This window comes from Candidatus Falkowbacteria bacterium (assembly GCA_018674305.1).
Taxonomy (GTDB): domain Bacteria; phylum Patescibacteriota; class Patescibacteriia; order UBA11705; family JABHMO01; genus JABMRF01.
Genome location: JABHAL010000001.1, coordinates 57,672 through 115,342 on the forward strand (window position 1 = coordinate 57,672; position 57,671 = coordinate 115,342).

Here is a 57,671-nt window from a genome sequence, read left to right on the forward strand (position 1 = left end):
GGCTTAACACATCTAGAGACTCTAAACCCATTCATGCAGTTAACATCTACGAAGGACCAGTGATTCAATATCACTGGCCTTTTCTTTTGTCTCGACGAGACTACTTTATTGTAATTTTAGTACATATCAACTAACATAGCTTGACTAATCTAAAAAAGTATGCTATAATGCAATTGAACGTGATGAATAGCGTGTGTCTCCCCACTCTTCAAAAGCCTTAGGGCGAAGTTGTGGGTAAATAAAATTTTGTTATTATTAGTTAGAAAAAGAAAAGAAAAGAAAAAATCATTCATCACTTAGTTCACTTGTTCGTTCTTTTGCAGTCTTTTTTCATGGTTCTTGGTAGTTTTCTTTTTTGTCTCGTGGTAGTTCTCAGCTGGTAGACATAGTCTACCGAAAGAAAGCTACTAACAGATTAATTCTGTTAGTAGCAACATTTTCACTGCATATGCAGTGAAAAAACTCGCCAACATGAGCCTTAGGGACTTGTTGGTTTAACCCCTTAATAAAATTAAGGGGTTTTTTCTTTATTAGAATAAACTAAAACTTGACATACTTAAGTATCTGTGATATACTGTTAAATCAATAAACAATGATAACTTATCTTTTTAACTACAACATTTGAAGGAGATCAGAAAGATGTCTAGCAGAAAGGAAACTCGGGTAGAAAAAGAGGCTCGGCTCGAAGCAACGGCTATTGCCAATGCGGCAGCTGGAAAGGTTGCCAACGCAGCCTCCACGGCCATCCTGGCCCAGGAACTGTTCGACGATGAGTTTGAGCGGGTTTACGAGGAAGCTTACCGCGACATTCTGCAAGATAAGCAGAATAAGGAGTTCTTCAGCGCTTGCGATGAGGATCCGCTTTTCAATGATGATCTTCAGAAAGAGCACGAGGAACTGTACTTCGCGAACCTCGCAGCTGAACAGGGTATTGCAAGGCCTCCGATCAATAAGGCCATCGAAGCATAAAAAAACCTACAACCCGGTAATATAGTTACCGGCGACCGTATACTACATTGTGTGCGGTCTTTCTTTTAAAATAAAAAACAAAGAACTTGTCAAGCTCTTTGTTGTGATTTATGTAATTTTGCTACTCAATAACACCGCCACCTAAGCACTCCTCGCCTTTATAAAAAACACAATACTGTCCGGAAGTGATGGCGCGCTGAGGTTTTGTGAATTCAACCCGATATTTGCCTTGCGACAATTCATGAATTGTCGCTACGACAAAATCGCTTCGATAACGAATTTTACATTTACATTTTAATGGTAATTTTGGTTGCTCACCAGAAATCCAATTAACCGACCTCACAATCAATTCTTTTGAATCCAAGTCCTTTTCATCTTTACTTACCCAAAGGATGTTTTTCTTTTTATCTAATTGAACAACATACCAAGGACCGCCGGCAAGACCAATCCCCTTCCGTTGGCCAATTGTATACAAAGGCAGTCCTTCGTGTTGGCCAAGAACATCTTCAGAACCAACGTCAACAATATTTCCCTTTTCAAATTTTATATACCTTTTTAAAAATTCGCCAACCTTGCCGTCTGCAACAAAACAAATCTCTTGTGATTCTTTTTTACTAGCCGTTGATAAACCATATTTTTTTGCCAACTTGCGAACATTTGGTTTAGTGTAATCTCCCAATGGGAACAAAGTATGTTTTAAATGTTTTTGCTGGATTTGATGAAGGAAATATGACTGGTCTTTGTTTTTGTCGCGACCCGCGCGTAACAATGCGCGCGGTGGTAGAGACAATTCATGAATTGTCTCTACCCGGGCATAATGCCCGGTCGCGACAAAATCAACTCCCATTGGTTTCAATTTCTTCCACAATTCCTCAAATTTAATATATTGGTTGCAACGCACACATGGATTTGGAGTATGACCACATTCATATTCATTAACAAAGTCATCTACAATCTTTTTCTTAAACGGAACTTTCATATCAATTACATAAAACGGAACTCCAAGTTTATTACAAACTTGTCTCGCATCCTCTGATGACTCCAACGAACAACAAATATTTTCTCTAATTTTACCTTTAATATTCTCGCTCCAAAATTTCATAAAAACACCAATGACCTCATGGCCCTGTTCTTTTAATAATGCTGCAGCAACTGATGAATCAACACCGCCGGACATGCCTACTGCTACTCGTTGTTTAATTTCATTCTTCATAACCATATTATAACAAAAAAGACGCTAATTGCGTCTTTCTTTATATCACACTATCCTGCTTTTTTCAAGGTCACCATCACATCTGGTAAATACTTATTATCTTTTTCATCAACAATCTCAATTTTATTATTTTTCATAAGCTCGTTCCACATAAGATCTGACATCACTTGCTTAGTATCTTTTATATCCGTTTTTAGATCTTCTACATCATTATACTCACTAGCACACTCATGGCGAACAGCAGTTTCAATTTCTTTTTTCTTGGTTTTCAGTTCTGCAATTTCTTCCATTAACTCCTGATATTGCTTACGGTTTTCAAAGGCGTCCTTGATAACCATGGTTAATTCTCTCTTTTTTCCTTTAGCTTCTTGGATTTCATTGTATAAATCCTGAATACGCTGTTGACCATCTTCCATACATTAGGTAAATGTTAAAAATTAAAGTAAATACAAATTCAAGTATAACAAAAATTCCCCTACTTAACAATTGTGTATAAAAAAATAGCTACTACAGCTATTTTTTAATTTTAATCTATCTATAAATATTTTTTTAGCAAGTTATACACTTCCTCATAATTCATCCGAATCTTGGCGCCCATCACCAAGGCAATTAATTCCGTGGTAGATCCTTTCGCCTGCATGACAAGATTATAACCAGCCTCATCAGTCCAGCCAGTCTTAGAACCCGTAATATATAAATCTCGATCTAAAATCTTTATGCAAGTATTTTTCACCCAGTAAACTACATCTTTGTTTATCGGTTCAACTTTGTACCACTTTGTGGTTGTAGACTTGAGAATATCAATATTCTTGAATGCTCTTTTCGAAATTGCGGCCATCTCAAAAGCGGTAGAAATATTATTTTCATTTAATCCAGTGGGTTCAACAAAGTTAGTTTTCGTTAATCCAAATCCTCTTACTTTTTCATTCATCTTCTGAACAAACTCATCCAGTGTCAATCCAGTGGCTCGAACGAGAACGTGAGTAGTATTGTTTTTTGAACCGACCAAGGTCGCGTAAAATATATCTTTTACTGTAATCTGATCCCCTTCTTTTGCCCAGAGAGTAGCTCCGCCTACATAGTCTGACTTCTGCATAGTCATAACCTTGTCCCAACCAGGATTGTGGTCAAGAAAAACTAAAGCGGAAACTAATTTTGTCATGCTAGCAATCGGTCGCACATCATTCATGTTCTTTTGAAAAATGATACTACCGGAATCTTTATCAACCACGATTGCGGACTGCGCAGTTAAAGCGCTCGAATCATTTTCCAAAACAGCCACTTTCGCATATGGGAAAATTGTTTTGGCTCGAATTAATTTATTTTCATAATCAATCTTTGAAGGAAGCTCTCGCCACTTTTGTTGATGATTATCATAAAAATAAATCGCCTTATCTAGGTCATTATCACTTTCATAAGTCATCGCAATCAGCTGGGCACGTTCCATAAACCCCGGTTTATCTTTTCGAATATCAAAAGTATAAAACCCAGAAACTGCTTTCTTCTTTTCAGGTAAATCATTAAAATTATCATTCTTGGAAATTTTAACTAATAGTTTACCCTGATGAAAATTTGGGAAAATTGGAACCCAAAGCTGTTTATCAACACTTTGAACTGTATACCCTCTTTCCAGTGTCGACTGATCAAAATCAACAATAACAGTGTCTAATGTTTTAGCATCAGCTGCCTGGTAAATTGCAAAGCAAAACACAATAATTGAGAGTAAAACTACCCAACGCTTAATATCCATACTTTATTTAATCGTGAATTCTAAACTTTAATGTCTCCTCTACTTTTTACTAATGCCGTCTGGTGTCACCTTGTAACAACCACCTTCATTATACTGACCTGAACCCTTTTCTAAATTAAACAAAATTTCATAATCATTTTCTTCCAGTTTCACAAGAGTATAATTACAGCCCTTACTCAAACAAGCATCTGGTGTAGCACAACTAACATTTTTTACTTTTGGATCGTTAATTGATTTTAATTCTGGCAAAACTTTGATTAATTCAGAATTCTCAACATTTGCGCACATACTAACAAATGACAAAGGACAGTATGATCTTTGAAAACTTCCAGTCTCATTTTTCACTACTGCCAATGCGCTATGCACAGCCTGCATATCACTAACTCGCTTAGAATCTCTTAATTCTTTTTCTTTTGCACTTAAAACCAAAACTAATCCAGATAAGAGTATCCCTACAATAACTAATACTATCAAAATTTCAACCAAAGTAAAGCCTTTGCTTTTTGTAAACATAGTTATTCTGTTATGTTATTTCTTTATAATCCCTTTGTCTGTCAAAAAGTAACAACCAGGTTCTTTGAATTGGCCAGCCCCAGTTTCCAGATAAAAGTAAACTGCAAATTCATCATCATTAATTCCTCTAATAGTATAATCACAAGGCTTAGTACAATCACTTTGACAACTTGCCACACCTAGCGGGTCTTTCATGTTTGCCACGGTTGTTAAATACTCTCCTAAATTTCCACCTACACACTGATGAACAAAAGCTCCACCATAATCCTGGGCCTCATTTGGACAACCCAAATCTGCTCCAAATCCGCCATATTCATTATTAACAAGTTGCAAGGAAGTCTGAAGAGCATCCATATCACTAAGACGTTTGGTATCACGAGCTTTTTCTCTAATATCACCAAGAGAAACAACTGCCAAAGATGAGAGTAACCCAATAATAGCAATAACGACTAATAGTTCAATCAAAGTAAACCCTTTAATTCTTTTCATAAATTTATTTATTAGTTTTTAAATACACCTTTTTCTGTTTGAATATAACATCCTGGTTCATCATACTGTCCAGCTCCATTTTCTAAATAGAATAGCACTGCCCAATCATAATCATCGACTTCAATAGGTGTGTAATCACACGCTTTATTACAAGTCGCAACAGTACAAACAGTATCACCCAAAGGATCTTTTAAAGTTGCAACTCCTGGTAAAAATTCCTCTAAAGTTCCGCCCGTACAAGTATGCATAGCATCCCCTGGATCACAATCAGCAACACCTTCAAACCCATATTCTTCTTGAACTAAGGCCATGGCTGTTTGTACAGCAGATAAATCACTAAGACGTTTAGTATCACGAGCTTTTTCTCTAATGTTACCAAGAGAAACAACTGCTAGCGATGATAATAACCCAATAATGGCTATTACCACCAAAAGTTCAATTAAAGTAAAACCTTTGACTCTTTTCATACTTTTTTTAAAGTTATTTATAATTTAGGTACTTTTGTTTAACTACTTATATATATTATCACATATTTGTTGAAATTTCATACATTGGGAGTACTATCGCTGTAATCATTAAACCAACTGCGACGCCCAAGACTACCATTATAAATGGCTCCATCAGAGACATCATATTTGAAATGAGATTATTAACTTCACGAGTATAAAAATCGCTGACTTTTTCTAGGACATCTTCAATCTTTCCGGTAGCCTCTCCTGTATCCAACATTTGAGGTAACATTTTAGGGACTAATTTATTGTTTTCAAAAATTTCGCCAAAACCTCCGCCACTCTCTATATTTTCTCGTGTCTTATCAATCAAATCAGAATAAACAACATTACCAACCATAGCAGAACTAATTTCCAGACCACTGACAACATCAACCCCACCAAGCATTAAAGTTCGCAGTCCAAGAGAAAATCGAATAACAGAAATATAATTAAACAACTTACCAAAGATTGGCAATCGCAACTTTATATTGTCAATATGTTTTCGACCAACAACACTTTTAGAATAAAAATATACAAGTATTATAATAACAATAATTATCAAAAACACCAACCACCAAAAATTAACCATAAAATCACTTGTCCCTTTCAAAATTCTTGTCGCCAAAGGAAGTTGGGCGCCAGTTTGGGACAACATATCCGTCAATTTAGGAATAACAAAGACCATCATTAAAACGCCAATGGCAAACAAACTACCAACCACAAAGGCTGGATAAATTAATGCGCCCTTGATTTTACTACGTAAATCATAATCCTTTTCTAATTGATCGGCTAAATATAAAAGCACTTCTTGTAAACGACCTGACACTTCTCCAGACTTGATAATATTAACAAAAAAATTATCAAAAACTTTTGGATGATTAGCCAATGCTTCAGAAAACTTTACTCCGCCTTCCACCTCAGTTGCCACTTCAACAATTGATTTTTTTAGTTTTTTATTCTTGGTTTGATTAACAACATCTTTCAGCGATTCAACCACAGGCACGCCAGCAGAAATTAAAATTGACAATTGTCGTGAGAAAATTACTAAATCTTTTGCCTTAACACCACCCAACATTAATTCCAAATTTGCTAAACCAGTTTTTTTTTCTTCAACAAATAAAACCATGAAGCCTCTTTCTTCCAAAATGTCCACAGCCAAACTTTCAGACTCAGCTTCAACTAATCCTTCAAATATATCTTCTTCTTGTTTTTTTCGTGCTCGATAACTGAATATTGGCATAAACTATCACATATCATAGATCACATACCACGTATCAATCACCAAGTCATGTGCTACGTGTTATGTGCTACATATTATGTGTTACGTGTTATGTGCTACGTGTTATGTGCTACGTGTTTACTCTTGCTCTTCAACTTCTTTGCTAACCCTAAAGACCTCCTCCAAAGCTGTACTGCCTTGTAGCGCTTTTATAATTCCGTCTTGTAATAAACTGACTACCCCAATCTCAGCCAACTCCTTCAGGACTTCGGCTTTTGGAAAATTATTAGCAATTAGAGAGCGCATTTTTTCATTAATAGGTAAAACCTCTGAAAAAACAACTCTTCCACTGTAACCAGAATTCTTACACGCTGGACAACCCTTACCCTTATATCCAGACAATTCTCCTTCTAAATTAATATCTTTTGGCAATAGACGACGAGGTAATTTAGCCAACTCTTTGCGTATTTTATTTGCCGTTTCTTCAGGTAAAGGTGTTTTTTCCTTGCATTTAGAACAGATTCGCCGACCCAGTCTCTGAGCAATTACTAAATTTAAAGTTGAGGCTAATAAAAATGGTTCTACTTTCATATCAACCAAACGAGGAACTGAACCAATAGAATCATTAGTATGTAAAGTCGAAAACAATAAATGACCTGTCAGAGCAGCGTGTACTGACATTTCCGCAGTTTCACTATCTCTAATTTCACCAACCATGATAATATCGGGGTCTTGCCTCATCAAAGAACGTAAACCAGACGCAAAAGTAAATTTCACTTCAGGACGAACTTGCGCTTGATTAATTCCTGGAACATTATACTCAATAGGATCTTCTAACGTTGTAATATTCACTCCTTCTTTGTTCAAAATACTTAAAAGTGAAAACAAAGTAGTTGATTTACCAGATCCAGTCGGCCCAGTAACTAAAACCATGCCAAAAGTTTGCTTTAGTGCTTTGTGAATTATTTCAATTATATTATCACTAAAGCCAAGCTGTTCTAGCGACAGGGCCTTGCTAGAAACATCCAATAACCTCATTGTCACTTTTTCTTTGCCTGACAAAGGCATAACTGAAACACGTAAATCAAATTCATGTTTACCAGATTTATACTTAAATCGCCCATCTTGAGGAACACGAGTTTCGTCAATTTTCAAATTAGACAACACTTTGATACGAGAAATAATTGAATCATGAACATGTGCAGGAACAGTTAAAACTGTAGTTAATATTCCATCAATGCGATAGCGAACACGGGAAGATTTTTCAAACGGCTCAATATGTATATCTGAAGCCCTACTTTCTACAGCATGCTTAACAATCATTGATACAATCTGAGCAACTGGGGCTCTTTTAATGACTTCCTCAATATTATCAGTTGACAGATCATCTTCGTCTTTTTTTTCTTCGCGCTCTTTTTCAACCTGATCAACTGCGCTGGCCACATCTTCTCCAAACACATTATAATTTTGAAACTTCTCCTGCCAGGCATGAAGAGAGCAAACATAGTATTCCACAGTATAACCTTTACTGGAGGCCCAAAAATCCAAGGCTTCTCGAGCATCATAATCTTCTGGTTTAGCTAAAGCTAATTTTAATTTTGTTCCATGTTTAGAAAAACATAAGACGAAATGTTGCTCTGCTAAATTACGAGGTAAAACATCATTCACTTCCGCTGTAAGTTTTTCAAGTATTAAATTAACATATGGGTGGTTATAAAACTCTGCCTCTGCCTGAGCTAAAACTTCTGCATCCACAAACCCACCCTTAACTAAAATTTCGCGCAAATCTTTGTCATTTGCGCTTTTTAGAACATTCTCAACTTCCTGTTCCTGAATTTCCCTAATTGCCTTTTTCCCAACCAGGAAGTGTAATAAATTTTTTTGGTTTTCCCTTAACATTAGAAAATTAAATTGTATTCAAAACTATTCTTATGATTATTCAACAACAGGTACTTCAGGCATTAAATCTTCTGTCTCTACTAACTCTGTTATAGTCCCTTCTTCCAATATCTCGATCACTATCTCAGAAGTTGGATCAAAAGGATTACTGATTTCTTTTTCAATTGAATCAATTTGCAATGGCCAATCACCATTTTTTTGTAAATTGATAAACTCCTCGTTGGTCAATAATTCTTCCTTGATTGCAGTAAACTCCTTTTCAATCTTACTGCTATTGCTACCAATACTAATCCCATCATTTGATATATCAATTTGCTGTTCTGCTGGTTGAAAATACAAAAATTCAGCCAACCCTAAAAATATTATAAGTAATAATATTATTATAGTTAAAATAATAACTGAAGGAATCTTACTCTTCTTCTTGTGTAATTGCATAACCTTCGCCAAAATAATATGTATTCATGGAAATATTGTAGGTATTGCCTTCTGGTGAATAAACAATTGACCTAATATCCAGCAATCTCAAATTATTTTCTACATCATTTAAAAAGTTTTTTAGGGTAAAATAATCACCTCCAGACAAGCTAAGGTTAATAACCAATTTATGCAACTCAACTTTGTCCTTCTTCCTTTTTTCTTCGCCAGTTGATTGTTCAGCCGCAATATCAACCGTCGACAAAAACAAATTATGTTTATAAGCTAAAGCTTCTAATTGCACAAAAACACTAGGCAAATCTCTTTCGTCCGGCAAAACCTGCAAGATCTTTTTTGATGAATCTTCTAAATCCTCATAACTAACCTTGATAGATTTTAATTGGTTTAATTCCTGTTCCTTGATATCCAAGGTTTGCTGTTTTTTTTCAATTAGACCTTGCCACTCTACGATATTAACTTTATATAACCAATACCCACCATAAGACACCGCCAATAATACAATAATCACAACCAATAAAAAAATTAGACGATATAACCGAATAAAACTTTCTGCAAAATTAATAAATCCATTTTTCTTTTTTACACCATCAGAAATTAAAGTTGGCCCTGCCTTGCGCTTGACCATGGAGCCCGGAACTTGTCTCTTCAGTTTAATATTATCCGGTTGATTGGACTTAACCTTGCCGGATTTATTAGGATTGTTCTGCTTTTTTTGTTCAAACATAAATTATTTCAATAATGCATCTTGTTTTAGCTTGAGTGTAATACTAAAGTCAATTGGGGAAACCGGCGCTACTTCCACTGCTTCCACCGCCTCAATTTCATCACTTAATTCCAGGTCTAAAAAAGTTAAATCTTCCACGACTTCTTCAGGTGCTTGACTAGCAGAATTAATTTCTACAGAATCGACAAAATCTGATTCCTTGAACGTCAAAAGCTGTTCTGCCACATTGTTATAAGTTTTGGCTTTAGCACTTAGCACTATATTACCATTACTTTGAGCAACAAAATTTGTATAATATACATCTTTAACAGTATGGTGTTCCAATTTATCCAAAAACTGCGTCCAATAAATATGATTATTCAGGAGAATCTGCAAAACCTGGGCTCTATCCTTTAGCGAAATTGCTTGTATTTTTTCTAGACTATGAGAATTAATTTCTGCTTCAGTTTGATTTATAGTCTGACCTAATTCAGCGTACTGTTTTAATAAATTTGTTTTCTGAATTTTAATAAAAATATAACCACCAACAAAAATCATTGAGAATATAAAAACGACAACCAATAAATTTCGTACTCTTAACCAAAACTGTCTACGTACCAACAATACATAATCCTCTTCCATTAAATTCACTTCAGGTTGTGGTCCTTGCTCTTGCCAATTTTTTTTGCCAAACTGATCTGCTAGCGGAGGAGGACTTACAACTTCTTCAAGCTGATCAGCAGTTTCCCGAATAATCTTTTTTCCTTTTCCATTCAACCGATTAAGTATCTTTGGAATATGCATTAAAAAAGTTGATTCGTCTCGTTTTACTGGCGCAGGTGGTGGAGCAAGAGGTGCAACTGGCTTCTCAATCTTTGGTGGGGCGGGTGGTTTTAAGGGCTGCGGAGATTTTTTTTTAACCATTCGAAAAATTCCTTTTTTTTGTTCGGGCTTAGCGTTTTCTAGACCAATCTCAATACCAACCTCCTGTTTTTTAACAGGTTGTTTATCACCCAAGGCATTTGTCTTTTCTTCTGGCAAATGCATCTTGAACTTAGGATCACCCATGGCTTGTTTAACTTTTTCCTTTTCCTGATCTTCTTTGTCCCGCAGGTCTTCTGGAAGTAAACTGATAGACATAAATTATACTGTTAAATTGCTATATTGTTATATTGCTAATTTTTCGTTTGTATACTTAATTAAATGATTTATTTCTCGAGGCATTTTTTCTAATGCACTTTTAATATACTTATATTGCTCTTCTAAAATTAATTTCCTATAATACGCTTTTTCCAGCCAATCCTGTGACTCCTTTAACGAACCGAAACTATATCGGTAATATTTTATTTTATCTTTCTTCGTATATCTACCAAACCCTTCTGCAATATTTGCTGACATTGAATCAATTGCTCTTGCCCACTGAAGGCCAACCGTGTTTTTAGCAAAGTATTCCCATTCAAATATAATTTTCCAAACATAGTTTGATATTTCAAGCGCACTACCATAGGCACTGATATCATTCAAGTCTAAATATTTTTTCTCCATGTTTTCTAAACAATTTAACAGTTTGACAATTTATCAATTTAGTTATTCAATATCGCGCATAGCTAATCCAAGCGCAGTTGCTAAACGTGGACCAACCTCTTCTAAAACTGGTTTCAATTCCTCAGGATAAATTACTCTGGCCCAAGGATTACCAATAAAAGTCCTTACACCAACCTTGTCAGTGAAATACTGTGGTAAATTAAATAAATTTGCTGTACCACCTGACAATACGATTCTTTCTATTTTTTTATCCTTATTATCTGGCTGTTCTAAATAAAAATTTATTGTATACTCAATTTCATCTACAATTGCCTGGACCGGTCGCTGAATTAGTTCTGGTAAAGTTTCACCTTCACCCAAAACTTCAGTATTACCTGCTAAATCCCTTTTGAACTGTTCGCCTTGTTCAATACTAACGTTTAAGGTTTCTGTTATTCTTTTTGTAATTCCTAAACCACCAACACTCACACTCCGATTGAGCAATGGGATCGAATTTTCAATAACTGAAATATCAGTATTAACAGCTCCAATATCAACTAAAATCACAGTTGATTTGTCCTTGCCGACCAAAGAACGGGCCAAAGCAAAAGCTTCAGTCTCCAAACTGATTAGGTCCAATCCAGCTTTTTTAAAAATTTCAATATACTTTTGTACCACTTCTTTCGCTGCTCCAGTTAACAAAACTTGTAGATTTTTTATAGTTTCTCCTTTATTTTCTTTTAGAGCCTTGTCGTCACCAATCACCTTCCAATCCAAAATCATTTCTTCCAATGGTAAAGGTAAAACTTTTTTTGCCTCCCACTCCACAGCAGCCGTAACTTTCTTAGGTGAACTTAAATCCTTTTTGCTAATCTCACTAAGAGAAATAATTGAACTAAAAACTGCTGGAGCAGGCAAAGCCGTAACTGCCCGTTTTGTCAAAACTTTACTTTTCTTCAAAACCTGTTTAATTAACTCAGCTGTTTTGTCTGTGTCATCAATCAACTTAGCACTGCCTCCCTTGAGTGAGCGCTCCAAAAAGCCATAAGTCACTAACTGTGCTCGTCCATTGTTATTGGTTAATTCAACCATCTTTATGCTACTGCCTCCAATGTCTACGCCTAAATAATTAGTGTCCATTGGTGACTCTTTGGAAAATAAGCCCATATAATTCTAAATTCGAATCTCCGAATTCGAAACCAGCAACTTCAAAATGGTTTCGAATTGTGACATTCGGTATTCATATTTATTTTTCTTGTACTAATTATAACATTTTTTAACATTTTAATAAAATCTTTATCCACTTTTCAATCGGCTATTTTACCCAAAACGGTAAAGCCTTAGCAATCTGTGTGAATCCCGGTGGCGGATTACTAATGACCCTGCCCTGATAAATAACTTTTTCAGCTGGAGCTTGCGACTGCAAATTGCTGTGTCGCCGTTCAAAATTAAATTTTTTAGCCACCATCAAGCCCTGAACTTTAAGAGGCCAATCCTGCGCGGACTCCCCTTTGCTCCCAGTATAAATTTCACCTTCAGTAAAATAATTACCAACCATCTTTTTCACATTAGAGTCAATGTAAATATTTCCGCCAGTCCCATCCGCTTTTTTCAGTACAATATAACCCACTGAAGCTAAATTTTTTAGTTCAGCCATGGCTGACGATTGATAATACTGATTGCTCTTAATATGTAAATCCCCACGCACAACAATAGTTCCCGCTCCGCTCTTATCTCCTATTCCATTTTTATAATATTTATAATACAAAACTAAATCGTCTTTTGCATAATAGACTTTACCTCCCAACAAATAAGGCACCTGTGAACTATTACTAATATTCATTACCTCTCCATATTGTCCAGCCAACAAACCTTTGATATCCAATGGTCCCAATTCGCTTTGATAATTACTTTCCTGATCTGGCAAATTCAAAGCTCCAATCCGATCACTAACCCACCCTGAATCACTACAAACATCTGAATCTTCACATAAAGAAGAAAAATGCACGATACTACCATCACTTTGCAACATATAAGTTGCATTAAATTTGTCCTCTGGTGTAATGCCTTGTTGCAAACTACCCAAGCCTTCCTGCGCATAAATATCACCACCAACAGTTTCCACATACGGTGGGTGAACACTTACGGCTGCTTGATGAGGTTGAAAACTAAGCCACCCAAAGCCAGTATTATTACCATTTTCACCCCAAGCCCAGCCAACTAAAGAATTATCAGAATAATCAATCCCCGTTCCATAGTCGTAACAACTTTCGCAATTCTCACATTTTTGACTACTACAATTTTGACAATTTTGACAAATAGCGCCCAGTCCCTGCCCCTCATCATCTTTATCAGCAAAACAAATTTCACAAGTTTCGCGACTTTCGTCTTTAAATACAGCGCAATTTTGGCAAGCGTGTTTTTGGCCTGGCAAATCATCAATTTGCTCACCTTGTAAGTTAAACCAACCCTGATCCTGCAAATTAATCCAATTCCCCCAGCCAGATATCAATCCATGCTCTGATATTCGAGCAAATGGCTCTCCCCCTACTGGAGTTTCATTTAAACTTGAATCTAAGCAACTCTTGCCAAAACAAACCCAACCATCATTTTCTGACCAGGCCCAGCCGAACAGTTCACCAGTTTGTTTATCAAAATCTAAACCATAATCTGATTGCAAGCATTTATTATTGATCCCCTCGTTAAAACAATTCAAAGACAACCAGCCAATATTCTCTGACCAGGCATAACCACTAATTTTGTGATTTCTATTTGCAACTACATCCGAATTATTCACAGCCAAAAAAGCAAGAAAACAACAAAACAATAAAACAAAACTAATTGTTATTTTTTTTCTCATAACTAAATTAATTATACCACAAAAATTGTATTTCTAATAAAAAATCAGACTAATAGTAGCCTGATATGTTTTAATCAAAGATTTCTTTTTCTTCATGACAATGTAGAGCAACAATTCCACAGGTCATTAACAACAGCCCTCCAACAATCATTGGAAAAACTTCTGACACTCCAGCCAAAAATGGTAAAACACTGACAACCTCCTTCCAAAACACTGAACTGATCAGCAAAGATAGCCCCAATATTGTAAACAAAATTACAAAAATCTTTTCTTTGCGTTTCATTGATAATCTTTTGGAACTTCTGGCCAATCCCACACCCCAAGCATTGCGCCAAGGACAATAGAACTACAAAGGATCAAAGCCCCACTAAAAAAAACCTCCTGCTCTCCTAAATGACCGAATAAGGGGAGTACTACCATAATAGCTCCAGTAAGAGCTCCTATAATAGCCAATGCCTGAAAAACGACCAAGGCTGCCATTTTTAACTTTTCCATCTCCCACCTCTAAGTATAATCACGCGGATCAAAATGTGACTCATCCTCACCTTTCTTAAGTTCAGGAAAAACATTAATAATCACCAAAGTTCCCGCAGAAGCAACAAAGAAAGAGAGAATTAACGTTCCACCATAAGCAAACTCAGACAAACCAAGAACCGTACTAAAAGGCTTTTCCCAAAGCCCCCAACTTCCCAAGATCATGAATATAGCGATTGCCATCCAAAACCAAGCCGCGACCCAGACAATTCCCAAGCCAACGAACAATAGCTTTTTCATTTTTCCCTCCTGTTATTCAAAGAACGAATTATATAATATTAACTTAAAATTTATTATTAATCAAGGTTTGTTTAATAATAAAAACCTTTTAGCTTTCGGATCAAGCCCGGAAAGACAAAATGTTTTTTTATTTTTTATCAAGAGCTTGATTTACTAAAGCATCAGCTTCCTTATTTTGTTCACGATAAACATGTCTATATGTAACTTTTTGAAAGTGACCTTGCATGTTATAAATTTTCAAAAACTGCTGTGCAAGTTCTTGGTTTTTTACCTTATATTCACCTTTCAATTGTTTAACAACTAATTCGCTATCCAAATTAAATTCTAACTCCGTACCACCAAGCTCTTTAGCTTTCTCCATGGCAAAAACCACAGCCTTGTATTCAGCTTGATTATTAGTGGCCTCACCAATACACTTTCCCTCACTAAACACAATCTCACCTTTTTCATTTTTGATAACATAACCAGTCGCTGAAGGCCCAGGATTACCACGAGCGCCACCGTCACAGTTAATTTTTAAAAACATATGAGAGTTAATTGATTAATTAGTTAATTATAAAACTAAATCAGATTTACTATTTATCACTTATTTTTAAATCTTGAACTTTGAATTCAAATTCGCGACGACCATTCCACTCATTAATTCCCAATTCGCAAACCACATCTATTGTAGCACCTACCTTCAACTTCTCAAACCATTCTTTAGCCTTGCCAAACCAGAGCATTTTGTAAATTATTGGGGTGTGTTGCTTTACTGACATACGTAAATGAGTCTTTAGTTTTCCGATTCGATCTGCGCTGACAATTTGCAAATTATTAATTTTAAATAATGGGCGATCATTCCCTTCCCCAAATGGAGACAGTTCCACGATCTGTTTTAATAACTCAAAGCTAATTTCTGATATTTCAATTTCTCTATCAATCCACAAGCTCGGGCTCAGATCAATTTCTGAAAGTTTCTTTTCCACTATGCTATAGTACGTCTTTTGAAATTTCTCACGGATCGGGATTTCAGCAAGCGTAAACCCACAAGCCCCGGCATGACCTCCATAGCGAGCAAAAAAAGATTCCACACTCCTCAAACTCTGAATCATATCAAAGCCGTCTATACTTCGTCCTGAGCCGATTATTTTGTTACCAGAAACCGTCATTGCCAAAACTGGGCGGTAAAATTCATCACTCAGACGACCGGCAATTAAACCGATAATACCAGGCAACCAATCTTCACTAAAAGCAAATATAACTTTTTGGTCCTCAATAGCCGTGACTTGCCCTTTAGCTTCGGCTAAAGATTTTTCTATTATACGTTGACGGTTTACATTATTTTCCTGAAGTTCACTGGCAATTTTATCAGCGTCTGCCTGATCTTCAGTCACTAGTAACTCATAAGCCAATTTAGCATGGTTCAATCTTCCCGCGGCATTGAGTCTTGGTGCAATTTGAAATCCAATAGTAAATGAATCTATGTTTTTGGGTTTAATTAAATCTAACAGACTTTTCAATCCTGGCCATTTAGTTTGAGCTAATACAATCAATCCCCACTTCACTAAGATACGATTTTCATTAACCAGAGGAGCCACATCTGCTACTGTCCCAATTGCCACAATATCTAATATCCACTTTTGGTATCCCTCAACACCGCCATATTTTTGAAACTCTGAAGCCGGTATTTTTGATTCATCGCTCAAAATTGCTTGAACTACTTTATACGCCACTCCAGCTCCAGCCAACTCCCTAAACGGATAACCACTATCTGCAACTTTAGGATCCAAAATTGCATAGGCGTCCGGTATAATTTCTGGTGGTTCATGATGATCTGTAATTATCACATCTACCCCTTTTTCATTTAGAAGTGCCACTTCATCAACATTTGTTATACCACAATCAACTGTGATAAATAATTGCACACCCTGAACAATAAAGTTGTTCACATTGTTAACATTTATACCGTAACCATCCTTTTCTCTATGAGGAATAAAGGTTTCTACGTCCGCACCCAACAACTTAAAAGTTCTATATAGAATGGCAGAGCTCGTTACTCCATCCGCATCATAATCACCGTGAATAAGGATTTTTTCTTTCTTTTCAATAGCCTGCAAGATTCGCTCAACTGCCTTCTCCATGTCCTTGAACTTAAAGGGATCATGCATGCTCCCGTAAGCAGGTTCAAAAAATAAGTCAACATCTGATTGACTTTGTATTCCCCTGTTATATAATAGTTGTATGATTACTGGATGAAGGTCAGCAAATTTCAATTTAAATTCAGAACTTGCCTCTTTTCTCAGTTTCCATTTTTTACTCATAACTACATTTTACAATGAATAAACAAAAAATACAAAAAACCGTTTGGACAATTGTTGTTGTAATCATGATTTTTTCTATGGTCATGTGGACAATGGGCTTTATTTTTTATTAATATATTTAAAATAATAAAGAGCCGTGTTTTACGAAACACGGCTCTTTTGATTAAATACCTAAACCCAACCTGCGAGACAAAAGCCCCTGCATTCCCATTTGGTTCAGTCCCTTGATAGTCGATTCAATATCATAGGATACACGATGGTAACGCACAACGATCTTTCGTTGATAAAAATCAATTGTCACATAACAGGCGCGAGGATCCCTATCCCGTGGCTGACCAACTGAACCCACATTAATAATGTGCTTTTGCACGGCTGACAGTTTATACGGCTCATGAGGATAACTCAACCGCACTGGAGAGTTTGAACCTGTCCAAATTGTAGGCTGATGTGTATGCCCTACACATGCAAATCGTGTTTGCATAAACTGCATCTGGCCACGAGCTTCTTGTGGATAGCGAATATAATCCCAGCCTTCAGGCTCGTGAATACAGCCATGGCTGATGATTAAATTGATCGTCTCAAAAAACATTTGATACGGCAACTGACCGAGGTATGCCAAATCATCCTTACTTAACTTTTCCAAATTTTTCATCATGGCCAAGACAGCGATATGATTGTGGTCTACCACCTCTTGTCCTGCAGCTACTTTTACAACACCATCATCATGATTTCCTCTCACCACGATATTGGCATTAGCCTGAATCCACTGCACACACTCCTGCGGATCTGGTCCATAACCCACAATGTCACCAAGGCAATAAATAGCATCTGGGCTTTGATTTGGAAGATGCTTGCCTACAGCCTGAAGAGCTGGCCAATTACTATGAACATCGCTCAAAATAGCAATTCGAATTCCCATGACTTTACCTCTGTTTTATATGAACTACAATTCGTAACAATATAGCAAATTTACACAAATCTGTCAATACCATATTGACATAATAACCAAAATTAGCTACAATGCAGTGTCTGGTACTTGAAGATTACTTTCAAGTGGCGCGGCCAAAAGTCTTAGGACGATCAACCAGAGATGGAGGATCTTAGCGTCTAGAGTCCTTCCGGATTATGTGACCACAGCGGCACTTGTCCTAATCAAGATAAAGGCTAATAAACAAGCCCCCGCTAGGGTATAGCCAGCAACCAAAAAGACCGAAGTTAAAACTTAACTTCGGTCTTTTATATAGAAAATATTAACGTTTCATCACCGACAAAAAGGCCTCCGGCGGAATATTAACTTTACCTTTACCAAACTCCATCATTCTCTTTTTGCCTTTTTTCTGTTTGGTTAAAAGTTTCTGTCTTCTCGAATAATCACCACCATATAAATTCGCAGTTACATCTTTACGTAGCGCTGAAATTCGTTCTGCTGCAATTATTTTCCCACCCAGAGCTGCTTGTAGTTTAACTACAAACTGGTGGCGAGGAATTGATTCCCGTAAACTTTTAACGATTTTCTTTCCAGTTTGGAAAGCTGCATCTTTATAAACAATTGTACCAAAAGCGTCAACTATTTCTTCAGCAACCAAAACATCCATTTTTACCAACTCAGCAGATTTATATTTATCAATTTCATAATTCATTGACCCATAACCAGAACTAACAGTTTTTAATTTATCATAAAAATCTACAATCAACATTGCCAGAGGGATTCTATAATGAAGAATAACTCGCGTTTCATCTATAAATTCTGTAGTTAAGTATTCACCACGCGAGTCTTGAACTAAGGTCATTACATTTCCCATATAATCTTTCGGACAAATAATATCAACTTTCATAATCGGTTCTTGCATATGATCAATTACTGTTGGATCAGGAAATTCATTTGGGTTTTTTATTAAATATTCTGTCTCAGATAATATTTGTTCACGTTTAATCATCTTTGGAAACTTGGATCCTGGCTTTAAAATAACTTTGTAAGCTACGCTAGGAACAGTCACAACTAAATCTAAATCAAATTCGCGCCTCAACCTTTCTTGAAAAATTTCTAAATGAAGCATTCCCAAAAATCCACACCGGAAACCGAAACCAAGGACTGGCGAACTTTCTGGCTCATAAACCAAGGCTGCGTCATTTAATTTCAATTTACCTATTGCTTCTCGAAGTTCATTATACTCGTTACCTTCAGAACAAAAAATACCCGCGTAAACCATGGGTTTTACTTCCTTGTAACCAGCAAGAATTTCAAACTTACCTCGGTCTTCAGATCTAGAAATAGTATCACCAACTCGACATTTTTCAATTTCTTTCAAGCCAGTAACTATATAACCAATTTCACCGGTATTTAATTTATCTTTGGGAACTAAACCTGGCTTCAATATGCCACAATCCAAAACTTCACCCAGAGCATCAGTTCCAACCATGAAAATTTTGTCACCTTTTTTTACTTCTCCATCAAAAACTCTAACATAAGCTACTACACCTTTATATTCATCATAAAAAGAGTCAAAGGTTAAAGCTCTCAAAGGTTTATCTGCCTCACCTTTTGGGGCTGGGACTTTTTCAATCACTAACTCCAAAATTTTTTCAACGCCTTCTCCAGTTTTCGCACTACAAGTCAAAACTTCATCTGCTCGACAACCAACAAGATTAACTATTTCCTGGGTAACACGTTTTACGTCAGCTGCAGGTAAATCAATCTTATTTAAAACTGGAATAATTTCTAAATCTTGTTCAATTGCTAGATATAAATTTGCTAAAGTTTGAGCCTGAACACCTTGCGCAGCATCAACCAAAAGAATTGCTCCTTCCACAGCAGCTAAAGACCTAGAAACTTCATAGTTGAAATCCACATGTCCAGGAGTATCAATTAAATTCAAAACATGACCCTGATACTCCATTTGAGCAGGCTGAAGTTTAATAGTGATTCCTCTTTCTTGCTCAAGTTCCATAGTGTCCAAAATCTGGTCCTTCATGTTTCGTTTATCGACCGTTCCAGTCACTTCCAAAAAGCGGTCAGCCAGAGTAGACTTACCATGATCAATGTGGGCAATTATACAAAAATTTCGGGTTTTTTCTAACATAGTAATGGTATAATAGATCATTTTCAATAAAAAATCAAGATGAATGTTTCACAAAAAAAACAGGCGTAAATGGATACGCCTGTTGATAATTCAATGTCTAATCTTGAGAATCAATATCTTCCATCACAACAACAGAAGAATAAATCTCATTAAACTCTTCTCTACTTAACTTCCGACCCAATTCCAACTGTTTTTTTCTCACTGACAATTTAAATGCTTTATACTTTTTTACTCCGAAAGCTTGTCGTAAATAATCATCAGCAGTTTGACCACCCAGCATCAGGAATGTATCAAGCACATCGTCTTTTTCCACTATGTCAGAAACAGGACCACCAACGGAAATAATTCCGCCATCTTCTTTTTTTGCCATTTTTTCAAGCCACTCAGGATCTTGATTCATCTGAAGACCATCTGACTTAGCTTCTTCTGGAAAACATTCAGCCATGGCGCATGGGTAATTCATGCCTGATTCATCTTCTTTTATAATCGATGCCCAATCCTCCTCGGTGAGTGGCTCTGGGCGTACCCAATCCTCAGGTGGCACAATCTGAGCAATCGGTTTATCATACCGACTAATCACGTATCTTGCGCCATTTTCAATCACATTCCTAATGATCTCAAACAAATGTTTGTGGGCATAAGTAGCTGTGACGGTTCTGAGCTCCGGCAGTGAGACTTCAGCTGAATCATGACGAGTGACAAACTCATCCAGCTCCGCTTGAAGCAAAGATTTCTTGAATTTTTCCATAAACTCAGGGTTTTCATCAACATTTCTGAGAAATGACTCTACCTCAGCGGGATTACTCGAGCCCACCCCCTCCTCATAAACAAAATCCAGATCATCAACTCGCAGTGAATACAAATCCGGAGAGCAATTTCTGAAGAGTGAGTAGAGGCGAACATAATCAAAAAAAATCCTGGCCCCCACATAAACATACAATGGAGCTCCATCATTATCATTGATAATGAATGCGGAACAGTCTGCACCAATATTAAAGAAAACCTCAAATCCGTCAGTTGTCCAATCAAGAGCTCCAAGTGGAGAACCAAGTAACCGCCTACGACTGAACGCATCAAGGGCGGAGATATACTTCGGATTTACAACAAAGCCAAGACGACGCTCGCCATCAATAACATCAACGAAAAGCCCTTGGCCAAGATCTTCAATAATTTTAGCCTTAATTTGAACTCGAGTCTCATGAATATTAACTTCACTCAACTGCAACGTTACGAACTTTTGTTCTGGCATGAAGTCCTCCGTAAAAGATGAACACTTTAATTGTTCACTTGGGATATAGAAAGCAATTTAAACACGAATTTAATTTAATGAACATCAATATAATTTATCATCTCAGATAGTATTTGTCAATATATAAAAAAAAAGCAATTACTGCTAATTTTAGAATAAAAATAATTAATCCCTTCTTTCTCAATTTTAACTGTCTTAAACAGGTTCTTTCTAAAACCTGCCATAAAATTCACCTTAACTCAAATCTCCAATCCCCTCTTTTTCAATTTTAACTGTTTTGAACAGTTTCTTTTTCAAACCTGCCATAAAATTCATTAACTCTTCAGACTTAACAAGATAACCAACAATAACAAAAACCAACAAACCAACCAAACCAGCGATTAAGCCCTGAGAAAATACTCCCCAAAATCTTTGCATATCCACGAGCGAACCTACCCAGGTTTTCATGGATTGAGCAGCTACGCCCATTAAAAGCGAAGCAAAAGAAATTTTAGCTAATGACTTGATTATACCATCATGAAATATGTCTTTAATTTTATGACCAGCAAAAGCAGTTAAAATCACCAAATTCACGATTGAACTGATTGAGAAACCAAGGGCCAAGCCAAGTACTCCCATTTCTTGCATTAACCACCAACTCAACCCAACATTCACCACCAAACTGACAAAAGCTGCCCAAAAGGGTAAAACTGTGTTGTGACGGGCATAAAACACTCTAGCTAATAGTGGCAACAATGCTTGCGCAAATAAGCTTAGACTGAATAAACCCAAAGAGTTGGCCGTTAAAATTGTATCTTGCCAATCAAATTTTCCTGAACCCAAAACAACACGCACAATTTGCACTCGAAGAATTATTAATAATATAGAAAATGGGACTACAAAAAATAAAATTTGTTTAAATGTTGATTGAAAAGTTTCATTGAACTCTTTTTTGTTATTAGAACTAAAAGATTTGGACAAAACGGGAAAGGCGGCAATGGCAAAAGAAACTCCAAACAAACCTATTGGCAAACTTTGTAAATTGCTAGCTAAATTAAAAACAGTTAAACTCCCGGCAGCTAAAGTAGATGCAAAAATTGTAAATACAATTAAGTTCACCTGGGTACTAGCTAAACCTAAAATACGTGGACCCATCATTCTAATTATTTTTAAAAAATTTGAATCTTTGAACCTTATAATCGGTCGATAAACAAACCCTAGACGAAAAACGGTTGGAATTTGAATTAACAAATGCAAAACGGCCCCAATGATTACACCGATCGCCAATCCATAAATACCAAAATCCTCCACTAAAAACAAGGCTCCAAAAATTATTCCTAAATTATACATTACTGGGGCTAAAGAAAAAACAATAAAACGTTTGAACGATTGCAAAACACCACCAAACACGCCACTTAATCCTAATAAAATTGGGCTAAAAAACATTAGTCGTGTTAGCCCAATGGTTAATTGTAATTTCTCACCACTAAAACCTGGGGTTATGATTGGAACCAACCAAGGACTGAACACAGCCAGAATCAAACAAGCCCCAAACAAGAATAGAGCCAGAATATTTAGAATATTATTTACCAAATCCCAAGCAACTTGATTTACTTTATAGCTGACTTTTTCTTCATCTTTAATTAAACCAATAAAAATCGGAATAAATCCTGCAGATAAAGCGCCCAAAACAATTAAATTATAAACTAAATCTGGAACTCGAAAAGCTGCATAATACACGTCCAATTCATTACCTGCACCAAACTGACCTGCCAAAATACGATCTCTAACTAAACCTAAAATTCTAGATAACAAACCAGCCGCGGCGATCACTACAGCGGCTGAGGCGATTGAACTGAATTTAGTTGATAAGAGTTTTCGTAACATGAAAATATTAATACGTGATGTACTGATTTATACTGATATACATGACTGTTACTTTATGTTAATAACACGACGAACTTTAACGCCCTTGCTTGAAAAAAGAATAATTAATCCTAACTGCATCTTGGACATCTTAAGGTATTCATTAATTTGTAGAAAATCACTTCGACCGATATGTGGTCCAACTTTTAATTCAACAACTACTTTTTCCTCAACTATAAAATCAAATCTTCTCTTTATATCTACAATATTCTCATATTTTAATGTAACTGTAACTTGTTCTCTATACGTTCTTCCCCTTCTGAAAAGTTCTGCGCCTAAGGCTTTTTGATATGTTTTTTCCGGATGCCCAACACCAATTTTATTTTGTACATCATATGCTGCACCAATAATATCATGGCTCAATTCTGAATACACATATTTTTCATCAACATTTACATTATTTATGGCCATAAATTTATATCAGGATATCATGTAAAAATCACGTAAATCATGTATTAACCAATGTTTATACTAATATTCTAACATCTACTACGTTTAATCCTTTTTCACCAACAAAAGCTGGATTAATATCCATTTCCTGAATTTCCGAAAAATCAATCGCTAACTGCGAAATTTTAAGGATTGTATTTTCAATTGAATCAATATTACAAGCCTTCTCACCTCGAACACCCGTTAAAAGTTTGTAGGATTTAATTTCCTGTACCATTTTTTTAGCCTGTTGCTTACTTAATGGCGCTAACCGAAAAGCAACATCCTTCAAGACTTCTACATAAACCCCACCCAAACCAAACATTATTAATGGACCAAACTGTGGATCTCTTTTTAAGCCAAATATAATTTCCTTACCACCTTTTACCATCGGTTGAAGTAACACTCCATCAATCTTAGCATTCTTCTTATATTTTTTGCAGTTCTTAAGTATTTCATTATAAGCTGTCATTACTTGCTTTTTATCTTGAAGTTTAATCTTCACACCGCCCGCATCCGACTTGTGAATGATATCTTTTGAAATCACCTTCATGGCAATCGGGTAGCCAAACTTTTCTGCGAATTTACCCGCCTCAACTGAACTTGTAGCCAAACCAGAATTAATAACCGGAATATCATAAGCTTTTAATATCTTTTCACATTCCTGAAAATCAACTGAACCGTCTGCTTTGTTTAAAATTTTCTTAATTTGGTTTTTCTTATTTTCACTGACTTGTATTTTCACAAAGCTTTGCTTGGTTTGATTATTTTTATTATACAAATAAAATTTTTCTAATGATCTTACCGCTGTCTCAGGATATAAATAATGAGGAACATTATTTTGTTCTAAAAGTTTTATACCAGAATCTACTTTTTGACCACCAATAAAGCTAGTCACAATCGGCTTTTTTGTTTTCTTGGAATACTCAATTATAACTTCTGCTGTCTTGTTTATTTCTGTTACAGTTTGTGGAGTTAAAATTGTAATTAAACCATCGACACCCTTATCATTCAAGACTGATTTTATCGCAACTTCATAACGGTCCGCTCTGGCATCTCCAATAACATCCACCGGATTATGAATATTTGCAGTGCTAGGAAGTTCTTTTTTTAATTTTGCAGTTGTAGCCTTTTGAAATTTCACTAACTCCAAACAAGAATTAGCAATAGCATCTGTAGTTAAAACACCAGGTCCACCAGCATTCGCAACTATAGCAACTTTATTTCCAACCATTTGATAATCACCAGAAAAAAGTTTTATTAAATTAAACAAATCTGCTAGCCCTTCCGCTCTAAGTGTATTAGTTTGAGTGAAGGCAGCATTCACAGCTTCGTTAGCTCCAGCTAAAGAACCTGTATGTGAAGCAATGGCTGCCTGTCCTTCTGCGGATTGTCCTGATTTAACAATTATCAAAGGCTTTATTGCTGATAATTTTTTCGCTAATTTCATGAACTTCTGGCCATCAGCAAAGCCCTCCAGGTAAGCCAATACAACTTTAGTTTTCTTATCTTTTATAAAAAATTCAATTAAGTCATTTTCATTAATGCCACTTTTATTCCCTAAACTTATAAATCTAGAAAATCCGAAATTTTTTAACCTAGCCCAATCCAACATGGCGGTGCAAATTGCCCCAGACTGGGACATAAAAGCTACATTACCCGGAGAAATCATACCTTCGGCAAATGAAGCATTTAAATTAATAGTTGAATCAAGTAATCCTAAACAATTCGGACCTAAAATGTTGATTTTATACTTTTTCGCTGTGGCAATTAATTGTTCTTCCATTTTTTGGCCTTGCTTACCCACTTCCTTAAAACCTGCAGTTATAATAATAGCATTATGAATCCCCTTTTCCCCACATTCAATCAATACTGAATTAACAAACGGAGCTGGAATAACAAAAACAGCCAAATCTACTTTGCCTGGTATTTCTTTTACACTTTTAAAAGCTTTTAAGCCAAGAATTGCTTTGCTTTTTAAATTTATTGGGTAAATCTTTCCTTTAAACTTATAATCGATTACGTTTTTTAAAATTGTATAGCCCAGTTTTTGTTTTTCACCTGAGGCTCCAATTATTGCAATTGATTTCGGACTAAAAAAAGAATTCAGCATACTTAAACAAAATTTAAATATAATTTTTAAATCACTAATTCGCCCTCTCCCTTTCCCTCAATGCCAGCGGCATTAGCTTCGTCAGTGTCAATTACAAAAACGAAATCATAATCTTCAGCAACTCGGATTTCCACTTCTTCAAAAACTAGGGCCCTTGGTCCATCAATCTTGATTTTGACTACCTGACTATTGGTAAGATTAAGTTCTGCGGCTCTGTTAGGATTTACCTTTACATGTCGCTTAGCAACAATTAAACCTTCTTCTAATTCCAATTCCCCCTTCGGTCCGACTAATTTAATTGGTCCTGAACGGATAATTTTACCTGACAATCGTAATGGTGTTTTTATACCTAAATAATGACTGTCAGTTCGAGAAACTTCAATTTGTGTATGCCCACGACATGGTCCAATTACTCTAACGTTTTCTAAGCTTTTTTTAGGTCCAACCAAAGTAATTGTATCAATACTGGAATATTCACCTGAAGATAAATCTTTTTCCTTTTTTAATTCATATCCTTCACCAAAAATTGCATCCAAATCAAATTGAGTTAAATGAGCATGACGAGCTGAAACTTCAACTTTTACATTTATCATATTTTTTTCTTTTATTAATTATAATTCCAAAATCCTCCAAATAATCATATTTGAACACTATAATATTGAATTTCATATATATTATATCATTATATGGTGATTATTTGAAGTTGATAACTTAATGTTGACAAATAAGCTCTTTTCACCTAAAATATTATATAAACACAGTTCCTTACAAGTCTGGAGGCTTATCATGAATGCTAATAATTCACCATCTTACGATGAATTTTTTGCTAAAGTTAAAGAGAAAATCTCTGATGAACGTTGCCGTAATTTCATTGAAGCTTCCTACAAAATGGCCAAGGAAGCACACCGTCGTCAAGTTCGCGACGATGGTGAACGATACTTTGAACACGTCAAAGCTGTCGCATGGATTTGTTTAACAGAAACAACCATTACTGATCAGCTTCGTTTAACTATTATTGTTTGTGGAAGTTTATTTCATGACATGCTTGAAGACACTTACATGTCAAAAGTCCGTCATTTAAAAATCATGTTTGATCATTTTCATCCGGAAATCACCAAAGTTGCGCATGAATTAACCAAAGTCCCCAAGAAAAGACAACCTGATATTTTAAAACGCTGGGCGAGAATGTTATCCAGTAATTCAACCCCAACAAAAATAGTCAAACTAGCTGACCGGCTACACAACCTGAGAACCTTACTGCACTGCCGTCACGACAAAGCAATACGAAAAATCCATGAAACTAGAGACATTATTCTGCCTTGGGCTCGCGATCATTCTAAACTGGACAAAACCACCAACATGCATCCCAATCATCGTACAATGTTCAAAAGAGAAATCAATGGCCTGGCAGACAAAGTTGAGCAAGAGCTTATTGCAGTTGAGAAAGAACTTTCAGCTCTTCCCGTTCCCTAAAAACCAAAAACGTCCCCAAGCAACAGCAAGGGACGTTTTTTTTATTATAATATATTTTTTATAACTTTATTTTCAACAAACCATTTTGCGCTCCAACTCTGTAAAGAACAAAAGCGCTATTACGAATTCCCAACTTCAGAGCCTTTTCAAAATTATCCCATTTAACCAAACCGGCCACTAAACCTGAGGAAAAAGAATCCCCTGAACCAACGGTGTCAACAATTTTACTTTTCACTCCTTGTGATGGCATATAATAATAATTACCAGTATCATCTATTGCTGCTACACCTCGAGCGCCTTGTGTGACAACTACTTTATTTGGCCCAAAACTTTTAATAGTTCTTAATAAATACTTAGTATCTTTTAATTTAGCCTTTGGGGTTCTTGGTTTTTCGCTTTTAACCAACTGAGTAGCTTCATCTTTGTTCAAAACTAGAAGCTCAATCTCGGGCAAGAACATTCTCATTTTGTCATGTTCTTCCAGTTGCAGAGAACCTGGATTCCAAGCAATTTTAACATTACGCTTGGTTTGTCGAACAACTTTATCAAACTGCAAAGCCCAATCATGACTGGTCAGAGATGAAACATAAAACCATTTAGTTCGAAAGTTTCGTAAACCAAATACTTCCAAATGATTGCTTGCACCCTTGTGAGTAAAAATTGTATGTTCTCTATCCTTAACCGCCGTCATTATAATAGAAAAACCAGTTCTGTCTTCTTTGGTAACTCTAACCAAGTTCGAACTTATTCTTAAACCCTTAAGGTATGAGTAAATTTCTTTACCAACCTGATCATTACCAAGTGAAGCCATCGGCGCCACATCCAGTCCGAAATTTTTTAAACCAACTGCCACGTTCAGAGCACCACCACCATAATTAACAAACACTTTATTGATTGGTAGCTTCGCACCATATTCAACGGTCATTAATTTTTCTCGCAGTGGATCTTTTTTGGGATTTTTTATAATGTCAATTTCGTTACTGTAGAACATTATATCTTTAAGTGCGCTACCAACTGTAACTACATCAAATAATTTCATATTTTGTTTTTTATATGTATTTTTGTGTTTAATTTCAAATTTATTATACCATAAAAACAAAAAAAGGAACAATTATATTGCTCCTTTGTCTTCTATTTTCTGACTTAAACATTCCAGTTCTCTTCTTTTGGTTGAACTACGTCGTTCTGTCCCCAGTCTTCTTCTTCTGGCTGAACCAGCTTATTTTGTCCCCAGTCTTCTTCTTCCAGGCTACAGTTGCAAATATGGCCAGAGACCTGATTCATGTCATATTCGACACGATGTTGATTCTTTCGTTTTCCGAATATTAGTCTGCCAATCACGAAATAAATCACGATACCAACAAGCACTAGAAACATTCCAAAACTGAAATGAATCTGTCCACAATGCGCCAATAAATACATTTTCTACCTCCAGAAAAAGAGCCATTTGAACTGTAAATAATTTAACATATTTACAAATTTCATGCAAATTTACCAGACTATTGACAAAGCATGTGCGTTATGCTATAATCTTATGTATTATGTAAGATCATTAATAACAATGCCAAGGAGAAACAAATGCAAACGGATCAAGCCGTTATGACAGAAGAAAATGAGGATCCCTACAAGGATCTATCTACTAGTCGAAAATTTGCAATCCAAACGCTTATAGTCATTAGTTGTGTAGCCTCAGGACTCGGGATGCTCTGCATGCTCACAATCAGAGAACTATCTTTGGTTCCACTACTGCTCATTGGTTTTGGCAACTTAGCCCCAATGATCGCCCTTCCTTTGCGCCCCAAAAAAGATATAACAACTGGTTCCTATGCTTCAGCCATAATAAGTTTAATGGTTGCATGCATTTACCTCTACTTCGCGCTTATGATAATCAACTAGCTACCACAAAAGTAGGAGTTCAAACCTGAACTCCTACTTTTTATTTAACTAAGTTTTTCTGTAAAATATTGTTCGAGCTTGTCAATTTCTATCCGCTCCTGCTCCATTGAATCCCGATCGCGGACAGTGACTGTATTATCTTTTTCAAGAGTGTCGAAATCAACTGTTATACAATATGGAGTACCGATTTCATCTTGCCGACGGTATCTTTTACCAACATTACCGTTATCATCGAATTCGCAAACCCATTTTGTTTTCAGGATATCAAATATTTCTTTGGCTTTTTCAACAAGCTTTGGTTTGTTTTTCAAAAGGGGAAAAACCGCAACCTTCACAGGCGCTAACTCTTTTTTCAACTTCAGAACCACCCTTTCTTCATCACCAACCTTCTCTTCAGTATAAGCGTCAGACAAAACGGTAAACAAAGCACGATCTAAACCAGAAGATGTTTCCACCACCCAGGGTGTATATTTTTCTTTTGTTCGCTGGTCCGTATAACTCAAATCACAACCAGAGAATTTACTATGTTGAGTCAAATCATAATCAGATCTATTGTGAATACCCTCAATTTCACTAAATCCAAAAGGAAATTCATATTCAATATCCCAAGCCTCTTTGGCATAAAAAACTAAATTTTCATGCTCATGCCAACGCAATTTTTTTTCATTTATTCCCAGATCATGAACATAAAAATCCCATCGCGCCTGCTTCCACCTTGCATACTCTGCATTAGCTTCCTCAGGTTGAACAAAATACTGCATTTCCATCTGTTGAAACTCTCGTGTACGAAAAATAAATTGGCGGGCTGTGATTTCATTTCGAAAAACTTTTCCTACTTGAGCAATTCCAAAGGGAACCTTGACTCGACTGGAATCTAAAACATTTTTAAAATTAACGTAAATTCCCTGGCAAGTTTCACCACGCAAATAAGTTGGATCTTCATCCAACCTACCAGTAAAGTTGCCTAAATTTGATTTTACTAAGAGGTTGAAACTTCTAGCATCTGTAAAATCCTTTGATCCACAGCTAGGGCACTTAATCTTATCCTTATTTTCCTTGAATAATTTATTAATCTCTTCTTCTGACATTTTTTCATCAGCAAAGACATCTATCGCTTCTAATAAATGATCCACTCGAGAACGAGCATGACATTTTTTACATTCTGCCAACGGATCAGAAAAACCGTTCACATGACCACTGGCTTCCCACACTTTTGGAGACATAAAAATTGCTGAATCTAAGCCGACAATATTTTCTCGGCTTTGGACCATGTTTTTCCACCAAGCATTTTGAATATTGTTCTTTAATTCAACTCCATATGGACCATAATCATATACAGCGGCCATACCACCATAAATTTCCGATGATGGATAAACGAATCCCCGCCTTTTACTAAAACTTATAATTTTCTCTAATGTTTTTTCACTCATATGAAATAAACAAGCTTTCTTAAAGCCCAAGAAGATAGCTCATGCATCTCCTTTCAACTTTATAAACTTGATAAACTTTTCATTACTCAATTAAACTGACATTATTTCTTTTTCTTTATCCTCTGCTAACTCTTGTAATTGCTTATTTAATGTCTGAACCTTTTCATCCAGCTCTTTGATATAGGCATATTTATCATCTTCTGTGATTTCGTTGCTCTTCTCACCTGAAATGATTGCCTCTTTTACCTTTTCCCGAACTGAACGCACAGCCACTTTGGCTGCTTCTAATTTTTCATTCATACCCCTAACCATCTCTTTACGGTTTTCTTCAGTCATTTGTGGAACGGTAACTCTCACCAAGGTACTTTCTCCAGACACACCAACACCTAAGTCAGCGTAAGTAATAGCTTTTTCAACTTCTTTTAATAAATTTTTATCCCATGGCTCAACTGTCATAACCCTAGCCTCTGGAACAGAAATACTTGAAAGCTGATTTATAGGAGTTTTCACCCCATACGCATCAACCAAAATATTTTCAAGCATCGCTGGATTTGCTCGACCTGCTCGAATTGTCGCTAACTCTTTTTCAAAATGCTCATTTCCTTTTTTAAAATCCCCCTCATGCTGTTCAATGTATTGATTTGACATATTTCTTAAGCGAGACCAGCGAGATCAGCGAGACCAGTTTAAATTTTTACTCGTCTTGCTTGTTTAACTTGTCTTGCTTGTTTAACTTGTTTTACTTGTCCTACTTTCTTACTTTTGTTCAACAAACTTAGCACCAACAAAGATGTTAGCTGTTTCCTTGGGATGAACCATTATTTCTCCAGCAACACGAGTAGTTGGCATTTGTTTAATTACCCAATTTTCTCCACCATCCAATGTTTTGTATATAGCTGAATTAGTACTGTAGTAAATATAATTTTCATTAGTTGGATCAATCTCCAAAGAATAAATAACTTCTGCACCTGGCGGAGTTACAAGTTTAACTTCAGCCCAAGTTAAGCCTCCATCTAAACTACGCAAGACACCATATTTATTGGCATATAAAATCAAATTTTCCTTACTCTCGGAAACTTCAAAATCATAATACTTTTTTGCTCCACTAAAATCTTTCATAGCCTTATTTAGACCTGTCCAATCATCACTATCAATATCTTTTTTATATAAACCTGTTCCACTCACACCGACATAAAGTCGTCGACTATCAAAAGAATCAACCACAATTTTCTTTACTCTGCTCGGAAACTTTTCTAGCATTTTCCAACTCTGACCACCATCAGAAGTTTGTAAAAAACTACCATCAGACAAACCTGCATAAATAATAGTTGGATTATACCAATCAATCTGCAAGGCAGATACTATTTTCTCAGAACTATCAGTGAAATACATTTGTTTCCAATTACGAGCGCAATCTTCGCTCTTGAAAATGTTATTACTGACGGCCGCGTAAAGAGTGCATTTATCCTTGGTGTTGATCACAATGTCATAAACCAAACCAGCTGGTAATTTCGAAGACTTCATCCAGCCCAATCCCCGATTGTAGGAATAAAACAAACCATCTCCCCTAGTGGCTGCATACATAGCCTCCTGATCACTTGGATCAAAACGCATAAGATAAATGTCTGTATCAGAAATTGTACCAGGAGTTTCACCTGGAGTCATTAAATTGCTACGGTTCTTCCATGTTTCGAACCGATCATCAGTCATAAATACACCACCAAGGTTTGATTTTGTTGTTCCTGATTTTTTCAATTTAATACAACCTGTAGTGCCAAAAATTAATACACCGACAACTAAAAGTAAAAAAAATTTCCTCCTCATATTTTTGATTTCACGAACCCACAAAATCACTAAATCACGAAACCATTACCGTAAATGCATTTTGTGTTTTTGTGTTTTCTGTGTTTTCGTGTTTTATTTTATATGTTTAATAATAAATTCTCTAATAATAATCGCGGATTTACATTTTGTAATAACAACCTTTTTGCTTGTTCAATTTTTCCTAAAAACCCAGACAATCTTTTTACTGAATATTTATCTCTAAACTGCTTCAACTCCTGAACTAAAAATTGATTAGTCAATAAATCATCACGATAATTAACTGTCAACAGAACGTCTCGAGTTAAAGCAGATAAGTAGTCAAGTTTTTTAATTATTTCTTCATTATTTGTCTTTTTACCTACCATCTTTTCAATAAATTGAAAGCGATCAATTATACCCGAACCCAATAGTTGTAATAGTTCTTTATTAATGAATTGATATTCTGTAAGCTTGTCTTCCTTGTTGAACATTTTCATGGCCATGGTCGGTCTCCCCTGAGCCATGCTCGCCAATTCTTTAGCTAAATTTCTAGACGCACCCCGGCCCAATAAATAATCATAAATAGATTGCCGTGTAACTGGCAAAAATTTAATAAGTTGAACTCGGGATAAAATCGTAGACAACAAAAGATCTTTACTTGGACTGATTAAAATTATAATTGTACGCGGGGTTGGCTCCTCTAGAGTTTTGAGTAAACAATTACTAGCTTCCTGGCTAAGCAACTGTGCCTCCGGTATAAGTACAATTTTATAAGAATTCATGAATGAGCGTTTCGCCACTTTACCTAGCAACTCCCTAATTTGCCCAACTGCAATCTGACCCTTTTTTTTACCAGTCTTTTCATTAATCTCACGTTCCACAATATAAAGATCCGGATAAATTTTTTTGTCAAACTGAACACAGGCAGAGCAAATTCCACATGGCAAAGCTCCCTTGACCTCTCGTGTCTTCTGATAATGATCATAGTTCTCACACAACAATGACTGAGCAAATTTTTTCGCAGCTGAGGTTTTTCCAACTTTTGCTGGTCCAAAAAACAAATAAGCATGTGAAATTGATTCATTAACCACATTCCTTTGTAAAAACTGTTTTATTCGCTTATGTCCGATGATTTGCCAGTTGAAATCTATTTCAGTACTCATATAATTATTTTAGCAAAATTCTTTTCAATTGCCAATTAAAAGACTTAAAGTTTGCTTTGCACACTGCTGCCAGGAAAACTGCTCAGCTTGCCGAAGGCCCTTGACCTGCAAAGACTCCTGAACCTCAGGATTTAATAAAACCTGCTCCAATCGAGCAACTATTTCTTCAGATTTTTCCGGATTGAACATCAAGGCTGCGGATCCAGCCGCCTCCGGAAGACTAGTCGTATTGGAACAAATAACCGGACAACCGCAGGCCATAGCCTCTATCACCGGGATGCCAAACCCCTCAAACAAAGAAGGGAAAACAAAAAGATCAGCCCCATTTAACCAACCTGGCAATTCCTTATCAGCAACCCAACCTGGCATAATCACTTCATTTTCCAAGTTGTACTTCTTGATATTTGCCTGCACTCGATCAAAGCCAAAAGCTCCCTTTCCTATTAAAACCAACTTATGCTTATTTTCAGGATATTTAGTTTTGAATTGACCAAAAGCTTCAACCAACCTTGGTGTATTTTTCTTTTCTTCCAATCGTCCAATGAATAAAATATATGGATCTTTAAGTTTTGGAGTTAAATTATCAAGCTGTTTGTAGTTTTCATTATCAAAACCATTTAAAACTACCTTAATTTTATCTAAAGAAATTTTATAAAATTCACTAATATCATGCTTTGAATATCGAGACACAGTAATTATCTTATCTGCGAAACGTTTAATGAAACGAATTGTGAGCCTGTGATAAAGTTTATCTGCCCATTTATATAATTCAGGAAAATGCTCAAAGCCAATATCATGAACAGTTACAACTACACGTTTCGGATTAAACAAAGGAATAGTATGCGCTGGCACAAACAAGACATCAGGTTTTTTTCCGAATAACATCTCCCAGGACAATCGACCCAAAGTCCAAAATCGCGGTAAAGGCCATTTTAAAATTTTCTCTTCGAAATTGTCTGGACACTTGGCCAAATCACCCTTCAATGGTTTGTCTGTATATAAAAAATAGCGGTTCTCCTTATCAATCTTTTTGAACTGTTCAATCAAATGATAAGAATACCACTCTACGCCTGTCTTTTTATCTTTATTTGCTCGTGAAGCATCTATCCCTATTATCATACCATTATGCGAATGTGCTAATTATATGCTAATCTACAGATTGCGAATAAATAATAATTAGCAATTCGCGTTATTTGCATATAATTAGCAAATTCGCATCATCTTTTACTTCGTTGCTAAAATTGAACGTTTATATAATTCCAAATTGTCTAGAGCGATTCCGGTTCCCTTGGCAACACACAAAAGAGCATCATCAGCCACGTAAACTGGAACACCTACAGCTCGAGAAATTAATTGGTCAATATCACGGAGTAAACTACTACCACCGGACATAATAATACCTTTATCAATAATATCAGCTGACAACTCTGGTGGTGTTTGATGCAAAACTTCCTTGACTGCCTCCACAATTCCCTGTAAATCTTTTTGCAAAGCTTCCGTCACATCATTTGAACTAATAGTAATCGTCTTGGGTAATCCCGCAATCATATCTCGACCACGAATATCCAAAACTGCTGGGCCTTCACTATACATAGCTGAACCAATTTCAATTTTAATATCTTCAGAGGTTCTTTCACCAATGGCCAAATTGTATTTACGACGAATAAACTCAGCAATTGAAGTGTCAAACTTATTTCCACCAATTCGAACTGAAGCTGAGGCCACCACACCACCCAAAGAAATAACTGCAATCTCAGAAGTTCCACCACCAATGTCAATAATCATATGCCCAGAAGCACTACCAATTGGAATATTGGCACCAATAGCTGCAGCAATAGGCTCTTTGATAATATAAGCTGCTCGCGCACCTGCCGCGATAGTAGCATCAATTACTGCCCTTCTTTCGGTTGAAGTTATACCCGCTGGGACAGCTACCATAACTTCCGGTCGAAATAATTTAATTCCACCCACGGCTTTATTAATAAAATACCGAAGCATTGCTTCAGTTGTCTTGTAATCAGCGATCACACCATCTTTTAATGGACGGCTAGCAATAATAGTGTCCGGTGTTCTACCAATCATTTCTTTAGCTTCATCACCAACTGCCAGAATCTTTTTATCTGTCATGGAAATAGCAACAACAGAGGGTTCGTTAATTACGATTCCCCTCTTTGGTAAATGCACTAAAGTATAAGTTGTACCGAGGTCAATTCCAATCTTACGGATAAACATAACATTCTTAAACTCTAATCTCCAAATCCTAAACTCTAAACAATATTCAATTTATAAAATTTAAAATTTAAATTTATCTCGGATTTAGATATTAGGATTTAGGATTTAAATCTTCCCCTCTTCTTTATCTTGTTTATATTCTAATAATCTATCAGCTTTAATTTTTGATTCTTGCTCAAGAAAATACTTATTCACACCTGGAATCATTTTTAACCATTCAGTAATCAACCGAACAACCTTGCCAATCTTTACTTTCGCTGACTCCAAAAGTCGTTCAACTGCTCTGGCCGTTTCCTCACCCTTTTGTCTAAATTCAGCTTTACGATTTTCTGGTAATTCCTTATATAAATCATCAAGACCTTCTGAAAGTATTTTTTCAATTTGCTGCAGATCTTCACTTTTAAAAGCCTTAACCTCTGACGGCTCATCTTCATTAGTGGGTTGAGCCGATTGCACAGTTGAAACAGCTGCTGCTTCTGATTCCTGAACTGGAGCAACAGCTTCTGCAGCCTGCTCAGGAGTGTTTTCACTTTCAGTCGGAGTCTCAACTACTTGTTGAACTTGAACATCTTCTTGCGGAACTTCTTGTTCTGGCAAAACGCTTTCCTGTGTTGGGGCATTTGTTTTGGTTGTCATATATTGTTTTTATTTTACTTGTTATAACAAAAAAATCAATGTCTCATTATACACAATCAATTATACTATACTTCATGGGTAAATGCAATCAACAAATTAACACTTTTTAACAAGATAATCAACCCTAATTTTAGATAAAAACTAGGTCTACATATTGACTTTTTAAAAAATATATGCTATAATGATATGAATTTAACAAAGAGGGCTAAAATGACGACTGGAAGCATGAACCTAGACACCCTGATTTGCCTTGTTATTTTCTGCGGAGTGATGTTCTTCTTTTATGAGCTGGGCACAAACGTCTTACTGCCCAAATCGTGGAAGAAAAAACTGGACAAAGCGCTGAAAAAGTTAGGGGGAAATCTGGTAAATGCAACTGGCCACGGAATGTGGTTCGTCATTACCCTCCCCTTTCGACTTATCGGAGCTATCATCCAGGCCGCCCGCAACCGATCACCTTAACCTCAACCGCTGCTACTTGAAACCTCAAGTGGCAGCTTTTCTTTTAAATGCTTTTCAAAGCTGCTTTCACCTCTGCCAAGGTTTTAACCTGAACTAGTTTTTGTCTATGTTTAGACGCACCTGGGAAACCTTTAAAATACCAACACAAATGTTTACGTAATTCAACCAAACCATGTTCACCTTTGGTTTGATAATTCAACTTGGCGTGCTCCAACGCGATTTTTTTTATTTGTTTTAAATCTGGATGATTAAATTTACCTTTTTTCAAGTAATCATTAATCTGACTAAAAAGCCACGGTCGACCATAAATACCTCGAGCTAAACCAACACCATCCATGCCAGTCAGCTCCAACATTTTTTTAGCATCTTCTGGCTCATTAATTCCTCCGTTGCCCAAAACAATTCCTTTGAATTGTTGTTTAGCCAACTTCATCATGTCATAATTAACTTCACCACTAAAAGCTTTTTCATAAGTTCGGCCATGCAACATTAAAGTGGTCACCGGCAAATCTTTAATCTTATCAATAAAATCTAACACCGTTATTTTTTCCGAACTGTTTTTTTTATTAATCGAAACTCGAGTTTTTACAGAAACGGGTAACTTGGTTGCTTCACAAACCGCCTGAACTAATTCATAGCACAAGTTTAAATCTCGAAGCAAAGTAATACCACCCTCATGTGCAACGACCTTTTTTGCAGGACATCCGAAATTAATATCAACACCATCAAAGCCAGCTTGTTCCACTATTTCCACTGCCTTAGCAATCAACTCTGGTCGTTTACCAAACAGTTGAACAACCACGGGTGTTTCCTTTTTATTCAAATCCAGCATCTGCATTGTTTTTTTTGAATCATAATACAGTGCGTCAATTGAAGTCATTTCAGTATACACAACATCTGCACCATTTTTTCGACAAAGCAAACGACAAGCAGAATCTGTTATTCCCGCTAAAGGCGCTAAAGCTATAATTGGTTTCTTAAATTTTAGCCAAAAATTACTCATAAATGTTGCTATATTGTATAAAATGATTTTTTTGATTAAATGGCGATAACAATATTACACAAAAAAAGCTGCTTTACATCAAGCAGCTCTTTATTATTTTTTCTTTATTACAGTTGAATCCGCTGCGTCTTCGATCAACCATCCCAGATCTTCAATTTCTTTTCTTAAATCGTCAGCCTTGTCCCATTTCTTATCTCGTCTAGCTTGTAAACGTTTATCAATCAAAACTTGAACTTCTGCTGGAATATTAACTTCCTCCTTATGTAAATTTTCTAAATTTAAACCGAAGACCTTATCAAAAGCAAGCAAAGTCGCTCGCTTGTCAGCATCTGAACTGTCAGATTTAAGAACATCCCAAGCAACTGCCAGCGCCTGAGGAATAGATAAATCATTGTCAATATACTCCTTGAACCTATCAAAAACAACCTGATCAACCTGGCCGTCAACTTTACCTAAATCCATAAACTTCTTTTTGAATTTATCCCAACCATTTCTAGCATTGGCCAAGGCCTCCCAACTAAAATTTAACTTACTGCGATAATGTGATGACAAACAAAAGAATCTATATACTATTGGATCAAAACCTTTATTCTCAATGGTTTGCAGAGTTATAAAATTGCCTTTTGATTTACCCATCCGACCATCATTAATTAACAAAAATTCACTATGTAGCCAATAATTAACAAAAGTTTTTCCTGTAGCAGCTTCGCTCTGGGCAATCTCATTAGTATGATGCACAGGAGTAGCATCAATCCCACCTGTATGAATATCTAAAGTTTCACCCAAATATTTCATGCTCATAGCGGAACATTCTAAATGCCAACCAGGAAAACCGACACCCCAAGGTGAATCCCATTCCATCTGGCGCTTTTGTTCCTTTGGCGAAAATTTCCACAACGCAAAATCAGTTGGATTTCTCTTTTCAGAATTAACTTCAACTCGCGCGCCTTCTTCTTGTCCTTCTAAATTTAACTTGGCCAATTTTCCATATTCCTTGGACTTGCTGGTATCAAAATAAATCCCATCTGATATTTTATAAGTAAATCCATTTTTCTCTAACATTTTTACCAGATCTATCATTTCTTGAATATGATCAGTCGCCTTGGCCCAGATTTCCGGTGAAAGAATATTTAATTTAATCAAATCTTGTTTGAATGCATTTGTATAAAACTCTGCAACCTCACTTGCACTTTTTGATTCTAATCGTGCACTCTTTTCAATTTTATCCTCACCTTCGTCACTATCTCCGGTCAGATGTCCAACATCTGTAATATTGATAACTTGTTTAACATTAAAATCATTATAAAGTAAAGACCTTTTCAAAATATCAGCAAAAATATAAGACCGAAGGTTACCAACATGGGCATAATCATAAACAGTTGGTCCACAATTATACATCGTCACCTCTTTTTCGCTAATTGGCTTGAATTCCTCAATTTTACGACTCATTGTATTATACAATTTCAACATATAATAAAACTTTATCTTACTTTACTATTTTTCGCAAGTTGACCCACTAAACCAACCCAAGTCCACAAAAATCTTAACTTGCCCCTCTCCACGAGCCAAGCCTTGCAAAGCCTTGCCAACTACAGTAGCTGGATCAACTGCTTTCATTCCCACACCTGCTGTACTGGATGCTGTAACCCAATCGCCAGGATTAATTGGGCCATTTTCTGTATTAACTTTAACCGGCACAATTCCGGCCAAAGCTACTGGTTGACCATTAACGTATTGTGCGTCATTTAATGTCATTGAAGGGGAAGTTGAAACTACCCCAATAACTGTTGCACTTCGCTTTGTTGCTTTAATTAATTCTAATTGCTGATTAGTCGCGACAATTTCACCCGCGTCTACCCTTTGCGCCATTGTTAAGGCTTCAGCTAAATCACCACAACCGCTGCAACCACTCTGAACAGTTAAACCTCCATTAACATATACATTACCCTCAAAATGAGCAGCTAATTGTTTTCCATACGCTTTTAACCCAACATCAGTTTTTCCCAATTCAGTATAACTGGTGACCTGTTGATGAGAATTTAGATTTGCAGCTCTTAAACCTATAGGTTGTCCATTATCAAAATATGTCAGAGAAGTTTCACTGCGCTTTCTATTACTTGAATTGACTAAAATCGAAGTTAAACCTTTTTCCTTTGCCTGGATACTCAAACCTGTACTATTACTCCCGACAGAAGCTCCCAGGTCCGAACCAAAAATATAAGCGCCGGTAGCGCCACTATATATGAAAGCGCCGACCCCAGTTGTTGCATAATTCATTGCCCTAACACCTGTTGAATTGGAACTATAAATTTCAGTATTAAATCCTATGCTAGCATCCTTTTTTATATTCGAGTAAAATGAAAACTTTGGCATTCCCATAAAAGTCGAAATACTTTGATCGCTATTATTTACTTTAATTCCACCATAAACACTTTGTTTAATTGCCAAGGAATAACCAGACCCAGGATCTGCACCCATGAGACCTAACGAACCTTGTTTAATCTGCTTGTTAACACTAATGTTTAGTGGTGGCTCAACATTGCCCGCAGGTGGAGATTTAATCGGTTCTGTCCAAGCAGAAGCTTGATTCAACATTAAGACACAACCAAACGAGGTTGCTAAAAACACAAAAGCTAACATGAAATATGTTTTCTTCATACTTGACCGTTTTTTAGTTTTACAATTTTCTTCTCATTTAATTATACCATCATTTAACTTAAGTCACAATTTATGTTATAATTTTATGGCTGATTATTAATTATAATTCTATGAACAATCTTTTAACTTGGACAATTGTTATCATTTTAATCATAATGGTTGGTTTTATCTGTTTACTAGCTGGAATCTATGTTGGGAAAAATATTCTAGCAAATGACAAAATTGAACAAGCTCAACAAGTTGCGGTTCAAGAATTTGCAGAGCAAGTCAAACAACTACCAGTTTTTAACTTGATGCCCAGTCAACCAGATGATTTAATTCACGCTACAATCAAATCTATTTCCAATCAAACCATAACTGTTGCCTCTGAAATAAGAACTATTGATGATATTATAAAAGACCAGCCACGGGAATTGAAATTCAAAGTTACGCCAAATACTAAAATTTTCTATATTAAAATTAATCAGGATATTGCCTTTTCAGAAGGACTAGACTTCAACTCAATTGCCCAGGAAATGCCACTTGCACTGGAGGACCTACAAATCAATGACCAAGCATCTATCAAGATTAATCCACAAGACAAAGACAACCCTTTGATTAATGCACTAGAAATTAAAGTAAACCGATAAACTACAAAAAAAACTTCCACCTCGTCATTCCGAACTCGATCCGGAATCTAAGGTGGAAGTTTTTTTATTTAGATAATTTTAATCTTCCTGCTTCAACTCTTGCAATAATCTTTTCTGTCTTCTACTTAATTTTTTAGGAACTTGAACTTCAACCTCAACATATAAATCACCACGTCCAGGTGAATTCAAATAAGTAACGCCTTTATCACGCACTCTGAATCTAGTCCCTGGTTGCGTTCCAGCTGGAATCTTGAGACTAAGTTCACCGTCTAAAGTTTTCACATCAATCTTATCGCCCAGTGAAGCCTGAACAAATGAAATTGATTCTTTTACATGAATGTCATTACCATGTCGTCTATACCTACTCTCAGCCTTAACATGAACCCTCACATACAAATCTCCTGGATGACCACCATAAGGGGCAGCATTGCCCTTGCCAGTTAATCTAATTGCGGAACCACCTTCGATACCGGCAGGGATTTCCAATTCAAGACTTTGTTTTTTTCTAGCAACTCCCTGGCCACTACACTTAGTACATGGTTTTTCAGCTTTTTTACCCTCGCCATTACACTCCTGACAAACACTTGCAGTCTGAAATGCACCTAACATAGTTTGCTGTACTTTACTAACCTGTCCTTGTCCCTTACAAGTAGTACAAGTTTTGATCGGAGTACCAGGTTCAGCCATGTTTCCATTACAATGCTCACACTTTACAGTTTTGAATAGTTCAACTTGCTTTTTTATACCAAAAACTGAATCCTTGAAACTTATTTGTAAATCAATTTGAATATCTTCACCGTGACTTTGTTGCCTAGAACGAGACCCTCCACCAAAACCAAACATATCACCAAAAATATCTCCCAAATCCAATCCACCAAAATCAAATTTAACACCCCCGCCACCGCCACTTCTAGCCTGCCGCATAAAATCACCCCAATTCATACCACCGCCAAAGCCACCTTGTTGGTCAAATGTTGTACCATACTGATCATATTGTTGACGTTTTTCTGGCTTTCCAAGGACTTGATAAGCTTCATTTATTTCCTTAAATTTGGCTTCATTGCCGGTTTCCTTATCTGGATGATGCTTATGTGCCAATTTACGAAAAGCGCGCTTAACTTCATCTTGAGTAGCGCTTTTATCAATTCCTAAAATTTTGTAATAATCTTTTCCCATATTTAACTTTTCTGAAAATAATTAAATTCTTTTAACTGTTCTTCAACTTCAGTTTCCGTTAAAAAGAAATTCTCACTTTCATCTTCTTTAATTTGAACCGGATCTGGGTTTTGAAAATTGAACTCATCAGATCGAATAGTTTTAATTTTATTTTTTCGAGCAATGTATTTTAATTCTTTGTCTGAGGTGACCAAAATGTAATATGACGGATTATCGCATGTCTCAACGATTTCGGCAATAGACTTATCCGCATCACCTGCAAATTCTACCTGAACAAGTTCGGTGTTCAAGTTTTCATTTGAATAACCATCAAACACTATTTTTGCTCTCTTTTTACGGTAAACACAAAATTTGTTCAGAGATGAAATTAATTCTTCTCGAGTATCAAGATCTGTAGAATATAGTAGGTTGTAACCGTCGACTAAGTACATAAGTGATTACTGAATTTACCTGCCTGCCGGCAGGCAGACTGATATACTGATGAACCAAGGAATAATTGCCAAAGTTGGCAGTATGTCAATATTAAGCAGTCTTGACTTTGACTAAATTTAGATAAATTTGAGCATTATTCATACGTCATAATTCATAATTCATTACTCGCCCTTGACTTTTTATTAAAAATATGCTATAATGTAATTGAAAATATAATAATGTTCCTTTCACTTTGGCAGCTATGCCTGGGCTAAATCCCCAATAATAGCAGGAAATTTAATGATAGACGATCCTTCGTCTCCCGTATTCAAGGCATTTCTGTGGTACCTGGCTTTTTCTGCAGTGCTTTTCATCATTGGTGGCATTTTCGGTTAACTTATCTTTAGGCAGCTATGCCAGGGACGTATGTGCCCATAATAGCAAGGAATAATCATGAAACTTATCAATGCCCTTCTCATTGCTGTTGTTCTGTTGGTTGGTCTCTCTGGTTGCGATTTCGGTGGAGAGGAAAATTCCACTGAGACTACTGAATTGTCAGAAGAGATGACAACTGTCGAGACGGTCGAAGTACCCGAGACCGAGATTTACGTCTCGGTGATGGGCTGTTTCCCCGTTCTGAAAAGTGACATAGACATGGGCGTCTACCCGACTTGGACCGGTACAGTAACGTACAAAACGCCCAGTCCTGGGCAAGCCGGCACCAAGGTAGTTAGTATCACCGGTCTTCCGGTCAACATGCACGGTTGCTTTGTTGGTCCGTATGTAAAACTGGAAGACTTGGAAATCGGGTTCTGGATTTACACCTCTGATTTCTACGAAGGACTGGATGACTACCGAATTCCGAATTTAGCGGAACTGCGGATCGCCACGTTCACAGCCGGCGTCGAAGACTATGACCTGGAAACAAAAGAGGTCAACTTCGGCGATTTGGAAGAAAATGGCTTTCCTATCTGGGACGCCAACACTTACCCGAACAGATAAAGGAGAAATAACATGAATTGGAAACTGGCTATAATTATAGGGATCTGTTGTGGGTTCGGCATGGGTGTTGTTCTAACACTAGCTAGCTATGAGCCTAGTAAAGATTGCGTATGTGGGGAACCCAAGGCTCTCCTTATCGTCAAGTACGATAAGCTCCCCTTCGGTAATCACGTCGGTACCCTTCACGGGACCAACTACGACCCGAAAAAGAATAAGGGAATCCCTTTCACTCAACAAGTCGAATCCATGAACAATGAACTGGTTTTTGAGAATCTCGAACTCCCTGTCGGAACTCCGATGTGGATTCAGCTCTCGGACAACAAGGGAAAGAAACCCTCCTACGCCACGGTCTACGTAACAGGAGATCAGCCAGAGATTTACGAACTCGCGCTGAGCAACTACGACCCAGACAAAGGCTGGCAAATGGAACTTGGAATACTTCTCGAACACCCCAGGATCAAGAACAGCGGGCATGTCCTTTCAGAGGATGACAACCGTGTTCTTGGCTATCTTGGCGAGAACTACTCGATCGAGAGACATGGAGCATTGGCTACGCTTTACCGAAAAGGACAAGTCGTTGCCAAAGAATACCATAAGTTCTACATCGACAACGGAATGGTTTTTGGTCAACTCAACGCACCGCATGAGACGATTGAGTTGGTTCTTCGACCGGAACGAATGCTGACACCACCGAACCTTTAGAAATTCCTCAACAAGGAGCTCAACCTGAATCTAGGTTGGGCTCTTTTCTTTTTAAAACAACTCAATAAATAATTATCATGTTGAATGTTTTGTAACAACAACCCAAATTGTCATGCTGAGTTTACCGAAGTACGACAATTATCATGGCTTAACTAAGACAGCCCTTCTGTATACTCAAGGTGACATGGGCTATTATAATTATTCTCATTTGCAATAGCAATCAAATCATCAATTCTACCCTCAATTAAAGCTATTTTTTTTCGTCTTGACCAACCTTTAATCTGCTTTTCTAATGAGATAGCTTCATTTACATCATAAAAATCATTAGAATACACCAACTTAACAGGACGTCGACTATATGTATAACTTTTAGAGTTCAAACCTCTTTGATGACCAGACAATCTGGCATCCAAATCATTTGTAATTCCAGTGTAAAAACTACCATCAGAGCATTTTAAAATGTATGTGAAGTATGTTTTCATTTATAGTTGAGTAATGTCGTGCTTCGGTAAACTCAGCATGACATTACTTTTTTTATTCACTCTTTTTTTCCTCAAAATCAGCCCCGAAGTACATGCTAACGCATGACTTCAGGGTAAACATCTTGAATACTATTTTTTCTCTTCAAAATCTGCATCTTGAGTATTAGCGTCAGGCTCTGAGTTTGCTGAATCAGCACCTGAAGGATTATCAGATTCAGTGTTATTTTCTTTACTGGTTTCACTTGTCTCGCCGGTCTCGCTTGTCTTGCTGGTTTCACTTGTCTCGCTTGCCCCGTTTGTCTCACCTGCAGCTTGCTGTGCCTGATACATTGATTGACCAACTTTCATAGCGACTTCATTAACTTCTTCCAATTTTTTCTTTATAGCTTCAATATCTTCACCATCTTTAATTTTTTTCAATTCTTCAACTTTATCAGTTAACTCTTTTTTAACATCTTCTGGAACTTTATCACCTGAATCTTTCAACATTTTTTCTGTGCTATAACAAACAGCGTCAGCCTGATTTTTAATTTCAATCTGTTCTTTCTTTTTCTTGTCTTCCTCAGCGTGAGTTTCTGCATCTTTTTTCATTTTCTCAACTTCTTCCTTACTTAAACCAGAAGAAGCAGTAATTGTAATATTTTGCTCTTTATTGGATGCTTTATCTTTTGCCTTTACATTTAGAATACCATTAGCATCAATATCAAAACTGACTTCAACCTGAGGAACACCACGCGGTGCTGGCGGAAGACCATCAAGGATAAATCTACCTAAAGTTTTATTATCTTGAGCCATATCACGCTCGCCCTGCAATACATGAATCTCTACTGTACTTTGACTATCTGCAGCAGTTGAAAAAACCTGAGTTTTGGAAGTTGGAATAGTAGTATTTCTCTCAATTAATTTTGTCATTACTCCACCAAGAGTTTCTAGCCCAAGTGACAAAGGCGTTACGTCCAGCAAAAGAACATCTTTAACATCACCTTGAAGTACTCCGGCCTGAACAGCTGCACCTAGTGCTACAACTTCATCAGGATTAACTCCAACGTGTGGTTTTTTACCAAAAAATTCTTCAACCATTTTTTGTACCAATGGCATCCTAGTCATACCACCAACCATAAGTATTTCTTCCAAATCTGAAACTTTCAGCCCAGCATCTGCTAAAGCTTTTTTACATGGTTCTAAGGTTCTTTCTACTAAAGGAGAAACTAATTCTTCTAGCTTCGCCCTGCTAACTTTTTTCACTAAGTGAGTTGGGTTCCCACTAGAATCTTGTGCAATAAAAGGTTGATTGATTTCAGTTTCCTGGGAAGTTGACAATTCAATCTTGGCTTTTTCAGCAGCTTCTTTAACTCGCTGCAAGGCCATTTGATCCTTACTTAGATCAACGCCAGTTTCAGATTTAAACTCCTGAATTATCCAATCAATAATAACTTTATCAAAATCATCACCACCTAGATGAGTATCGCCATTAGTAGACTTTACTTCAACTGTATCATCTCCAACCTCTAAGATTGATACATCAAAAGTTCCACCACCAAGATCATAAACTGCTATTTGCTCACCTTTTTTCTTATCAAAACCATAAGCCAAAGCTGCGGCAGTTGGTTCATTAATAATTCTACGAACTTTAAGTCCAGCGATTTCACCAGCATCTTTCGTTGCTTGTCGTTGTGCGTCGTTAAAATATGCAGGTACAGTAATTACAGCTTCATCAATTTTTTCACCTATTTTTTCTTCCGCATCAGTTTTTAATTTTTGCAGTAGCATAGCTGAAATTTCTTGTGGAGTATATTCCTTGTCTGCCATTTTAACCTTTACACCATCACCTGCTTGAACTAAGTCATAAGGGAGAGTTCCCTTATCTTTTTGAACTTCATCATCTGAAAAACGAAGTCCAATCATGCGTTTGATTGAAAACACTGTATCTTTTGGATTAGTAACTGCTTGCCTTTTGGCAGACAACCCAACTAAACGTTCACCAGTTTTGCCAATCGCAATAACTGAAGGAGTAGTCCTGTTTCCTTCTTTGTTTTCTAAAATTTTTGGCTTTCCCCCCTCCACAATAGCCATACAACTATTTGTTGTACCTAAATCGATTCCTAAGATTTTTCCCATACTTATTTCAGAAACTAGCAATAGGAAGTTAGAAAATAGGGTTTATAGATCCTGCCTTTACCCGAGTTTCTAATTTCGAATCTCCAGTTTATTATTTATTTGTATAAATTTCTTTGTTATTATTATCTTCATCAACATTGTTTAATTGACCAAAACTATAAGCTATACCCTTCAAGGTTCCAGCCAAACAAATATAGATTACAAGAAAACAGCTTCTAATTACCTTCATTAAAGTCATATTATTCAGAGTGATTAACAATGACTTTAGCCACTTGAACAACTTTATTGTTCAATGTATATCCAGAACGAATTTCTTTTATAATTTCACCCTCGTCTGCACTTGTTTCGTTTGGAGTGGCGGACGGATCGCAATCCGTCCCTACATTGTTTTCAACGGCTTCATGCAGGCTCGGATCAAACTGCTCACCCACTGTTTTGATACATTCAACGCCATTTTGTTGCAGAAAATCCTCCAACTGCTTCTTTATGTAACCAAATCCAACTACCCATGGACTATCCTTATCATTTTCCGGAATCTGATTAAATGCAGTTTTAAAATTATCTAGAATCGGCAGCAGCTCTACAATTAGATTAGCATTGGCATACTTGACGTATTCCTTGCGTTTTTCTTCAGACTCTTTGATTAGATTCTGATAATCTGCTTGTGCTCGCTTCCAACCATCAAGATATTCAACACTTTGTTGTTCTAACTTCTCCAATTTACTTAATTGTTTTTTTGCTTTTTTGTTTTCTTTCTTTTTTGTCATAATGATTATTTTAATAATTTCACACTTTCTTTAACTAGAGCATAATTCTTTTGATAATCCATACGCATTGGACCAATCAAAGCGATTATTCCTTTATACTTGCCTAATTGATATTTAAATACAACTAAACTACAGTCACAACCAATTGGATTTTTCGAGCCAATAAATACTTCAGGTTCATCAAAGTCTTTTTCATCAAGTTCAAAGACTTTTGTATCAAGACGATCAATAACAGATGACAAATTAACCACTAAATCAGAGTTTTGAAATTCCGGCTGTGAAAAAATATTCGATAGTCCTGTGTAATAATTATCACACTCTGCAAAAGTAACCATCACGCCTTGCTTTGAAAGCGCAGCTATTTTCTTGGCAAAGTTTTTTATTTTAACTCGATCCTCAGTTTCCTGTTTTTCAATTTCCTCAAGTAACTTTTTTTCTATTGTATTCAATTCTTTTTCTTTATCTAAATAGTTTTCAACATAAAACTGATAAGCTTTTTCAGTTGGAATTCTACCAGCCGAAGTATGTGGTTGAAAAATATAGCCTTCCTTTTCAAGTGCAACTAATTCATTTCTCACCGTGGCAGGACTGAGTTTTTGTTTCATTTTGGCTACCAAAAAACTTGAAGCTAAAGGTTTAGCATCTTTAATAAATGCTTCAATAATCCGTTTTAATATTTTTCTTTGACGTTCATTCATACTAACACCATTCTAACAAAAAATTAGCAGTCCTGTCAAGAGACTGCTAATTATCTATCCACAAAAAGAAAAGTCGCTTCGATATTGTATCGAAGCGACTTTTAGTCATCACTTAATTTCGGTAGAAGAATGGCTCAGGTCCGTTTGGACCTACCCAATCGTAGTCTACCCAACCAGAATCGGTGTAGACCTTTGGGCAATGTTCATTGTTAACAGACCACTTTAAACCAGTTGAGATTACTCGATCACAGACCCTCTCAGTGAAGTTGCCAGTATGTCGAGCAAAATCCTCTGTTTCCACGCCTTCAACGGTGACCATTGCGCCTGAAATCTCATATGTGGCGTTGATGTATCCGTCGCAATCAGAGTCTAACATATACCCATTCTGACAGGTATCACCTGTTTCAGGATAAACCGCACCAAGGCACTCCTCTGCCCAGATACAATCTGGTTGGCAAAACCGTGTACCGAATTCGCAGGCTCCAACTGTAGTGGCACCGCAAATCCGCATATCTCCAGGTTCACATTGACGTCTTTCGTCATAACAAGACTCAGGCTGTGAACGCTTGTCCATCGCCTGAAGAGCTGTTCCAAGTGCAAGTAAATCTACTGCCTTGTGACCAGCTCCCTTTGAGCAGTCACACTTACCAGGCACACCCTTCTTACCGGTGTCTCCACGCAGAAGATTTCGGAGCTCAGGATCATTTTGCAGGTCCTGTTTCAAAGCCTTAATCAACTCCTGTTGAGATGATTGATTCTCCTTAAGATCGTAAACTACCCCCTTGAGAATTGACACCTCCCGTGTTGTCAGGATAAGGCTTACTCCAGACACACAAAACAGAACCAAAAGAACTGCAATAATACCCTCTTTCATCATCTCCCCCTTTTCAATCAAGTTTATTATTCCAAATTGCTATCATTGCATTATAGCATGTTTTTATTAATTTGTCAATACCCAGTGGCTAAATTTACACAAAAAATGAGCAGAACTGCTCATTTTTGACTTATGCGGCCCTATTAATTCAACTTTACAGAAATCAAGGGTAGAACAATGTTCTGCCCCTACTTTACAGGGCCATCCTTTAACTTACCTTTATTATCGTAAATCAACTTGGTGGTTACAGCACCCAAATTTTTAGTAATAACATTACCTGTAACTTTATCCGTACCACGAACACTAACATCCGTTAAAAGTGCTGGATAACTCCCCTGTTGAGATGCGGTGGGAACAATGGCGACCTGAAAAGCAAAGCCAAGATTATAGGCATCTACTGAAACTTGAGAAATGTTCCAGGTTATAGTTTTATCCTCTGAATTATAAATAATAGGATCGCCAACTGGAACATTGCTTTCATCCAACCAAACCACATTAAATGGCAGTTTCGCTGAGACCGTAGCATTCTCAACATCATTAATATCATTAATCATTTTAGCAAAAATCCAATACTTAGTTTCTTTGCCTACTCGCGGTGGAATAGGACCACGGCCAAGCTGATCGCCAGTCGCAGCATAATACATTGGATAAGCTTGAACTGACAAGTTAGAATTCAACTTTTCACTTTGACTCAAACCCTGAATTTCTACTTCCTGACCTTCAACCTTAAATCGATATTTCAAACCACTAGTTAAACTAATACTCTGACTACCACTAACATATTCACGGGTAGCTAGAGTTAATTTCAAAGATTTAGTTTCCTTTGGCTGAACCAACGCCAGAGATGGATTTTGTTTATAATCCCAAATGACTGTTTTGTTTTTACTATCAATTACAACTTCTTGATCGGCCTCTGTCTTGCTGACTTGCCAATAATCCCCTGAAAGTTGCAATTCAATATGTAAATTCTCAATTGTATATTTACCTTGATTAGAATATGTAACGGTCACAGGCACGCTTTCTCCAGGAGTAACAGCTTCTTCTACTTCCACATCATAAACAATACTGAACTCAGGATCAAAAATTTGTTCTTGTTTTTGTATTCTAGCCTGGACTAATTCTCTATTTTCCTCATGCCAAACCACATTTAATTGAACGTCAACATTTTCTTTATCTGTATAGGCAGTGTGTCCAATTACAAAGTCTGATTTCTGCCCAGGCCCGAAATCACTGATAGACCAACCATCATGTGAGCCAATCGGTTGATCATCCCACATTGGTTGAAGTTCAACATATTCATATGTAATATCTGCGCTAGTGTTTTCTAAATGAACCGGCCAAGTAAATATTTGGCCTTTAACTAATTTGTCTGGTAAATCTGAGCTTAAATCCAAATAGCTATCAACAATACTGAATTTAAATATTTCGCTTTCAGAAAACTGACCCCACAAACGATCATTCTTTTTGTTCGTTTTATAAAAATTGGAACTAACAAATAAAAGCTGTTCGTCATCAATATCACCCCAAACCTGTCCACTAACTTCTATTTTACCATTTGCGCCAGCCTCTAAATTGCCTAGTTCAATAACATTATGTTCAAAATCATATTCTGCCCGTGAAACCTCATCCAATTCAAAATATTCAGGATATCGGAAACTCATTACAAAATCCTGCAATTCAAATTTATTATCATTAGCATAATTAATTTCAAAAGTTACTTGTTGGCCACTGGTCAATTCAGTACTCGGTGCGGTAATTTCTAAATTTAATTTATTTGTAAAATAATGAAATCCACCCCACAGCCAAAATATATTCAAGCCAATCAAAACCAAAACTCCGGCCGCAATGACTAAATCCATTAATAAATGTTTTTTATTGAATTTGTATCTCACATGCCAGCGCTTTTTCAATTTCTTGTGAGGATACGTAAAAATGTTTACAATCACATTTTTTTTGCCTGCTTTTTCTGCCGCCCTGATAATATCTTCTTCGATTTTTTCTAAATCATCTGGAGCGTCGATGTTAATTTGTTTGTTTTTTGTCATATGGCTTGATTTAAGTTATAAGTAGTAAGTTGTAAGCAATAAATATTAAGTGTTAAGTTTCATGCTTCATTTTCTTCAACTATTTCGTACCGTTCTGCCACCTGATTTAAATAAAGACACATAGTATCTGCTTTACGTGTTAAAATTATTCTGACTGCGTCTGCAAATTTGCTATAACTAAATCCCTGAATGATAAAAACACTATCATCAAACTTATAACGCACCTTCATACCTTTTTCAAAAACACGCACTCCAACCTTAATACTGTCCGTCTCCATAGGAAATTCTTCGTCTTTGGCATAATCACCTTGGAGTTTAATAATTTGTTCCCTAAACAGTAAAAGTTCTCTCCCTGTATTTACCTTGTGCACACCATTATCAATATCTTCAACAACACCCACTTCACCATTACCAGCTGTATCCAAATAGACTACCAGATCGTCCACTTTAACTTCTGGCAAAGGATCTTTGGTTTCAATAAACCTAACGATCTGTTCCTTCTTGACGATATAATCTCGCAAAACCTGAAGAGCGCCCTTGCCTCCCTCTTCAGCTTTCACCTTAAGCTCAGCAAAACCCAAACCACCTGAAATCACTTCCAACTCAGACATCAATCTATCAAAATGCGCTTGCTGAACTTCAGTGAAGTTAGCGTGGAGTGAGCGTTCCGTTAAATTTTGCTCTGAGCTAATCATAAATGTCGAATATAATAAAAAATAAATTTTTGATAATTAAAACGATTTGATCAATGGACATGAAATATACTTTACTCGATCCTTTCAAAAGCACCCGACATTAAATCCACTCGACCTGTCCCAATAATATCTGGTCCATCCGGCATAACAAATTTCATTGCTACAGCAACATAATTTTCAGGAGCCCCAGAAGCAACAACAACATCATGCCCTTCCACAAAGCCAATCACCTCCACAGAAGTTGATTTTACATATACATTTTGTGGACCAACTGACTTTACAAAGTCCTGCTTGTATTTAAATTTATCACCAACACTAATACCTTTATAAGACTGCATATCAAGTGGTGTATATACATTACCAGGCAATTCAGTTGCTGCTATGTATTTAACTTTCCCATTTTCTAACTCATCCCAAGTATGAAATCTTGCCAAAGATTTACTATCCAAAAGCTGAGGAACACTCTCACTCTCCCCTAATACATAAATGTCATCCCCATGTCCAAAAGAAACTACTTTGAAACGCTTTCCATATAATTCCGGATGAGATTCCAAGTCAATACAAATGACTTCATCATTCTCTTTTATTTCACCCTTTACTAGCGGTATTTCTTTCTTTTCAATAAACTCAACTATCTGCTCTTTCTTGGCGACATAATCTCGCATTACTTGAAGTGTTTTTTTATCACCCGCCTCAGCCTTCGCTTTTAGCTCAGCAAAACCCAAACCACCAGAAAGTTGTTCCAACTCAGACATTAATCTATCAAAATGCGATTGCTGAACTTCAGTGAAGTTAGCTTGGAGTGATTTTTCAGTTAGTTGTTGTTCGGGGTTTAACATATATTTGATGTTAATTATTTTTCTATAAACAATTGTTTAAATCCTTCCACAGAACGATACGTTCTTAATGCCAAGCTCCCATCGGGAGATTGAACAGTATACAAAACCTTTACTCTAGAATATTTATCACTCCAACCAAACGATGTAATAACTATTTTGCTACCAGAAATAATTTTAGGCCCAGTCCCATTGGATTTATAGTCTTTTCCTGTTTCCAACCCACGCCAACTATTCTTCGCTACTATATTTACTAATTCTTTAGTCACTCCGACTTGTTCAAATCTGTCAGTAAGTTTTATCACCTGGTCTGCTAGTACTCTAAGTACTCGGCCATTATTATATTCTATCCTTAAAATCACACCACTCCGAGGACTCTCAACCTCAACTACTTCTGCAGGAAATGGCTCGCCATAAGTAGCGGATACTACCATTACGCTATCCCCAGCACGAAACTCTTCATCATATTCCTCAATTCCACTCAAGCCAACTAATTCTTTAGTCTCAATAAACTCCACAATCTGCTCTTTCTTCGCGACATAATCCCGCATCACCTGAAGTGCTTCTTTCTCACCTGCCTCAGCCTTCGCTTTTAGCTCAGCAAAACCTAACCCACCCGAAATCACTTCCAACTCAGACATTAATTTATCAAAGTGCGCTTGCTGAACTTCAGTGAAGTTAGCGTGCAAAGATTTTTCTGTTAGTTGCTGAGTCTCTAGATTAATCATAGTTGTTTTTCTCCAAAAATTTTCATATTACCACGTTTATATGTAACCATTATTTTACCATCATTCATAACCGAAAAACCTGAAGCTTCTTCACCCACTTTAAAACTGGCACCCGTATCAATAATTTTATTGTTTGCAATAGAAAAAACTTCGATTTCTCCTCCTTCCGTCAGAACCATGATCTGACCATTTGGAGATGTGACAACTTCTACGAATTTATCCATATCAAGACGATCATAGAGGTTTCTATCTACTTCTTCACCAGTCTTGGAATCAATCAACACTATTCCACAATATTCTAGCGCATCCGGTATATCTTCATCTTCATCAACATACCAATTCACAGCGGCTGCAATATACTTTTCATCTACAGGAGCCAAATCAACTACCTGACGACATAATTTATCAAGGTCGGACTCATTGATGTCATCATCTGAAATTTTAGTTTCCCATTTGCGCTCTTTTGGTTTACTTTTATCAACACAAATAATATTTTCATGACCATACGAATCAGTAAGAACAACCTGTGTATCATTTAATCTAGTTATATTACTAGGCTCAAAATAAGAGTCCCCCTCTATAAGAATTGATTCATCTCCTGAGAAATCAATAAAATAAAGTATCCCCTTTTCATTTCCCTTACTAATGACTGCACAATTATCTTTATTTAAACTCACTCCATCAACAAATTTTTCCTTATTTATTGGGTGATTAGGATCAATAGCAAGCACTCCAAACCTTGACCAATGTGAACCATTTTTTTTCCATTCCAATCGATATAACTTACCCCTTTCGGAAACACACAAACAATTCCCAGGCTCTACTGGTATTAACCTACTAATGTCCGTGTCTATACTTTTAACTTTTTCAATTTGAAAATCATCTGACCGAACTACACTGATATAATCTTTTGAATCCCCCAATTCAAAATCTAAAACAAGCATTTCTGAACCTGGTGCCTTAAAAACCTTAGCTCGTGAACCTTTTTTTTCATAATCGTTAAGCTCTTCAAACTTATTCCAATTGATCTTAAAATCAAACAAGTTCTTAGTCTCAATAAACTCAACAATCTGTTCTTTCTTCGCGACATAATCCCTCATTACTTGAAGCGCTTCTTTATCACCAGCTTCAGCCTTCGTTTTTAACTCTGCAAAACCCAATCCATCTGAAATCACTTCCAACTCAGACATTAATCTATCAAAATACGCTTGCTGAACTTCAGTGAAGTTAGCCTTGAGTGATTTCTCTTGTAATTGTTCTAGACTTTTCATGAAGCTTATTTATTGGTTATTCTATACTGTATATTGGGTATTAGGTATTTGGTATTATGTATCGGTTATGGGTATTCAGAGATTAATAAACGCTACGCGATTCTTTCCAAAGCCTTAACCATTTTTGCCACATTACCAGCTTCCACCTCAATTGTTCCATCCGGCATGGTAAATCTCATTGCCGCAGCTACAAAATTTTCCGGCTCTCCCGCTAGCACAAAAACATTATTTGACCGAACAAAACCAATAATTTCTATCAGTTCAGCATCAACAAAACTATGGTTTGCGCTTACTGCTTCTTTGAATTTTTCTGTGTATCTAAATTTATCTCCAATCCTGACATTCATATATGCTTGCATATCTAATGGTGTATAAACCATTCCCCTAACATCAGTTGAATTTATTAATCTAGCAACGCCTTTATCCAATTCTTTTATGCTATAAAATCTGGCGATATTATTTATTGAAGTTTCGTAACCATGAAAAGTGCTTTGTCCAACAAATTTCGCAATTCCATTTTCGAGTTCAGACACTCCATATTTTTTTCCATAATTTTCATCTTCAGGATTAATAACCAGCACAAGATCACTAACTTTAATTTCACCCTTTATTGTAGGAAATTTTTCAAAAACTGTTTTTTTTGTCTCGATAAACTCCACGACCTCCTCTTTCTTCGCAATATAATCACGCATTACCTGAAGAGCCTCTTTGCTACCCGCTTCAGCTTTTTCTTTTAACTCAGAAAAACCTAAACCACCCGAAATCACTTCCAACTCAGACATTAATCTATCAAAATACGCTTGCTGAACTTCAGTGAAGTTAGCTTTGAGTGCATTTGATTGTAGTTCTGTTTCAAATTTCATACTCATAGGTCGCGGAGTTGTTTTTTTACTACTCCAATTTCCCAAACTATATGTGTCTTATTATTATTATCCCGGAATCTTACAAAAAGAGCCCCCTCTCTATATAAAAAATTTTCAATTAGCACTCCTTTTGGTAGAATCGTCTTAAAAGTTAAGTCAGTCACCATATTTTGACCAATTTTAATTCCATCCACCTCCCTAAAATCAAGGATTTCATATTCAACTGCCCCATTGTCGATCATTTCGCCAGTTAACCGCATGCAATTTTCGCTTTTCGGTATCTTGATGCCAACACCGCCACCAATATTGTATCGGACCCTAACAGTTTCTGGTTCTGGAAAGGATTCAACGACACCACCATCATGATAATGATTTTTAAGTTTTCCGGTACGATGATCTCTTTCCACTTCTTTAACTACAACTCGGTCACCAATTTTAAGATTTTTTTCTCGGAGAACTTCTGGAACTTCTTTAGTTTCAATAAACTGCACAATCTGCTCTTTCTTGGCGACATAATCTCGCATTACTTGAAGAGCCTCTTTGCTGCCCGCTTCAGCTTTCGCTTTCAGTTCAGCAAAACCTAAGCCATCCGAGATTACTTCCAACTCAGACATTAATCTATCAAAATGCGCTTGCTGAACTTCGGTGAAGTTAGCGTGGAGGGATTTTTCAGTTAGATTTTGTTCTAGAGTTAACATACTTTGTTTTTGTTACGTAATATGTGATATGTGTTATGTGCTCCGGGATACGCGATTTTCACTTCGTTCTACCTTTCTTCTTATTACCTTTCAACTCATATTGCTCATTAAACATTTGTAATGTCATCGATTCCCAAACTCGTTTACCTTTTAGATGCCGATCAACAAATAGTAAAATCTCATATACTCCTACAACAAAATGATGAATAACCGCCTGCCCGCTACCTGACGTCTCGTTATATCTTTTGTATAATTCTAATCCACCAAATTCCTCTCGATCCAAAACTCTTACTTCTTCGCCAAAAAATTGCCTTAAAGAACTATTATTAACATCATCACTATAACGAGAAATCTCATTAACATCAAAGCCAACTAGAAAATTATGCATCCCCGAACAACGAACATGCTCGCCTTTCTCATCAACCTCTTCTACCACCCCTGTTTTACCATAAAATTGCTGTCGGTTTTTACAATAAACAATATGATCACCAGGCACATATTTGATTTCCGCATTGACAACTTCTTTATTCTCTATAAATTCTACAATCTGTTCCTTCTTGGCGACATAATCCCGCATAACCTGAAGCGCTTCTTTATCACCTGCCTCAGCCTTCGCTTTAAGCTCAGCAAAACCTAATCCACCAGAAATTTGTTCCAACTCAGACATTAATCTATCAAAATAAATTTGCTGGACTTCGGTAAAGTTAGCTTTTAGGGATTTCTCTTGAAATTGTTGCATTTCTCGTGACATATTTAATCCTTCAGTCGATTAATAATTATTAAACCTGCAATATACAAAAAAACCGGCTTGATAAATAAGATCAATAACCCAAGTCCACTACCGCCAAGTTTAACTAACCCAGTTCTTTCCGCTCCGAATACAGGACTACCCATAATCCGGTTAACAATCAAAGTCATCCAAAGAAAAACAACCAATGATAACAAAACCAAAAGAGTCATTTTTGTGTGCTGAGTTAAGTAATATCTACTTAATGTTTTGAT

At 36.5% G+C, this 57,671-nt stretch carries 60 protein-coding genes and 1 other annotated feature (1 of these 61 only partly in view); of the genes, 6 read left to right on the forward strand and 54 right to left on the reverse strand.

Annotated features, from left to right (window positions below; genetic code table 11):
* Nucleotides 1-639 precede the first annotated feature (639 nt).
* A complete protein-coding gene (locus HN643_00315; GenBank protein MBT7500100.1) occupies nucleotides 640-969 on the forward strand; it encodes a hypothetical protein in 330 nt (109 codons plus the stop codon).
* A 121-nt stretch (nucleotides 970-1,090) separates the two neighbouring features.
* On the opposite strand, the gene mnmA is transcribed toward HN643_00315, so the two are convergent.
* The 26 genes from mnmA to pduL form a co-directional block, all read right to left on the reverse strand.
* The gene (mnmA, locus tag HN643_00320) at nucleotides 1,091-2,182 is read right to left on the reverse strand and encodes a tRNA 2-thiouridine(34) synthase MnmA (protein ID MBT7500101.1); all 1,092 of its coding nucleotides are present in this window, start codon (nucleotides 2,180-2,182) and stop codon (nucleotides 1,091-1,093) included.
* 50 nt (nucleotides 2,183-2,232) lie between these two features.
* A complete protein-coding gene (locus tag HN643_00325; GenBank protein MBT7500102.1) occupies nucleotides 2,233-2,598 on the reverse strand; it encodes a hypothetical protein in 366 nt (121 codons plus the stop codon).
* A 119-nt stretch (nucleotides 2,599-2,717) separates the two neighbouring features.
* Nucleotides 2,718-3,932 (reverse strand): D-alanyl-D-alanine carboxypeptidase, encoded by a 1,215-nt coding sequence (locus HN643_00330; protein MBT7500103.1) that lies wholly within the window; start codon nucleotides 3,930-3,932, stop codon nucleotides 2,718-2,720.
* Between the two features lie 39 nt (nucleotides 3,933-3,971).
* A complete protein-coding gene (locus HN643_00335) occupies nucleotides 3,972-4,445 on the reverse strand; it encodes a prepilin-type N-terminal cleavage/methylation domain-containing protein (protein MBT7500104.1) in 474 nt (157 codons plus the stop codon).
* Between the two features lie 15 nt (nucleotides 4,446-4,460).
* Entirely contained in the window at nucleotides 4,461-4,934 is a 474-nt protein-coding gene (locus tag HN643_00340; GenBank protein MBT7500105.1) for a prepilin-type N-terminal cleavage/methylation domain-containing protein, read from the reverse strand.
* 11 nt (nucleotides 4,935-4,945) lie between these two features.
* Nucleotides 4,946-5,401, reverse strand: coding sequence for a type II secretion system protein (locus tag HN643_00345; GenBank protein ID MBT7500106.1), 456 nt, complete (start codon nucleotides 5,399-5,401; stop codon nucleotides 4,946-4,948).
* A gap of 58 nt (nucleotides 5,402-5,459) precedes the next feature.
* On the reverse strand, nucleotides 5,460-6,665 hold the full coding sequence (locus HN643_00350; GenBank protein ID MBT7500107.1) for a type II secretion system F family protein: 1,206 nt from the start codon (nucleotides 6,663-6,665) through the stop codon (nucleotides 5,460-5,462).
* A gap of 117 nt (nucleotides 6,666-6,782) precedes the next feature.
* Nucleotides 6,783-8,543, reverse strand: coding sequence for a type II/IV secretion system protein (locus HN643_00355; protein ID MBT7500108.1), 1,761 nt, complete (start codon nucleotides 8,541-8,543; stop codon nucleotides 6,783-6,785).
* 36 nt (nucleotides 8,544-8,579) lie between these two features.
* Complete coding sequence (locus tag HN643_00360; GenBank protein ID MBT7500109.1) at nucleotides 8,580-8,978, reverse strand: hypothetical protein; 399 nt, start codon at nucleotides 8,976-8,978, stop codon at nucleotides 8,580-8,582.
* Complete coding sequence (pilO, locus tag HN643_00365; protein MBT7500110.1) at nucleotides 8,953-9,702, reverse strand: type 4a pilus biogenesis protein PilO; 750 nt, start codon at nucleotides 9,700-9,702, stop codon at nucleotides 8,953-8,955. Before pilO ends, HN643_00360 begins: the two co-directional genes overlap by 26 nt.
* Before the next feature lie 3 nt (nucleotides 9,703-9,705).
* Complete coding sequence (locus HN643_00370; protein ID MBT7500111.1) at nucleotides 9,706-10,821, reverse strand: PilN domain-containing protein; 1,116 nt, start codon at nucleotides 10,819-10,821, stop codon at nucleotides 9,706-9,708.
* A 27-nt stretch (nucleotides 10,822-10,848) separates the two neighbouring features.
* Nucleotides 10,849-11,226 (reverse strand): four helix bundle protein, encoded by a 378-nt coding sequence (locus HN643_00375; GenBank protein MBT7500112.1) that lies wholly within the window; start codon nucleotides 11,224-11,226, stop codon nucleotides 10,849-10,851.
* 42 nt (nucleotides 11,227-11,268) lie between these two features.
* The gene (pilM, locus tag HN643_00380; GenBank protein ID MBT7500113.1) at nucleotides 11,269-12,372 is read right to left on the reverse strand and encodes a type IV pilus assembly protein PilM; all 1,104 of its coding nucleotides are present in this window, start codon (nucleotides 12,370-12,372) and stop codon (nucleotides 11,269-11,271) included.
* Between the two features lie 148 nt (nucleotides 12,373-12,520).
* Complete coding sequence (locus HN643_00385; protein ID MBT7500114.1) at nucleotides 12,521-14,065, reverse strand: hypothetical protein; 1,545 nt, start codon at nucleotides 14,063-14,065, stop codon at nucleotides 12,521-12,523.
* Between the two features lie 70 nt (nucleotides 14,066-14,135).
* Nucleotides 14,136-14,348: a hypothetical protein gene (locus HN643_00390; GenBank protein MBT7500115.1), complete on the reverse strand. Its 213-nt coding sequence runs from the start codon at nucleotides 14,346-14,348 to the stop codon at nucleotides 14,136-14,138.
* Complete coding sequence (locus tag HN643_00395) at nucleotides 14,345-14,560, reverse strand: hypothetical protein (GenBank protein MBT7500116.1); 216 nt, start codon at nucleotides 14,558-14,560, stop codon at nucleotides 14,345-14,347. The genes HN643_00390 and HN643_00395 overlap by 4 nt, the downstream gene beginning before the upstream one ends.
* Before the next feature lie 9 nt (nucleotides 14,561-14,569).
* Entirely contained in the window at nucleotides 14,570-14,839 is a 270-nt protein-coding gene (locus HN643_00400; protein ID MBT7500117.1) for a hypothetical protein, read from the reverse strand.
* A gap of 127 nt (nucleotides 14,840-14,966) precedes the next feature.
* On the reverse strand, nucleotides 14,967-15,365 hold the full coding sequence (locus HN643_00405) for a ribonuclease HI family protein (GenBank protein MBT7500118.1): 399 nt from the start codon (nucleotides 15,363-15,365) through the stop codon (nucleotides 14,967-14,969).
* 49 nt (nucleotides 15,366-15,414) lie between these two features.
* Nucleotides 15,415-17,142: a single-stranded-DNA-specific exonuclease RecJ gene (gene recJ / locus HN643_00410; GenBank protein MBT7500119.1), complete on the reverse strand. Its 1,728-nt coding sequence runs from the start codon at nucleotides 17,140-17,142 to the stop codon at nucleotides 15,415-15,417.
* Nucleotides 17,143-17,305: 163 nt separating this feature from the next.
* Complete coding sequence (locus HN643_00415) at nucleotides 17,306-18,061, reverse strand: hypothetical protein (GenBank protein MBT7500120.1); 756 nt, start codon at nucleotides 18,059-18,061, stop codon at nucleotides 17,306-17,308.
* Nucleotides 17,555-17,614: a sequence feature (possible 16S ribosomal RNA but 16S or 23S rRNA prediction is too short), on the forward strand. It overlaps the preceding gene by 60 nt.
* 331 nt (nucleotides 18,062-18,392) lie before the next feature.
* Nucleotides 18,393-20,222, reverse strand: coding sequence for an elongation factor 4 (gene lepA / locus HN643_00420; protein ID MBT7500121.1), 1,830 nt, complete (start codon nucleotides 20,220-20,222; stop codon nucleotides 18,393-18,395).
* Nucleotides 20,223-20,319: 97 nt separating this feature from the next.
* A complete protein-coding gene (locus tag HN643_00425; protein ID MBT7500122.1) occupies nucleotides 20,320-21,471 on the reverse strand; it encodes a type II toxin-antitoxin system Phd/YefM family antitoxin in 1,152 nt (383 codons plus the stop codon).
* Between the two features lie 234 nt (nucleotides 21,472-21,705).
* Nucleotides 21,706-23,337 carry a murein biosynthesis integral membrane protein MurJ gene (murJ, locus tag HN643_00430; GenBank protein ID MBT7500123.1) on the reverse strand — a complete coding sequence of 544 codons (1,632 nt, stop codon included), beginning with the start codon at nucleotides 23,335-23,337 and terminating at the stop codon, nucleotides 21,706-21,708.
* A gap of 48 nt (nucleotides 23,338-23,385) precedes the next feature.
* Nucleotides 23,386-23,787 (reverse strand): GxxExxY protein, encoded by a 402-nt coding sequence (locus HN643_00435; GenBank protein MBT7500124.1) that lies wholly within the window; start codon nucleotides 23,785-23,787, stop codon nucleotides 23,386-23,388.
* A gap of 55 nt (nucleotides 23,788-23,842) precedes the next feature.
* Complete coding sequence (locus tag HN643_00440; GenBank protein MBT7500125.1) at nucleotides 23,843-25,918, reverse strand: acetate--CoA ligase family protein; 2,076 nt, start codon at nucleotides 25,916-25,918, stop codon at nucleotides 23,843-23,845.
* A 26-nt stretch (nucleotides 25,919-25,944) separates the two neighbouring features.
* Complete coding sequence (pduL, locus tag HN643_00445) at nucleotides 25,945-26,511, reverse strand: phosphate propanoyltransferase (protein MBT7500126.1); 567 nt, start codon at nucleotides 26,509-26,511, stop codon at nucleotides 25,945-25,947.
* 193 nt (nucleotides 26,512-26,704) lie between these two features.
* Between pduL and HN643_00450 the strand changes: the two genes are divergently transcribed.
* On the forward strand, nucleotides 26,705-27,391 hold the full coding sequence (locus HN643_00450; GenBank protein ID MBT7500127.1) for a bifunctional (p)ppGpp synthetase/guanosine-3',5'-bis(diphosphate) 3'-pyrophosphohydrolase: 687 nt from the start codon (nucleotides 26,705-26,707) through the stop codon (nucleotides 27,389-27,391).
* A 58-nt stretch (nucleotides 27,392-27,449) separates the two neighbouring features.
* Here HN643_00450 and HN643_00455 read toward each other — a convergent pair whose 3' ends face one another.
* The 9 genes from HN643_00455 to HN643_00495 all read right to left on the reverse strand — a co-directional run bounded on the left by HN643_00455 (nucleotide 27,450) and on the right by HN643_00495 (nucleotide 36,551).
* Nucleotides 27,450-28,430 (reverse strand): carbohydrate kinase family protein, encoded by a 981-nt coding sequence (locus tag HN643_00455; GenBank protein ID MBT7500128.1) that lies wholly within the window; start codon nucleotides 28,428-28,430, stop codon nucleotides 27,450-27,452.
* A gap of 104 nt (nucleotides 28,431-28,534) precedes the next feature.
* A complete protein-coding gene (locus HN643_00460; GenBank protein ID MBT7500129.1) occupies nucleotides 28,535-28,813 on the reverse strand; it encodes a hypothetical protein in 279 nt (92 codons plus the stop codon).
* A 518-nt stretch (nucleotides 28,814-29,331) separates the two neighbouring features.
* A complete protein-coding gene (locus tag HN643_00465; protein MBT7500130.1) occupies nucleotides 29,332-30,717 on the reverse strand; it encodes a glycine--tRNA ligase in 1,386 nt (461 codons plus the stop codon).
* A gap of 90 nt (nucleotides 30,718-30,807) precedes the next feature.
* On the reverse strand, nucleotides 30,808-31,365 hold the full coding sequence (gene frr, locus HN643_00470) for a ribosome recycling factor (GenBank protein MBT7500131.1): 558 nt from the start codon (nucleotides 31,363-31,365) through the stop codon (nucleotides 30,808-30,810).
* Nucleotides 31,366-31,473: 108 nt separating this feature from the next.
* Complete coding sequence (locus HN643_00475; protein ID MBT7500132.1) at nucleotides 31,474-32,541, reverse strand: hypothetical protein; 1,068 nt, start codon at nucleotides 32,539-32,541, stop codon at nucleotides 31,474-31,476.
* 98 nt (nucleotides 32,542-32,639) lie between these two features.
* Nucleotides 32,640-33,683 (reverse strand): DNA polymerase III subunit delta', encoded by a 1,044-nt coding sequence (locus HN643_00480; GenBank protein ID MBT7500133.1) that lies wholly within the window; start codon nucleotides 33,681-33,683, stop codon nucleotides 32,640-32,642.
* A 24-nt stretch (nucleotides 33,684-33,707) separates the two neighbouring features.
* Nucleotides 33,708-34,802 carry a glycosyltransferase family 4 protein gene (locus HN643_00485; GenBank protein MBT7500134.1) on the reverse strand — a complete coding sequence of 365 codons (1,095 nt, stop codon included), beginning with the start codon at nucleotides 34,800-34,802 and terminating at the stop codon, nucleotides 33,708-33,710.
* 105 nt (nucleotides 34,803-34,907) lie between these two features.
* Nucleotides 34,908-35,915 carry a rod shape-determining protein gene (locus HN643_00490; protein ID MBT7500135.1) on the reverse strand — a complete coding sequence of 336 codons (1,008 nt, stop codon included), beginning with the start codon at nucleotides 35,913-35,915 and terminating at the stop codon, nucleotides 34,908-34,910.
* Nucleotides 35,916-36,020: 105 nt separating this feature from the next.
* Nucleotides 36,021-36,551 carry a hypothetical protein gene (locus HN643_00495; protein MBT7500136.1) on the reverse strand — a complete coding sequence of 177 codons (531 nt, stop codon included), beginning with the start codon at nucleotides 36,549-36,551 and terminating at the stop codon, nucleotides 36,021-36,023.
* 186 nt (nucleotides 36,552-36,737) lie between these two features.
* Between HN643_00495 and HN643_00500 the strand changes: the two genes are divergently transcribed.
* A complete protein-coding gene (locus HN643_00500; GenBank protein ID MBT7500137.1) occupies nucleotides 36,738-37,013 on the forward strand; it encodes a hypothetical protein in 276 nt (91 codons plus the stop codon).
* Nucleotides 37,014-37,056: 43 nt separating this feature from the next.
* Here HN643_00500 and HN643_00505 read toward each other — a convergent pair whose 3' ends face one another.
* The 3 genes from HN643_00505 to HN643_00515 form a co-directional block, all read right to left on the reverse strand.
* Nucleotides 37,057-38,016, reverse strand: coding sequence for a tRNA-dihydrouridine synthase (locus HN643_00505; GenBank protein ID MBT7500138.1), 960 nt, complete (start codon nucleotides 38,014-38,016; stop codon nucleotides 37,057-37,059).
* Between the two features lie 93 nt (nucleotides 38,017-38,109).
* Entirely contained in the window at nucleotides 38,110-39,483 is a 1,374-nt protein-coding gene (locus HN643_00510) for a cysteine--tRNA ligase (GenBank protein MBT7500139.1), read from the reverse strand.
* 27 nt (nucleotides 39,484-39,510) lie between these two features.
* Nucleotides 39,511-40,674: a hypothetical protein gene (locus HN643_00515; protein MBT7500140.1), complete on the reverse strand. Its 1,164-nt coding sequence runs from the start codon at nucleotides 40,672-40,674 to the stop codon at nucleotides 39,511-39,513.
* A 110-nt stretch (nucleotides 40,675-40,784) separates the two neighbouring features.
* Here HN643_00515 and HN643_00520 point away from each other — a divergent pair, with 110 nt between their 5' ends.
* The gene (locus HN643_00520) at nucleotides 40,785-41,303 is read left to right on the forward strand and encodes a hypothetical protein (GenBank protein ID MBT7500141.1); all 519 of its coding nucleotides are present in this window, start codon (nucleotides 40,785-40,787) and stop codon (nucleotides 41,301-41,303) included.
* Nucleotides 41,304-41,381: 78 nt separating this feature from the next.
* Here HN643_00520 and dnaJ read toward each other — a convergent pair whose 3' ends face one another.
* A complete protein-coding gene (gene dnaJ / locus HN643_00525; protein ID MBT7500142.1) occupies nucleotides 41,382-42,479 on the reverse strand; it encodes a molecular chaperone DnaJ in 1,098 nt (365 codons plus the stop codon).
* A 2-nt stretch (nucleotides 42,480-42,481) separates the two neighbouring features.
* A complete protein-coding gene (locus HN643_00530; GenBank protein MBT7500143.1) occupies nucleotides 42,482-42,910 on the reverse strand; it encodes a hypothetical protein in 429 nt (142 codons plus the stop codon).
* A gap of 433 nt (nucleotides 42,911-43,343) precedes the next feature.
* On the opposite strand from HN643_00530, the gene HN643_00535 reads away from it, so the two are divergent.
* Nucleotides 43,344-43,892, forward strand: a complete 549-nt coding sequence (locus HN643_00535; protein MBT7500144.1) for a hypothetical protein — start codon at nucleotides 43,344-43,346, stop codon at nucleotides 43,890-43,892.
* Nucleotides 43,893-43,904: 12 nt separating this feature from the next.
* Nucleotides 43,905-44,594, forward strand: coding sequence for a hypothetical protein (locus HN643_00540; protein ID MBT7500145.1), 690 nt, complete (start codon nucleotides 43,905-43,907; stop codon nucleotides 44,592-44,594).
* Between the two features lie 152 nt (nucleotides 44,595-44,746).
* On the opposite strand, the gene HN643_00545 is transcribed toward HN643_00540, so the two are convergent.
* From HN643_00545 to HN643_00610, 14 genes are all read right to left on the reverse strand, one after another.
* Nucleotides 44,747-45,076, reverse strand: coding sequence for a GIY-YIG nuclease family protein (locus HN643_00545; protein ID MBT7500146.1), 330 nt, complete (start codon nucleotides 45,074-45,076; stop codon nucleotides 44,747-44,749).
* Nucleotides 45,077-45,205: 129 nt separating this feature from the next.
* Nucleotides 45,206-47,194, reverse strand: coding sequence for a molecular chaperone DnaK (gene dnaK / locus HN643_00550; GenBank protein MBT7500147.1), 1,989 nt, complete (start codon nucleotides 47,192-47,194; stop codon nucleotides 45,206-45,208).
* Between the two features lie 239 nt (nucleotides 47,195-47,433).
* Entirely contained in the window at nucleotides 47,434-47,961 is a 528-nt protein-coding gene (locus HN643_00555) for a nucleotide exchange factor GrpE (GenBank protein ID MBT7500148.1), read from the reverse strand.
* 5 nt (nucleotides 47,962-47,966) lie between these two features.
* Complete coding sequence (locus tag HN643_00560; GenBank protein MBT7500149.1) at nucleotides 47,967-48,659, reverse strand: hypothetical protein; 693 nt, start codon at nucleotides 48,657-48,659, stop codon at nucleotides 47,967-47,969.
* A gap of 112 nt (nucleotides 48,660-48,771) precedes the next feature.
* Complete coding sequence (locus tag HN643_00565) at nucleotides 48,772-49,533, reverse strand: hypothetical protein (GenBank protein MBT7500150.1); 762 nt, start codon at nucleotides 49,531-49,533, stop codon at nucleotides 48,772-48,774.
* A 188-nt stretch (nucleotides 49,534-49,721) separates the two neighbouring features.
* Entirely contained in the window at nucleotides 49,722-51,578 is a 1,857-nt protein-coding gene (locus tag HN643_00570; GenBank protein ID MBT7500151.1) for a hypothetical protein, read from the reverse strand.
* A 59-nt stretch (nucleotides 51,579-51,637) separates the two neighbouring features.
* On the reverse strand, nucleotides 51,638-52,273 hold the full coding sequence (locus HN643_00575) for a hypothetical protein (GenBank protein MBT7500152.1): 636 nt from the start codon (nucleotides 52,271-52,273) through the stop codon (nucleotides 51,638-51,640).
* 71 nt (nucleotides 52,274-52,344) lie between these two features.
* On the reverse strand, nucleotides 52,345-53,112 hold the full coding sequence (locus HN643_00580) for a hypothetical protein (GenBank protein ID MBT7500153.1): 768 nt from the start codon (nucleotides 53,110-53,112) through the stop codon (nucleotides 52,345-52,347).
* 14 nt (nucleotides 53,113-53,126) lie between these two features.
* Nucleotides 53,127-53,837: a hypothetical protein gene (locus tag HN643_00585; protein ID MBT7500154.1), complete on the reverse strand. Its 711-nt coding sequence runs from the start codon at nucleotides 53,835-53,837 to the stop codon at nucleotides 53,127-53,129.
* Nucleotides 53,834-55,108 (reverse strand): hypothetical protein, encoded by a 1,275-nt coding sequence (locus tag HN643_00590; protein ID MBT7500155.1) that lies wholly within the window; start codon nucleotides 55,106-55,108, stop codon nucleotides 53,834-53,836. The genes HN643_00585 and HN643_00590 overlap by 4 nt, the downstream gene beginning before the upstream one ends.
* Nucleotides 55,109-55,200: 92 nt before the next feature.
* A complete protein-coding gene (locus HN643_00595) occupies nucleotides 55,201-55,971 on the reverse strand; it encodes a hypothetical protein (protein MBT7500156.1) in 771 nt (256 codons plus the stop codon).
* 2 nt (nucleotides 55,972-55,973) lie between these two features.
* Complete coding sequence (locus HN643_00600; GenBank protein MBT7500157.1) at nucleotides 55,974-56,669, reverse strand: hypothetical protein; 696 nt, start codon at nucleotides 56,667-56,669, stop codon at nucleotides 55,974-55,976.
* A gap of 58 nt (nucleotides 56,670-56,727) precedes the next feature.
* A complete protein-coding gene (locus tag HN643_00605) occupies nucleotides 56,728-57,420 on the reverse strand; it encodes a hypothetical protein (GenBank protein ID MBT7500158.1) in 693 nt (230 codons plus the stop codon).
* Between the two features lie 2 nt (nucleotides 57,421-57,422).
* Nucleotides 57,423-57,671, reverse strand: partial view of a hypothetical protein gene (locus HN643_00610; GenBank protein ID MBT7500159.1) — the 3' portion only. The gene runs 30 nt beyond the window's last position; 249 of the gene's 279 nt are visible here — the last part of the coding sequence; its start codon lies off the right edge, out of view — the gene reads right to left on this strand; its stop codon occupies nucleotides 57,423-57,425.

Excerpts from the sequence above, each read along its gene's own strand:
- HN643_00505 (MBT7500138.1), bottom strand. The coding sequence starts at position 38,016 with ATGAGTAATTTTTGGCTAAAATTTAAGAAACCAATTATAGCTTTAGCG.
- HN643_00555 (MBT7500148.1), bottom strand. The coding sequence starts at position 47,961 with ATGACAAAAAAGAAAGAAAACAAAAAAGCAAAAAAACAATTAAGTAAA.
- HN643_00425 (MBT7500122.1), bottom strand. The coding sequence starts at position 21,471 with ATGCCAGAACAAAAGTTCGTAACGTTGCAGTTGAGTGAAGTTAATATT.
- HN643_00350 (MBT7500107.1), bottom strand. The coding sequence starts at position 6,665 with ATGCCAATATTCAGTTATCGAGCACGAAAAAAACAAGAAGAAGATATA.
- dnaJ (MBT7500142.1), bottom strand. The coding sequence starts at position 42,479 with ATGGGAAAAGATTATTACAAAATTTTAGGAATTGATAAAAGCGCTACT.
- HN643_00595 (MBT7500156.1), bottom strand. The coding sequence starts at position 55,971 with ATGAAATTTGAAACAGAACTACAATCAAATGCACTCAAAGCTAACTTC.
- HN643_00585 (MBT7500154.1), bottom strand. The coding sequence starts at position 53,837 with ATGATTAATCTAGAGACTCAGCAACTAACAGAAAAATCTTTGCACGCT.
- HN643_00345 (MBT7500106.1), bottom strand. The coding sequence starts at position 5,401 with ATGAAAAGAGTCAAAGGTTTTACTTTAATTGAACTTTTGGTGGTAATA.
- murJ (MBT7500123.1), bottom strand. The coding sequence starts at position 23,337 with ATGTTACGAAAACTCTTATCAACTAAATTCAGTTCAATCGCCTCAGCC.
- HN643_00400 (MBT7500117.1), bottom strand. The coding sequence starts at position 14,839 with ATGAAAAAGCTATTGTTCGTTGGCTTGGGAATTGTCTGGGTCGCGGCT.
- HN643_00455 (MBT7500128.1), bottom strand. The coding sequence starts at position 28,430 with ATGAAATTATTTGATGTAGTTACAGTTGGTAGCGCACTTAAAGATATA.
- HN643_00415 (MBT7500120.1), bottom strand. The coding sequence starts at position 18,061 with ATGGGAATTCGAATTGCTATTTTGAGCGATGTTCATAGTAATTGGCCA.
- HN643_00405 (MBT7500118.1), bottom strand. The coding sequence starts at position 15,365 with ATGTTTTTAAAAATTAACTGTGACGGTGGCGCTCGTGGTAATCCTGGG.
- HN643_00335 (MBT7500104.1), bottom strand. The coding sequence starts at position 4,445 with ATGTTTACAAAAAGCAAAGGCTTTACTTTGGTTGAAATTTTGATAGTA.
- pilO (MBT7500110.1), bottom strand. The coding sequence starts at position 9,702 with ATGTTTGAACAAAAAAAGCAGAACAATCCTAATAAATCCGGCAAGGTT.
- HN643_00480 (MBT7500133.1), bottom strand. The coding sequence starts at position 33,683 with ATGAGTACTGAAATAGATTTCAACTGGCAAATCATCGGACATAAGCGA.
- HN643_00330 (MBT7500103.1), bottom strand. The coding sequence starts at position 3,932 with ATGGATATTAAGCGTTGGGTAGTTTTACTCTCAATTATTGTGTTTTGC.
- mnmA (MBT7500101.1), bottom strand. The coding sequence starts at position 2,182 with ATGAAGAATGAAATTAAACAACGAGTAGCAGTAGGCATGTCCGGCGGT.
- HN643_00475 (MBT7500132.1), bottom strand. The coding sequence starts at position 32,541 with ATGAGGAGGAAATTTTTTTTACTTTTAGTTGTCGGTGTATTAATTTTT.
- HN643_00545 (MBT7500146.1), bottom strand. The coding sequence starts at position 45,076 with ATGAAAACATACTTCACATACATTTTAAAATGCTCTGATGGTAGTTTT.
- HN643_00560 (MBT7500149.1), bottom strand. The coding sequence starts at position 48,659 with ATGAATGAACGTCAAAGAAAAATATTAAAACGGATTATTGAAGCATTT.
- HN643_00530 (MBT7500143.1), bottom strand. The coding sequence starts at position 42,910 with ATGTACTTAGTCGACGGTTACAACCTACTATATTCTACAGATCTTGAT.
- HN643_00600 (MBT7500157.1), bottom strand. The coding sequence starts at position 56,669 with ATGTTAACTCTAGAACAAAATCTAACTGAAAAATCCCTCCACGCTAAC.
- HN643_00370 (MBT7500111.1), bottom strand. The coding sequence starts at position 10,821 with ATGTCTATCAGTTTACTTCCAGAAGACCTGCGGGACAAAGAAGATCAG.
- HN643_00440 (MBT7500125.1), bottom strand. The coding sequence starts at position 25,918 with ATGCTGAATTCTTTTTTTAGTCCGAAATCAATTGCAATAATTGGAGCC.
- HN643_00520 (MBT7500141.1), top strand. The coding sequence starts at position 40,785 with ATGAACAATCTTTTAACTTGGACAATTGTTATCATTTTAATCATAATG.
- HN643_00575 (MBT7500152.1), bottom strand. The coding sequence starts at position 52,273 with ATGATTAGCTCAGAGCAAAATTTAACGGAACGCTCACTCCACGCTAAC.
- HN643_00325 (MBT7500102.1), bottom strand. The coding sequence starts at position 2,598 with ATGGAAGATGGTCAACAGCGTATTCAGGATTTATACAATGAAATCCAA.
- HN643_00565 (MBT7500150.1), bottom strand. The coding sequence starts at position 49,533 with ATGAAAGAGGGTATTATTGCAGTTCTTTTGGTTCTGTTTTGTGTGTCT.
- HN643_00465 (MBT7500130.1), bottom strand. The coding sequence starts at position 30,717 with ATGAGTGAAAAAACATTAGAGAAAATTATAAGTTTTAGTAAAAGGCGG.
- pilM (MBT7500113.1), bottom strand. The coding sequence starts at position 12,372 with ATGGGCTTATTTTCCAAAGAGTCACCAATGGACACTAATTATTTAGGC.
- HN643_00495 (MBT7500136.1), bottom strand. The coding sequence starts at position 36,551 with ATGACAACCAAAACAAATGCCCCAACACAGGAAAGCGTTTTGCCAGAA.
- HN643_00385 (MBT7500114.1), bottom strand. The coding sequence starts at position 14,065 with ATGAGAAAAAAAATAACAATTAGTTTTGTTTTATTGTTTTGTTGTTTT.
- HN643_00590 (MBT7500155.1), bottom strand. The coding sequence starts at position 55,108 with ATGAAAAGTCTAGAACAATTACAAGAGAAATCACTCAAGGCTAACTTC.
- HN643_00375 (MBT7500112.1), bottom strand. The coding sequence starts at position 11,226 with ATGGAGAAAAAATATTTAGACTTGAATGATATCAGTGCCTATGGTAGT.
- HN643_00390 (MBT7500115.1), bottom strand. The coding sequence starts at position 14,348 with ATGAAACGCAAAGAAAAGATTTTTGTAATTTTGTTTACAATATTGGGG.
- HN643_00500 (MBT7500137.1), top strand. The coding sequence starts at position 36,738 with ATGAATTTAACAAAGAGGGCTAAAATGACGACTGGAAGCATGAACCTA.
- HN643_00570 (MBT7500151.1), bottom strand. The coding sequence starts at position 51,578 with ATGACAAAAAACAAACAAATTAACATCGACGCTCCAGATGATTTAGAA.
- HN643_00355 (MBT7500108.1), bottom strand. The coding sequence starts at position 8,543 with ATGTTAAGGGAAAACCAAAAAAATTTATTACACTTCCTGGTTGGGAAA.
- HN643_00535 (MBT7500144.1), top strand. The coding sequence starts at position 43,344 with ATGAAACTTATCAATGCCCTTCTCATTGCTGTTGTTCTGTTGGTTGGT.
- HN643_00540 (MBT7500145.1), top strand. The coding sequence starts at position 43,905 with ATGAATTGGAAACTGGCTATAATTATAGGGATCTGTTGTGGGTTCGGC.
- frr (MBT7500131.1), bottom strand. The coding sequence starts at position 31,365 with ATGTCAAATCAATACATTGAACAGCATGAGGGGGATTTTAAAAAAGGA.
- HN643_00460 (MBT7500129.1), bottom strand. The coding sequence starts at position 28,813 with ATGTATTTATTGGCGCATTGTGGACAGATTCATTTCAGTTTTGGAATG.
- lepA (MBT7500121.1), bottom strand. The coding sequence starts at position 20,222 with ATGTTAGAAAAAACCCGAAATTTTTGTATAATTGCCCACATTGATCAT.
- pduL (MBT7500126.1), bottom strand. The coding sequence starts at position 26,511 with ATGATAAATGTAAAAGTTGAAGTTTCAGCTCGTCATGCTCATTTAACT.
- dnaK (MBT7500147.1), bottom strand. The coding sequence starts at position 47,194 with ATGGGAAAAATCTTAGGAATCGATTTAGGTACAACAAATAGTTGTATG.
- HN643_00450 (MBT7500127.1), top strand. The coding sequence starts at position 26,705 with ATGAATGCTAATAATTCACCATCTTACGATGAATTTTTTGCTAAAGTT.
- HN643_00435 (MBT7500124.1), bottom strand. The coding sequence starts at position 23,787 with ATGGCCATAAATAATGTAAATGTTGATGAAAAATATGTGTATTCAGAA.
- HN643_00395 (MBT7500116.1), bottom strand. The coding sequence starts at position 14,560 with ATGGAAAAGTTAAAAATGGCAGCCTTGGTCGTTTTTCAGGCATTGGCT.
- recJ (MBT7500119.1), bottom strand. The coding sequence starts at position 17,142 with ATGAGTAAAAAATGGAAACTGAGAAAAGAGGCAAGTTCTGAATTTAAA.
- HN643_00340 (MBT7500105.1), bottom strand. The coding sequence starts at position 4,934 with ATGAAAAGAATTAAAGGGTTTACTTTGATTGAACTATTAGTCGTTATT.
- HN643_00315 (MBT7500100.1), top strand. The coding sequence starts at position 640 with ATGTCTAGCAGAAAGGAAACTCGGGTAGAAAAAGAGGCTCGGCTCGAA.
- HN643_00490 (MBT7500135.1), bottom strand. The coding sequence starts at position 35,915 with ATGTTTATCCGTAAGATTGGAATTGACCTCGGTACAACTTATACTTTA.
- HN643_00580 (MBT7500153.1), bottom strand. The coding sequence starts at position 53,112 with ATGTTAAACCCCGAACAACAACTAACTGAAAAATCACTCCAAGCTAAC.
- HN643_00485 (MBT7500134.1), bottom strand. The coding sequence starts at position 34,802 with ATGATAATAGGGATAGATGCTTCACGAGCAAATAAAGATAAAAAGACA.
- HN643_00605 (MBT7500158.1), bottom strand. The coding sequence starts at position 57,420 with ATGTCACGAGAAATGCAACAATTTCAAGAGAAATCCCTAAAAGCTAAC.
- HN643_00515 (MBT7500140.1), bottom strand. The coding sequence starts at position 40,674 with ATGAAGAAAACATATTTCATGTTAGCTTTTGTGTTTTTAGCAACCTCG.
- HN643_00360 (MBT7500109.1), bottom strand. The coding sequence starts at position 8,978 with ATGCAATTACACAAGAAGAAGAGTAAGATTCCTTCAGTTATTATTTTA.